The sequence below is a fragment of the Burkholderiales bacterium genome (assembly GCA_035560005.1).
Classification (GTDB): domain Bacteria; phylum Pseudomonadota; class Gammaproteobacteria; order Burkholderiales; family Eutrophovitaceae; genus DASRFY01.
Genome location: DATMAN010000071.1, coordinates 57,118 through 109,350, shown reverse-complemented (window position 1 = coordinate 109,350; position 52,233 = coordinate 57,118). Strand labels below are relative to the sequence as shown.

50 protein-coding genes (1 of these 50 only partly in view) are annotated in these 52,233 nt (G+C 66.0%); 32 read left to right on the top strand and 18 right to left on the bottom strand.

Annotation, left to right across the window (positions count from 1 at the left end; all coding sequences use genetic code 11):
• The coding region (locus tag VNM24_11245) for an HlyD family type I secretion periplasmic adaptor subunit (protein HWQ39161.1) at positions 1-1,309 on the top strand (1,309 nt) is incomplete at its 5' end.
• A gap of 374 nt (positions 1,310-1,683) precedes the next feature.
• Here VNM24_11245 and VNM24_11240 read toward each other — a convergent pair.
• Entirely contained in the window at positions 1,684-2,481 is a 798-nt protein-coding gene (locus VNM24_11240; protein ID HWQ39160.1) for an inositol monophosphatase family protein, read from the bottom strand.
• 42 nt (positions 2,482-2,523) lie between these two features.
• Here VNM24_11240 and VNM24_11235 point away from each other — a divergent pair, with 42 nt between their 5' ends.
• The 13 genes from VNM24_11235 (at position 2,524) to VNM24_11175 (ending at position 12,940) form a co-directional block, all read left to right on the top strand.
• Positions 2,524-3,249, top strand: a complete 726-nt coding sequence (locus VNM24_11235) for an RNA methyltransferase (protein ID HWQ39159.1) — start codon at positions 2,524-2,526, stop codon at positions 3,247-3,249.
• Positions 3,250-3,291: 42 nt separating this feature from the next.
• Positions 3,292-4,038, top strand: coding sequence for a serine O-acetyltransferase (gene cysE, locus VNM24_11230; GenBank protein HWQ39158.1), 747 nt, complete (start codon positions 3,292-3,294; stop codon positions 4,036-4,038).
• Between the two features lie 86 nt (positions 4,039-4,124).
• Positions 4,125-4,607, top strand: a complete 483-nt coding sequence (gene iscR / locus VNM24_11225; protein HWQ39157.1) for a Fe-S cluster assembly transcriptional regulator IscR — start codon at positions 4,125-4,127, stop codon at positions 4,605-4,607.
• 4 nt (positions 4,608-4,611) lie between these two features.
• Positions 4,612-5,760: a cysteine desulfurase family protein gene (locus VNM24_11220; GenBank protein HWQ39156.1), complete on the top strand. Its 1,149-nt coding sequence runs from the start codon at positions 4,612-4,614 to the stop codon at positions 5,758-5,760.
• Positions 5,761-5,770: 10 nt separating this feature from the next.
• Positions 5,771-6,094, top strand: a complete 324-nt coding sequence (locus VNM24_11215) for an iron-sulfur cluster assembly accessory protein (protein HWQ39155.1) — start codon at positions 5,771-5,773, stop codon at positions 6,092-6,094.
• A gap of 27 nt (positions 6,095-6,121) precedes the next feature.
• Positions 6,122-7,552, top strand: coding sequence for a Fe-S cluster assembly protein SufB (gene sufB, locus VNM24_11210; protein ID HWQ39154.1), 1,431 nt, complete (start codon positions 6,122-6,124; stop codon positions 7,550-7,552).
• Positions 7,549-8,334 (top strand): Fe-S cluster assembly ATPase SufC, encoded by a 786-nt coding sequence (sufC, locus tag VNM24_11205; protein ID HWQ39153.1) that lies wholly within the window; start codon positions 7,549-7,551, stop codon positions 8,332-8,334. The genes sufB and sufC overlap by 4 nt, the downstream gene beginning before the upstream one ends.
• A 2-nt stretch (positions 8,335-8,336) precedes the next feature.
• Complete coding sequence (sufD, locus tag VNM24_11200) at positions 8,337-9,629, top strand: Fe-S cluster assembly protein SufD (GenBank protein HWQ39152.1); 1,293 nt, start codon at positions 8,337-8,339, stop codon at positions 9,627-9,629.
• A complete protein-coding gene (locus tag VNM24_11195; GenBank protein ID HWQ39151.1) occupies positions 9,626-10,879 on the top strand; it encodes a cysteine desulfurase in 1,254 nt (417 codons plus the stop codon). The genes sufD and VNM24_11195 overlap by 4 nt, the downstream gene beginning before the upstream one ends.
• 7 nt (positions 10,880-10,886) lie before the next feature.
• Positions 10,887-11,360: an SUF system NifU family Fe-S cluster assembly protein gene (locus VNM24_11190; protein ID HWQ39150.1), complete on the top strand. Its 474-nt coding sequence runs from the start codon at positions 10,887-10,889 to the stop codon at positions 11,358-11,360.
• A gap of 143 nt (positions 11,361-11,503) precedes the next feature.
• On the top strand, positions 11,504-12,073 hold the full coding sequence (locus VNM24_11185; protein ID HWQ39149.1) for a NifU family protein: 570 nt from the start codon (positions 11,504-11,506) through the stop codon (positions 12,071-12,073).
• 159 nt (positions 12,074-12,232) lie between these two features.
• Positions 12,233-12,553 carry a non-heme iron oxygenase ferredoxin subunit gene (locus VNM24_11180; protein ID HWQ39148.1) on the top strand — a complete coding sequence of 107 codons (321 nt, stop codon included), beginning with the start codon at positions 12,233-12,235 and terminating at the stop codon, positions 12,551-12,553.
• Positions 12,554-12,565: 12 nt separating this feature from the next.
• On the top strand, positions 12,566-12,940 hold the full coding sequence (locus VNM24_11175) for an SET domain-containing protein-lysine N-methyltransferase (protein ID HWQ39147.1): 375 nt from the start codon (positions 12,566-12,568) through the stop codon (positions 12,938-12,940).
• A 22-nt stretch (positions 12,941-12,962) separates the two neighbouring features.
• Here the strand turns inward: VNM24_11175 and VNM24_11170 are convergent, their stop codons facing one another.
• Positions 12,963-13,289, bottom strand: coding sequence for a PepSY domain-containing protein (locus VNM24_11170; GenBank protein HWQ39146.1), 327 nt, complete (start codon positions 13,287-13,289; stop codon positions 12,963-12,965).
• 352 nt (positions 13,290-13,641) lie between these two features.
• Between VNM24_11170 and VNM24_11165 the strand changes: the two genes are divergently transcribed.
• On the top strand, positions 13,642-17,286 hold the full coding sequence (locus VNM24_11165) for a patatin-like phospholipase family protein (GenBank protein ID HWQ39145.1): 3,645 nt from the start codon (positions 13,642-13,644) through the stop codon (positions 17,284-17,286).
• 4 nt (positions 17,287-17,290) lie between these two features.
• Here the strand turns inward: VNM24_11165 and mfd are convergent, their stop codons facing one another.
• The gene (mfd, locus tag VNM24_11160; GenBank protein HWQ39144.1) at positions 17,291-20,689 is read right to left on the bottom strand and encodes a transcription-repair coupling factor; all 3,399 of its coding nucleotides are present in this window, start codon (positions 20,687-20,689) and stop codon (positions 17,291-17,293) included.
• 92 nt (positions 20,690-20,781) lie between these two features.
• Between mfd and ispD the strand changes: the two genes are divergently transcribed.
• Genes ispD through thpR form a run of 3 tightly spaced genes read left to right on the top strand, consistent with a single transcriptional unit; the run spans position 20,782 to position 22,515 of the window.
• Positions 20,782-21,486: a 2-C-methyl-D-erythritol 4-phosphate cytidylyltransferase gene (gene ispD, locus VNM24_11155; GenBank protein ID HWQ39143.1), complete on the top strand. Its 705-nt coding sequence runs from the start codon at positions 20,782-20,784 to the stop codon at positions 21,484-21,486.
• 26 nt (positions 21,487-21,512) lie between these two features.
• Positions 21,513-21,986, top strand: coding sequence for a 2-C-methyl-D-erythritol 2,4-cyclodiphosphate synthase (gene ispF, locus VNM24_11150; GenBank protein ID HWQ39142.1), 474 nt, complete (start codon positions 21,513-21,515; stop codon positions 21,984-21,986).
• Positions 21,976-22,515 (top strand): RNA 2',3'-cyclic phosphodiesterase, encoded by a 540-nt coding sequence (gene thpR / locus VNM24_11145; protein HWQ39141.1) that lies wholly within the window; start codon positions 21,976-21,978, stop codon positions 22,513-22,515. Before ispF ends, thpR begins: the two co-directional genes overlap by 11 nt.
• A gap of 2 nt (positions 22,516-22,517) precedes the next feature.
• Here thpR and VNM24_11140 read toward each other — a convergent pair whose 3' ends face one another.
• Together VNM24_11140 and ompR are read right to left on the bottom strand one after the other, a co-directional pair.
• The gene (locus tag VNM24_11140) at positions 22,518-23,849 is read right to left on the bottom strand and encodes an ATP-binding protein (protein ID HWQ39140.1); all 1,332 of its coding nucleotides are present in this window, start codon (positions 23,847-23,849) and stop codon (positions 22,518-22,520) included.
• Entirely contained in the window at positions 23,849-24,592 is a 744-nt protein-coding gene (ompR, locus tag VNM24_11135) for a two-component system response regulator OmpR (protein ID HWQ39139.1), read from the bottom strand. Before ompR ends, VNM24_11140 begins: the two co-directional genes overlap by 1 nt.
• A gap of 69 nt (positions 24,593-24,661) precedes the next feature.
• Here ompR and VNM24_11130 point away from each other — a divergent pair, with 69 nt between their 5' ends.
• Complete coding sequence (locus tag VNM24_11130; protein ID HWQ39138.1) at positions 24,662-25,189, top strand: O-acetyl-ADP-ribose deacetylase; 528 nt, start codon at positions 24,662-24,664, stop codon at positions 25,187-25,189.
• 48 nt (positions 25,190-25,237) lie between these two features.
• On the opposite strand, the gene VNM24_11125 is transcribed toward VNM24_11130, so the two are convergent.
• The 9 genes from VNM24_11125 to VNM24_11085 form a co-directional block, all read right to left on the bottom strand.
• Positions 25,238-26,317: a tartrate dehydrogenase gene (locus VNM24_11125; protein ID HWQ39137.1), complete on the bottom strand. Its 1,080-nt coding sequence runs from the start codon at positions 26,315-26,317 to the stop codon at positions 25,238-25,240.
• 149 nt (positions 26,318-26,466) lie between these two features.
• Positions 26,467-27,396, bottom strand: a complete 930-nt coding sequence (locus VNM24_11120; GenBank protein ID HWQ39136.1) for a 3-keto-5-aminohexanoate cleavage protein — start codon at positions 27,394-27,396, stop codon at positions 26,467-26,469.
• A 41-nt stretch (positions 27,397-27,437) separates the two neighbouring features.
• Entirely contained in the window at positions 27,438-28,010 is a 573-nt protein-coding gene (locus VNM24_11115) for a hypothetical protein (protein HWQ39135.1), read from the bottom strand.
• A complete protein-coding gene (locus VNM24_11110; protein HWQ39134.1) occupies positions 28,007-28,936 on the bottom strand; it encodes a 3-hydroxyacyl-CoA dehydrogenase in 930 nt (309 codons plus the stop codon). Before VNM24_11110 ends, VNM24_11115 begins: the two co-directional genes overlap by 4 nt.
• A 74-nt stretch (positions 28,937-29,010) precedes the next feature.
• Positions 29,011-29,787, bottom strand: coding sequence for an SDR family oxidoreductase (locus VNM24_11105; protein HWQ39133.1), 777 nt, complete (start codon positions 29,785-29,787; stop codon positions 29,011-29,013).
• 81 nt (positions 29,788-29,868) lie between these two features.
• Complete coding sequence (locus VNM24_11100) at positions 29,869-32,403, bottom strand: branched-chain amino acid ABC transporter ATP-binding protein/permease (protein HWQ39132.1); 2,535 nt, start codon at positions 32,401-32,403, stop codon at positions 29,869-29,871.
• Positions 32,400-33,266 (bottom strand): branched-chain amino acid ABC transporter permease, encoded by an 867-nt coding sequence (locus VNM24_11095; GenBank protein ID HWQ39131.1) that lies wholly within the window; start codon positions 33,264-33,266, stop codon positions 32,400-32,402. The genes VNM24_11100 and VNM24_11095 overlap by 4 nt, the downstream gene beginning before the upstream one ends.
• Before the next feature lie 7 nt (positions 33,267-33,273).
• Positions 33,274-34,542 carry an ABC transporter substrate-binding protein gene (locus VNM24_11090; protein HWQ39130.1) on the bottom strand — a complete coding sequence of 423 codons (1,269 nt, stop codon included), beginning with the start codon at positions 34,540-34,542 and terminating at the stop codon, positions 33,274-33,276.
• Positions 34,543-34,742: 200 nt separating this feature from the next.
• Positions 34,743-36,017 (bottom strand): ABC transporter substrate-binding protein, encoded by a 1,275-nt coding sequence (locus tag VNM24_11085; protein HWQ39129.1) that lies wholly within the window; start codon positions 36,015-36,017, stop codon positions 34,743-34,745.
• Between the two features lie 123 nt (positions 36,018-36,140).
• On the opposite strand from VNM24_11085, the gene tsaB reads away from it, so the two are divergent.
• From tsaB to VNM24_11055, 6 genes are read left to right on the top strand one after another with little or no spacing between them, the layout of a single operon-like run.
• Complete coding sequence (tsaB, locus tag VNM24_11080) at positions 36,141-36,815, top strand: tRNA (adenosine(37)-N6)-threonylcarbamoyltransferase complex dimerization subunit type 1 TsaB (GenBank protein ID HWQ39128.1); 675 nt, start codon at positions 36,141-36,143, stop codon at positions 36,813-36,815.
• Positions 36,812-37,273, top strand: a complete 462-nt coding sequence (gene rimI / locus VNM24_11075) for a ribosomal protein S18-alanine N-acetyltransferase (GenBank protein ID HWQ39127.1) — start codon at positions 36,812-36,814, stop codon at positions 37,271-37,273. The genes tsaB and rimI overlap by 4 nt, the downstream gene beginning before the upstream one ends.
• Before the next feature lie 35 nt (positions 37,274-37,308).
• Positions 37,309-38,001, top strand: coding sequence for a uracil-DNA glycosylase (locus VNM24_11070; protein ID HWQ39126.1), 693 nt, complete (start codon positions 37,309-37,311; stop codon positions 37,999-38,001).
• Between the two features lie 32 nt (positions 38,002-38,033).
• Positions 38,034-38,645, top strand: a complete 612-nt coding sequence (locus tag VNM24_11065; protein HWQ39125.1) for a LemA family protein — start codon at positions 38,034-38,036, stop codon at positions 38,643-38,645.
• A 6-nt stretch (positions 38,646-38,651) separates the two neighbouring features.
• Complete coding sequence (locus VNM24_11060; protein HWQ39124.1) at positions 38,652-39,503, top strand: TPM domain-containing protein; 852 nt, start codon at positions 38,652-38,654, stop codon at positions 39,501-39,503.
• A gap of 1 nt (position 39,504) precedes the next feature.
• Positions 39,505-40,005, top strand: coding sequence for a TPM domain-containing protein (locus VNM24_11055; protein HWQ39123.1), 501 nt, complete (start codon positions 39,505-39,507; stop codon positions 40,003-40,005).
• Here the strand turns inward: VNM24_11055 and lplT are convergent.
• The gene (gene lplT / locus VNM24_11050; protein ID HWQ39122.1) at positions 39,998-41,221 is read right to left on the bottom strand and encodes a lysophospholipid transporter LplT; all 1,224 of its coding nucleotides are present in this window, start codon (positions 41,219-41,221) and stop codon (positions 39,998-40,000) included. The two genes, VNM24_11055 and lplT, sit on opposite strands and share 8 nt — an antisense overlap.
• 180 nt (positions 41,222-41,401) lie before the next feature.
• Between lplT and alr the strand changes: the two genes are divergently transcribed.
• The 4 genes from alr to radA are packed head-to-tail and all read left to right on the top strand — an operon-like array spanning position 41,402 to position 46,421.
• Positions 41,402-42,478 (top strand): alanine racemase, encoded by a 1,077-nt coding sequence (gene alr, locus VNM24_11045; protein ID HWQ39121.1) that lies wholly within the window; start codon positions 41,402-41,404, stop codon positions 42,476-42,478.
• Between the two features lie 33 nt (positions 42,479-42,511).
• Positions 42,512-43,738, top strand: coding sequence for an HD domain-containing phosphohydrolase (locus tag VNM24_11040; GenBank protein HWQ39120.1), 1,227 nt, complete (start codon positions 42,512-42,514; stop codon positions 43,736-43,738).
• Complete coding sequence (locus VNM24_11035; protein HWQ39119.1) at positions 43,735-45,075, top strand: GGDEF domain-containing phosphodiesterase; 1,341 nt, start codon at positions 43,735-43,737, stop codon at positions 45,073-45,075. Before VNM24_11040 ends, VNM24_11035 begins: the two co-directional genes overlap by 4 nt.
• A complete protein-coding gene (radA, locus tag VNM24_11030; protein ID HWQ39118.1) occupies positions 45,072-46,421 on the top strand; it encodes a DNA repair protein RadA in 1,350 nt (449 codons plus the stop codon). The genes VNM24_11035 and radA overlap by 4 nt, the downstream gene beginning before the upstream one ends.
• A gap of 12 nt (positions 46,422-46,433) precedes the next feature.
• On the opposite strand, the gene VNM24_11025 is transcribed toward radA, so the two are convergent.
• From VNM24_11025 to VNM24_11015, 3 genes are read right to left on the bottom strand one after another with little or no spacing between them, the layout of a single operon-like run.
• On the bottom strand, positions 46,434-47,741 hold the full coding sequence (locus VNM24_11025) for a serine/threonine-protein kinase (protein ID HWQ39117.1): 1,308 nt from the start codon (positions 47,739-47,741) through the stop codon (positions 46,434-46,436).
• A gap of 10 nt (positions 47,742-47,751) precedes the next feature.
• Positions 47,752-48,147 (bottom strand): TssQ family T6SS-associated lipoprotein, encoded by a 396-nt coding sequence (locus VNM24_11020; protein HWQ39116.1) that lies wholly within the window; start codon positions 48,145-48,147, stop codon positions 47,752-47,754.
• Position 48,148: 1 nt separating this feature from the next.
• Entirely contained in the window at positions 48,149-49,333 is a 1,185-nt protein-coding gene (locus VNM24_11015; GenBank protein HWQ39115.1) for an adenylate/guanylate cyclase domain-containing protein, read from the bottom strand.
• Positions 49,334-49,609: 276 nt separating this feature from the next.
• Between VNM24_11015 and VNM24_11010 the strand changes: the two genes are divergently transcribed.
• The 3 genes from VNM24_11010 to VNM24_11000 form a co-directional block, all read left to right on the top strand.
• Positions 49,610-51,250 carry an acyl-CoA synthetase gene (locus tag VNM24_11010; GenBank protein ID HWQ39114.1) on the top strand — a complete coding sequence of 547 codons (1,641 nt, stop codon included), beginning with the start codon at positions 49,610-49,612 and terminating at the stop codon, positions 51,248-51,250.
• A 200-nt stretch (positions 51,251-51,450) separates the two neighbouring features.
• Positions 51,451-52,200, top strand: coding sequence for an electron transfer flavoprotein subunit beta/FixA family protein (locus tag VNM24_11005; protein HWQ39113.1), 750 nt, complete (start codon positions 51,451-51,453; stop codon positions 52,198-52,200).
• Positions 52,200-52,233, top strand: partial view of an FAD-binding protein gene (locus tag VNM24_11000; GenBank protein ID HWQ39112.1) — the 5' end (the start) only. 893 nt of this gene lie beyond the right edge of the window; only the first 34 of its 927 coding nucleotides appear in the window; it begins with the start codon at positions 52,200-52,202; the stop codon falls past the right edge of the window. Before VNM24_11005 ends, VNM24_11000 begins: the two co-directional genes overlap by 1 nt.

Sequence of the window (52,233 nt, the reverse complement as noted above, 5' to 3'; positions counted from 1 at the left end):
GCGGGCCAGGGAGGAGGCGCCTTCTCCCTTGCCCCGCGCGGTGCTCCACGCGACAGTCGCGCTCTTCTTCATCCTGCTTGGCTGGGCCTGCATCGGCCGTGTGGACATCGTGGCGGTCGCCCAGGGGAAACTCGTGCCGGGGAGTTATGTGAAGATCGTGCAGCCGCCCGAGTCCGGGATTGTCAACGAGATCCTGGTGCGCGAAGGCGAGGCGGTCAAGGCCGGACAGGTGCTGATGCGCATGGCGACCCAGGTCTCGGATGCCGACGTCGCGACAGTGGAGACCGATCTGCACCTGCGGCATCTGCAGTTGCGGCGGATCCAGGCGGAGCTTTCCGGGACGGACTTCGCGCCGCGCAAAGGCGACCGGCCCGAACTCTTCCAGCAGGTCGCCGCCCAGCACCGCGCCAACCGCAGCGCCTATCGGGACCAGATCGAAGGCGAGCAGGCGGTGCTTGCCCGGGCGCAGCAGGACCTCAGAGCCGCGCAGGAGATCGAAGCGAGGCTCAGGCAGACCCTGCCGATCTATATCGAGCAGGAGGCGGCGCACGAGAAGCTCGGCCGCGACGGCTTTGTCTCGCGCCTGGCGGTGCTGGAGAAGACCCGCGAGCGGATCGAAAAGGAACAGGAACTCAAAGCCCAGAGCCATCAGGTGGAGAGCCCGCGCGCGGCGATCGAGCAAAGCCGCAAGCGCCTTGCCCAGATCGCTTCCAGCTACCGCCAGCAGTTGCAGAACGAACAGGTCGAGGCCAACGCGCAACGCCTTAAGCTCGAGCAGGAAGCCGGCAAGCAGGCGTACCGCCGCGGCCTGCTGGAACTGAAAGCCCCCCACGATGGCATCGTCAAGGACCTCGCCACCCACACTTCGGGAACCGTGGTCTCGCCCGGCACCGTTTTGTTGACGCTGGTTCCCCAGGACGAGCCGGTCAAAGCCGAGGTCTGGATCACCGACGCGGACGCAGGCCGGGTGCGCGAAGGCCACAGCGTCAAGGTCAAGATCGCCGCCTATCCGTTCCAGAAGTACGGGATGGTGAAAGGCGTGGTCGACTACGTCAGCCCTGATGCCGCCGAGTTGCCCGACACGCGCGAGCGCGACCGCAAGGACGCCAAGCAACACGTCATGCCACCCTCGGGCTTTCGTGCGCTCGTCGCGCTCAACGAGCCGTATCTGGAGCGCGACGGCAGGCGCTTCGGGCTCAATCCGGGGATGGGGGTCTCCGCCGAAATCCACCTCGGCGAACGCACCGTGATGGAGTACCTGCTCTCGCCGGTGCAGAAGACGCTGCACGAGGCGGGGAGGGAGATGTAGCCGGAGCCCAGCACCTCTAATTGCGAAATGCCGTGCTGTTGCTAAAGCCGCCCACACTTGTCCAGATTTGAGCAGCGTGTGCCGCCGCTGCGGTGTAGGTCGCAGTGTAGGTCGCGCTTTTCCCGCCGTTTTTCTCATAGAGGAAAAGGACTGCTGCATCATCGGCGTGTGCTGAGCCAGATCCATGTCTGCTTATGCCGCATCTCGAACCGTGGAGCACACGCAGCGCACGGAGGAAGGACCGCCACGGAGCGAGAAGGCACGACAGAGCGCCGTGCGCATCGTGAGAACGAAGCATCCGCTCGCCGCATGCTCGCCGTTCTCGCGGACTTGCTTCTTGTCTGCCCCGCTCCGTGTCTGCGTGGTTCGGCGCATCAACTCTTGAGCTTGTCGGTAAGGTGAGGGAGGATGACCTGCAGGAGCTGGGCGAGGATCTTGGGATTGCCGGCGACGATCTGGCCGCGCTGCATATATTGGTCGCCGCCCTGGAGGTCGCTGACCATGCCGCCGGCCTCGGTAATCATGAGCACGCCGGCCGCCATGTCCCACGGCGAGAGCCCGATCTCCCAAAAGCCGTCGAGTCTTCCGGCCGCCACCGCCGCCAGGTCGAGCGCCGCGGAGCCCGGGCGGCGCACGCCGGCCGATTTCGTCATCAGCTCCTTCAGCATCGCGATGTAGGGATCGAGATACTCGAACATGCGGAACGGAAAGCCGGTGCCGATGAGCCCGTCGATCAGCTTGTCGCGCCTGGAAACGCGCAGGCGCCGGTCGTTGAGAAACGCGCCGCTTCCGCGCGAGGCGGTGTAGAGATCGTTGCGGGTGGGATCGTAGATGACTGCGTGCTGGAGCTGTCCCCTGTGGGCCAATGCAATGGATACCGCGTAGATCGGCAGACCGTGAAGAAAGTTGGTCGTGCCGTCGAGCGGATCGATGATCCAGACGTATTCCGAGTCGCCGGTCGCGCCGCTCTCCTCTGCTAGAATCGCGTGCTGCGGATACGCGTTCTTGATCGTCTCGATGATCGCGTCCTCGGCGGCGCGATCCACTTCCGAAACCAGGTCGTTGAGCGACTTGTGTCGCACGGTGAGCACGTCGAGGTTGTCGGCGGCGCGATTGATGATGCTCCCGGCGCGGCGCGCGGCGCGCACCGCGATGTTGACCATCGGATGCATTTCGCTGGCGATGTCAAAGAACGAAAGCGGGCATTTTAGTTGATGACCAACGCCTGCGCACTGCAGCGGGTGCGGATCGTCCTTTGCAGGACCAGTCATCCCGGCAACATCGGCGCCGCAGCGCGTGCGATGAAGACGATGGGACTGTCGCGGCTGTTTCTGGTGCGCCCCGAGCGCTTTCCCCATCCCGACGCGGAGGCGTTCGCCGCTGGAGCCCTGGACGTGCTCGAAAGCGCAGCGCGCTGCGACAGCCTGGACCAGGCGCTGCACGGCACCGTGCTGGCGGTGGCCTCGACCGCGCGGCGCCGCGACCTGGCCTACGAAGCGCTGGACTGCCGCGAGGCGTGCGCCCGGCTTGTGCTCGAAGCGCAGGATGGCGAGGTCGCGCTGGTGTTCGGGCCGGAAAGAAGCGGGCTCACGATGCAGGACGTCGACAAGTGCCGGCTCATCGCCACAATCCGCACCGATCCGGCTTATCCGTCGCTCAACCTCGCACAAGCGGTTCAGGTGTTCGCGTACGAGCTGCGCATGCATGCGGCGAGCGCCGATGCGCCACGTGCCGGGGCTGCACTCGCGACCCACGAACAGCTCGAACGGTTCTACGCGCAGCTCGAGCATGTAGCGGCCCAGGTCGGGTTCCTCGACGCCCGGCAACCGCGACGGATGATGCGGCGGCTGCGCCGGGTCTTTGCCCGGGCGCGGCTCGAGGAGCCGGAGGCGAACATCCTCATCGGCTTGCTGAACGCCGTCCGGACGAAAGTTGAGTAAAATAGTCGAAATTCATAAGCCATGGTAATAAAAGGGGTTTCCATGTTCGATCGGCTTCGGGAAGAGATTGGCGTGATCTTCGATCGCGATCCGGCGGCGCGCTCGACCTGGGAGGTCGTGACCTGTTACCCCGGTTTTCACGCTGTGCTCTTTCACCGCGCCTCGCATCGCCTGTGGACGCTGGGACTGAAGTGGCTGGCACGCTGGCTGTCGCACTGGTCGCGCTGGCTCACCGGAATCGAGATCCATCCGGGGGCGAAGATCGGACGCCGTGTGTTCATTGACCATGGCATGGGCGTCGTGGTGGGCGAGACGGCCGAGATCGGTGATGACTGCACGCTGTACCAGGGCGTGACGCTGGGCGGGACCTCTTGGCAAAAAGGCAAGCGCCACCCCACGCTGGGCAACGGCGTGGTGGTCGGCGCCGGCGCGAAGATACTCGGTCCGGTTCACGTCGGCGACGGCGCCAAAGTGGGCTCCAATGCGGTGGTGGTGAAGGATGTGCCCGATGGGGCGACCGTGGTCGGCATTCCAGGGCGGGTCATCGATGAAAACGCCAAGTCGGCGCGCGACGCGGCTGCCCGGAAGTTCGCGGCCTACGGAATCACCGCAGACATGAATGACCCGGTGGTGAAGGCGCTGCACGGGCTGATCAATCACTCGGCCGCGGTCGACCAGCGCATCGAATACATCCTGACCCAACTGGAGCGCCTCGGTGTCAAAGTCGACGAGGCAAGAACAGTCGCCGACCAGTTCGACGCGGCTTACCTCAATCGCATAGTTGACTAAATCAGTCAAGTTTCACTAAACTTGAGTGTGTTGCTAGGCAATTACCCAGCATTCTGGTTTTTGAGGATTTTCGATAGGGGGCGGCCATGAGACTGACCACCAAGGGGCGTTTTGCAGTCACGGCCATGATCGATCTGGCCATGCACAATCACGAGGGCCCGGTGACGCTGGCTGACATCAGCGAGCGCCAGAAGATTTCGCTTTCCTACTTGGAGCAGCTGTTCGGCAAGCTGCGGCGCGGCGGGCTGGTGTCCAGTGTGCGGGGCCCGGGCGGCGGTTACAACCTCGCAAAGCAGGCCGATCAGATCTCGGTCGCGGACATTATCCTCGCCGTGGACGAGCCAATCGACGCCACCCAGTGCGGAGGCAAGGAGAACTGCAAGGAGGAGCAGAAGTGCCTCACGCACGACTTGTGGACCCGGCTGAACAACCACATCTTCGAATACCTGCGCAGCGTCAAGCTTGCGGACCTGGTGGCGGAGAATCGGGAGCGCCTGCGCGAAACGGGCGTGGCTGAGCTGCACGATCATCGCCCCAATCGCCGACGGCCGGAGCCTGTCACGGCTTGACCGGATGACCATGCACGCTTACCTCGACCACAACGCGACCACGCCGATCGACGAGCACGTGCTGGAGGCGATGCTGCCGTTTCTGCGCGCGGAGTACGGCAACGCATCCAGCCGCCACGAGTTCGGAACGCGCGCGCGCAAGGCGGTCGAGCATGCGAGGGAGCAGGTGGCCGCGGCGGTCAACGTTCAGCCCTCGCAGGTCATCTTCGTGTCGGGCGGTACCGAAGCGAACAACCTGTTTATCCGGGGCGCCGCCGCGGCGCTCAAGCCCACACGAGCGCTGGTTTCCGCCATCGAACACCCGTGCGTGATGAAACCGGCCCTGGACCTGGCTCGCTCCGGCTGGAAGGTGCGCAAGCTGCGGGTGGGCGCTGACGGAGTTCTGCATTTCGAAGACCTGGACGCGGCGCTGTCCGAACCCGCCGGACTGGTGTCGGTGATGCTGGCGAACAACGAGACCGGTGTCATCCAGCCGGTAGTCCGGGTCGCCGAGCGGGCGCATGTCGCGGGAGCCTGGATGCATACCGATGCCGTACAGGCTTTCGGCAAGATCGCGATCGACTTCCCGCGGCTCGGGGTGGACGCAATGACGCTGTCGGCGCACAAGATCTACGGGCCCAAGGGGGCGGGCGCGCTGGTGATCGACAAGCGCCTGCCGCTCAAGCCCCTGATTCAGGGCGGCGGACACGAACGTGGGCTGCGCTCCGGTACCGAAAACGTACCGGCCATCGTCGGATTTGGCGCGGCGTGCGCGCTGGCGATGCGAAGGATGGACGAGGTCGCGCGCCACACACGGACGCTTCGCGGCCGGCTCGAGGAGGGCTTGGCCCGCCTCGGGGCAGTAATCTTCGGGTGCGTGGCGCCGCGCATCCCGAATACGACGTACTTCGCGCTGGAGAACATCGACGGCGAGACACTGGTGATCGAGCTGAACAAGGCCGGCTTCGCGGTCGCCAGCGGGGCGGCGTGCTCCAGCGCCAATCCCGAGCCCAGCGCGACCCTGCTGGCGATGGGTATCGAGCCGGAGCTGGCGCGCGGCGCGGTGCGCGTGAGCCTGGGCGCGACCAATACGGAGGAACAGATCGACGGTTTTCTTTCCGCGCTGTCGGCGGTGGTCAAGGGGCTGCGGCGGCTGACAGCGGTGGCAGTGTAAGGAGCGACGGGTGGCGATCACGGTTACCGAAAGAGCGGCAAAACACATCAAGAACGCGCTGGCCAGAGGCGGCGGCGTCGGTCTGCGCCTGGGCGTGAAGACGGTCGGATGCTCCGGGCTCGCGTACACCTTCGATTACGCCACTGAAGTCAAACCCGAGGACACGCTGTTCGAATCCAATGAGGTCAAAGTCGTGGTCGACGCCAAGAGCCTGCCGTACCTCGACGGTTCGGTACTCGATTTCGAACGCAAGGGATTGAACGAATCCTTCAAGATCGCGAATCCGAATGCGACGGCGACCTGCGGTTGCGGCGAGAGCTTCTCGGTCGGCTAGACGCGATTGCTGCGCGAAGGACCCACGATGAGCACGGTCATCCAGAGCCTGGTCAATCAGCCGTACAAGCACGGTTTCCGCACGGAGATCGAAGCGGACCTCGTCCCCAAGGGGCTGAACGAGGACATCATCCGCCTCATCTCGCAGAAGAAGGGCGAGCCGGAGTGGCTGCTCGACTTCCGGCTCAAGGCGTTCCGCCACTGGCAGACGATGACCGAGCCGAACTGGGCGAACGTGCGCTACCCGAAGATCGACTTCCAGGACATCGTCTACTACTCGGCGCCCAAGCCGAAGAAGAAGAGCATGGACGAAGTCGATCCGGAGCTGCTGCGCACCTTCGAGAGACTGGGCGTGCCGATGAACGAGCGCGCGGCGCTGGCCGGCGTGGCTGTGGACGTGATCTTCGACAGCGTGTCGGTGGCCACCACCTACAAGAAGAAGCTGGCCGATGTGGGCGTGATCTTCTGCTCGTTCTCCGAGGCGGTGCGCGAGCACCCGGAACTGGTCAGGCAGTACCTGGGCAGTGTGGTGCCCTACACCGACAACTTCTACGCCGCGCTGAATTCGGCCGTGTTCTCCGACGGGTCGTTCTGCTACATCCCGAAGGGCGTGCGCTGTCCGATGGAGCTTTCCACCTATTTCCGCATCAACACGCAGGAATCCGGCCAGTTCGAGCGCACGCTAATCGTGGCGGAGGAAGGCAGCTACGTGTCGTATCTGGAGGGCTGTACGGCGCCCAAGTACGACACCAACCAGCTGCACGCCGCGGTCGTGGAGCTGGTGGCGCTGGACCGCGCCGAGATCAAGTACTCGACCGTACAGAACTGGTACGCGGGCGACGAGCACGGCAAGGGCGGCATCTACAACTTCGTCACCAAGCGCGGCCTGTGCAGGGGCGCGAGGTCCAAGATCTCGTGGACGCAGGTCGAGACCGGGTCCGCGATCACCTGGAAATACCCGTCCTGTATTCTGCTGGGCGACGAATCGGCGGGCGAGTTCTATTCGGTGGCGCTGACCAACCACCATCAGCAGGCCGACACCGGAACCAAGATGGTCCACATCGGGAAGAACACCCGCAGCCGCATCATCAGCAAAGGCATCTCCGCCGGGCTTTCCAACAACAGCTACCGCGGACTGGTGAAGATCGGCCCGAAAGCGCAGGGCGCGCGCAACTTCTCCCAGTGCGATTCGATGCTCATCGGAGACAAGTGCGGCGCCAATACCTTCCCCTACATCCAGGTCGCCAACGACACGGCGATCGTCGAGCACGAGGCGAGCACGTCGAAGATCGGAGAGGACCAGCTGTTCTATTTCGCCAGCCGCGGCGTCGGCACCGAAGAAGCGGTGTCGATGATCATCAACGGCTTCGTTCGCGATGTGTTCATTCACCTGCCGATGGAGTTCGCGGTCGAGGCGACCAAGCTGCTCGGCATCAAGCTGGAAGGAAGCGTCGGATGATCAGGGACAACGCGCCGCTATTGCTGGAGGTCCGCGGCCTTTTCGTCAAGGCCGCGGAGCGCACTATCCTCAAGGGGGTGGACCTCGCCGTGCGCGCCGGCGAAGTGCACGCGATCATGGGGCCGAACGGCTCGGGCAAGAGCACGCTGGCCAAGTCCATCGCCGGGCATCCCGCCTACGAAGTGACTGCGGGCGAGATTCTTTTCCAGGGTCGCAATCTGCTCGAACTGCCGGCGGAAGAGCGCGCGCGGGCCGGCCTGTTCCTGGGGTTCCAGTACCCGATCGAGGTACCCGGCGTGACCAACAGCGCCTTCCTCAGGCTGGCCTACAACACGGTGCGGGGCGCGCGCGGCATGGAAGAGCTGGATCCGCTGGAGTTCGACGATTTCGTGCGCGAGAAGATGAAACTGCTGGAGATGAACCCCGACTTTCTCGAGCGCAGCGTCAATGCCGGATTTTCCGGCGGCGAGAAGAAGCGCAACGAGATCCTGCAGATGGCGCTCCTCGAACCCAGGCTCGCCATCCTGGACGAAACCGACTCCGGCCTCGACATCGACGCGCTGCGCATCGTGGCCAACGGTGTGAACAAGCTGCACACGCCGGACAACGGCATCGTGCTCGTCACGCATTATCAGCGCCTACTGAACTACATCGTGCCCGATTACGTGCACGTGATGGATGGCGGGCGCATCATCAAGACCGGCGACAAGGCGCTGGCCGTCGAGCTGGAAAACCGCGGCTACGACTGGGTGTCCCGCGAATACCGAGCGAAAGCGGCCTGAAGATGAGCGAGCAAGCCTTCCTCGACACGTTGCTGCTGCCGCGCCACGCGCTGCAGGCCGCACCGAGTGACTGGCTGAAGCGGCGTCGCGCGGAGGCGCTCGAGCGCGCGTCTGCCTTGTCGGTTCCGACGGTTCGGGACGAGGACTGGCGATTTACCGACCTGTCGCCGTTGTACCGCGCGCGCTTGCAGCCCGCCACCGGGGGTCAGACGGACGCCGCGGCGCTGCAACTGTTCGCAGTGCCGGAAGCGGGAAGCCGGCTGGTCTTCGTCGACGGGCGCTTCGCCCCCGAGTTGTCGCGGTCCGTTATCGAGCCCGACGTGCTCGCCGGATCGCTGTCTCAGGCGCTGGAGCGACGCGCAGACGCGGTCGAGTCGGCGCTGGCCACGGTCGCGCGCGTCGACGCGGACCTGTTCACCGCCGTGAACACCGCGTTCCTCCAGGATGCAGCGGTGGTGGTCATTGGCGCCGCACGCGAGGTTCAGCAGCCGGTTCACGTGCTGCACGTGGCCACCAGCCGGGAGACAGCCGCGCATCCGCGCCTGCTGGTGGTCGCGCGGCAAGGCGCCGCCTGCACGATCGTGGAGGACTTTGTGGCAATCGGCGGCATCGGCTACCTTACCAATGCCGTGGCCGAGATCGTGGCGGATGCCGGCGCCGAGGTGCGGCACGTCAGGATCCAGCGCGAGGCCGACACCGCGTTCCACATCGCCAATACTTCGGTGCGCCTGGCGCGGGAGGCCCGGCTGCGCGATTGTTCGGTGTCGCTCGGCGCGCACATCTCGCGCCATACGCTCAGCGTTGTCCAGGAAGGCGAGGCGGTCGACTGCGAGATCGACGGACTGGCGTTGATCGGCGGGCGGCAGCTCGCCGACACACACTCCACGATCGATCACGCGTCCGGCCGCGGCCGCAGCCGGCAGCTGCACAAGACGGTGGTGGGCGGCGCGGCGCACGCGGTGTTCAACGGCAAGATCTTCGTCCGCCCGCGCGCGCAGCAGACCGATTCCGCCCAGCACAGCCGCAATCTGCTGCTCAGTCCGCGCGCACAGGTGGACGCGAAGCCGCAACTGGAGATCTTTGCCGACGACGTCAAATGCGCACACGGTGCCACGGTCGGCCGGCTGGATGCCGACGAAATGTTCTATCTGAAGAGCCGGGGCCTGTCGGAGGCGGCTGCGCGCAACCTGCTGACCTACGCGTTCGCCGCCGACGTGGTCGAGCGCATCCCGGTGCCCTCGGTCGTGCGCGCGATCGAACGCACCATTCTCGGACGGATACAGGACAGACAATGAGCGCTGTTCTCCCAGCCAGAAAACCGGAGCTGCTGGACGTGGAGCAGATCCGCGCCGACTTTCCCATCCTGGCGGTGAAGGTCAAGGGTAAGCCGCTCGCCTATCTGGACAACGCGGCGAGCAGCCAGATGCCCAGGCAGGTCATCGAGCGCCTGGTGCGCTATCAGAGCGCCGAGCACGCCAACATCCACCGCGGCGTGCACTACCTTTCGGAGACCGCGACCGCTGCCTACGAGGGCGCGCGCAGCGCCGTGCGGCGCTTCATCAACGCGGCGGAAGACCGCGAGGTGATCTTCACCCGCGGCACGACCAACGGCATCAATCTCGTGGCACACGGTTTCGGACGCGCCTTCATCGGTGCGGGCGACGAGATCATCCTCTCGCACCTCGAGCACCACTCCAACATCGTGCCCTGGCAGATGCTGTGCGAGGAGAAAGGCGCCCGAATCAAAGTGGTACCGATCAACGACGCCGGCGAACTGCTGCTCGACGAGTACGAGAGACTGTTCGGCCCCCGGACCCGGCTGGTGGCCGTGACCCACGTCTCGAATGCCCTGGGCACGATCAACCCGGTCAAGGAGATGATCGTTCTGGCTCACGCGCGCGGGGTGCCGGTGCTGATCGACGGCGCGCAGGCCGCGCCGCACATGAAGGTGGACGTGCGTGATCTGGACTGCGATTTCTACGCCTTCTCCGGCCACAAGATGTGCGGCCCGACCGGGATCGGCATCCTCTACGGCAAGGCAGGGTGGCTGGAGAAGATGCAGCCGTACGAAGGCGGCGGCGACATGATCCTGTCGGTGTCTTTCGACAAGACCCTCTACAACGCCCTGCCGTACAAGTTCGAGGCCGGGACACCCCCGATCGCCGCAGCGATCGGCCTGGGGACGACCGTCGAATACCTGGAGACGATCGGGATGGAGCGCATCGCGGCGCACGAACACGTGCTTCTGCAGTACGCGACCGAACAGCTCGGCGCGCTGAGAGGCGTGCGCATCATCGGCATGGCCAAGCACAAGGCCGGCGTGCTCTCCTTCGTGGTCGAGGGAGTTCATCCGCACGACGTGGGGACGCTGCTCAACGAGGAGGGCGTGGCGGTGCGCACCGGACACCATTGCGCGCAGCCGGTCATGCAGCGCTACCGGCTTCCGGCTACGGTGCGCGCGTCGTTCTATCTCTACAACACCTTCGAGGAGGTGGACCAACTGGTTGCGGGCATCCGCCGCGTGCAGCAGATCTTCGGTGCATAGGGGCACCATGGACAGCAAGTTGCTCTATCAGGAGGTCATCCTCGATCACAACCGCAAGCCGCGCAACTGGGGGAGACTGCCCGCCCCCAGCCACAAGGCCGAAGGCCTGAACCCGCTGTGCGGCGACCATATCTGGCTCACCCTCAACGTCTCCAATGGGCTGGTGAGCGACATCGCCTTCGAAGGCGAGGGCTGCGCGATCTGCAAGGCGTCCGCTTCGATGATGACCACCAACGTCAAGGGCAAGACAGTCGACGAGGCCGAACGGCTGGTGCAGCAGTTCCGCGACATGGCGACGGGAAAGCTGGAAGCGGGGGCTCCTCACCATCTGGGGCGACTGACCGTGTTCTCCGGAATCAAGGACCTGCCGTCACGCGTCAAGTGCGCGATCCTGCCCTGGCACACGCTGCACGCCGCCTTCAATGCACAGGCCACCGTCTCCACCGAAGGTGATGCCGATCCGGTCGGCGGTGCAGGGTGAACCACGCAGATAACCCGAGCGCGAGGCACGAGGAGATGAAAGACATCTCGAAGCACGCGGAAAGCTGGTGTGGCATCGATCCGGCCTCGTTTGCCAGACCCTCCGTGTCTGGGTGTTGCAGCGGCTGAGCGGACTGGACCGGCATGCCCAAGATCGCAGACCTCGAGTGGACGCCGAATCCGAACGCGCGCAAATTCGTGCTGAAGGAGCCGCTGACCTACGGCGTGGCGAAGTCGTTCGAGAGCCCCGAGCAGGCGAAGGACGATCCGCTCGCTGCGCAACTCTTCGCCATTCCGCACGTCACGAATGTGTTCTACGTCGATAACTGGATCACGGTCACGCAGGACGGCCAGGCGGACTGGAAGGACCTGATGCGTCAGGTCGCAGAGCCGATCCGGCAGGCACCCGCGGCGCAGAAGCAATCCGAGGAGTTCGCGCGAGCGGCTGCGTGGCTGGTGCAGGACGAATCCGAGCTGTCAGCGACCGAGCGCGCCAAGCTCGAGCAGATCAACGAGCTACTCGACGAAGAGGTGCGGCCCTACCTGCAAGGCGACGGAGGCGACCTGTACGTGGTGGGTCTGGAGGGCAATACGCTGAAGGTCCACTACCAGGGCGCGTGCGGCAGCTGCCCGAGTTCGATCTCCGGTACCTTGGCGGGCATCGAGAGTCTGGTGCGCCGCATCGATCCCGAGCTCGAAGTCGTCGCCGTATAGTCCAGAGCCGGAAGAGCGAAACACGAAGCTGGGTCGAGGTGTTCGGAACGCATGGCTGGCGGTGCGTTACGCGACCCGCACATGCGGTTGTTTTCTCCACTGCGTGTTCTCGTTGCTCTTCGTGGCTTGGTGTTTCGCTTTTGATACAGGTCTTATCCGATGTCAGAGTGGAGATTCGTTGCCAACGCCGCCGACATCCCGCCGAGCGGCTGGGAAACGGTGGATCTGGACGGCACGCTGGTCGCGGTCTTCAACCTCGACGGGGAGTTCCACGCGATCGAGGACGTGTGCACCCATGACGGGACCGTGCTGACCGGCGCGCCGATCGAGGGCGACCAGATCATCTGCCCGCGCCACGGCGCGCGCTTTTCCATCAGAACCGGCGAGGTGCTCGCGCCTCCGGCATGGGAGCCGGTCGCAACGTTCCCGGTGAAAGTGGAGGACGGCAAGGTCTATGTGCGCGATGCGCGCTGGGACTAGGCGTTGCCCTCCATGCTGCTCGTCCGGGTAAGGGTCGATCGCAGCCCGATCCACGGGCTGGGCGTCTTCGCCGCGGAGTTCATCCCGAAGGGAGCCGAGGTCTGGCGCTTCACCCCCGGTTTCGATCTCGACCTCGATCCGGGCGTGCTCGAGCGCCAGCCGCCGCGCCTGCGCGAGCAACTGCTCCGCTACGGCTATATCGATCGGCGTCTGAAGCGCTACATCCTGTGTTGCGACGACGCGCGGTTCATCAATCACAGCGACGAACCAAACCTGCGCACCGATCACGCGCGCGACCGCTACGGCGTGGATGTCGCGGCGCGCGACATCGCGGTCGGCGAAGAACTCACCGTGGACTACGAAGCGCTGGAAGGCCGGCGTCCGTAAGAGCTTCGCGCGCAAGGCGCGCTCAGTCGAACCAGTCGCGCTTCACACGGCGCGTTTCTCCGGTCTTTGCATCGATGTCGATTTCCCATTCGACGCCCTGCGCATCGACCACTTCGATCTCGTAGTACAGCCCCGAGAGCTTGCGGTCGATGTCGGCATCGATCACGATGCCCGGCTTGGCGGCCAGTGCCTTCTCGATCGCCTTCTCTGGCGGGATCAGGTTGGCCGTGCGGGCAAGGGCCTGCATCTGCGCCATGTCGTCGTCGGCGGCTGCCGGACTTCCCGCAAGAACCGCGGTCAGCATCAGCCCGGCGAGCAGCGGGTGTTTGAAAGGAGCGTTGTGTCTCATGGCGAACCTCCGTTGGGCGTTGACAAGCCGTCGTCCTGCAACCGAATGCAATGTCCACTCGATGACATTGGCGCGGCGGCACGAGCCGCCAAAGTACAGCGCGAAACTTAAGGGCGGCTTAAGTCAGATACGATTACGGAGCACGGAGCCGATGGCCGGATCAAACCTGTCGTTCTGGCAGATTTGACTTTCAGCCACGCTGTGCCATAACCACAACAAGCCGTGAGGTTGAGCCCGGGGCGGCGCAAGTCCGCTCGGCGAGCGGTGCAGCGCGATCGCGCGACAGCGTAGCGGCACGCAGCGATCGAGGCGACCCGACCTCTGGCTCGGACCGAAGGCAACGGAGCGAGACATGAATCGAGAGGCGTTCAGCTTCGACGAGGTCAGGCAGGCCGAAGTCCAGCTCATCGAGGAAGCGCGCGCGGCATCCGGCACCGGCGCGAAGAACGTCGCGCACGACCTGTTCGGGCTGGCCTTCTCGGGCGGCGGCATCCGCAGTGCCACGTTCAATCTCGGGGTCCTGCAGGCGCTCGCGCGTGCCCGGCTGTTGAGACGGGTCGACTACCTGTCCACCGTGTCCGGCGGCGGGTACATCGGGAGCTGGTTGTCGGCCTGGATTCTGCGCGCCAACCGCGACGTGCGCAGCGTGGAGAAGGCGCTGGCGGCGAGCGCCGATCAGGACAGCCCGGAGCCGACTCAACTGAGCTGGTTGCGTCGGTTCAGCAACTACCTGACGCCGCGCCTGGGTCTGTTCAGCACCGATACACTGGCCGGCGCCGCGACCTACGTGCGCAACCTGCTCCTGAACCTCTTTCAGATCGTGGCCCTGGTCGGCGCGGCGCTGATGCTTCCGCTGCTCGCCGCCTGGGTGCTCACGCATGCGCAACTTCAGTGGCTGGCGGTGGGCGTGCTCGCCTTCGCGGTCGCGCTGTTCGTCATCAACCTGAATCTCTATCACAGCGACGTGGCGCGCGAGAAGGTTCGGTTCTATCAGTCGCGCAAAAGCATCTTCTGGCTGGTGGTCGTTCCCCTGATCGTGGCCGCCGCCACCCTCGGTCTCGCGGCGGCGCGACGGGATGCAGTGAGCGTCGGCGAATTTCTGGCGCGCTATTTCGTGCCGGCACTCGCGCTGAGCATCGGTTTGCAGGTCGCGGCCTGGCTCATGCACAAATGGACCGCCGGCGGAACGCTATCCTCGGTGGGCAGCGCAGTCCGGGAAGCACTGCGCACTCTTGGCAAACCCGGCGCTGCAAACAGGCCCGCCCGGTACTACTACGGTCCGGCGGACTGGTTGCGCATTCTGCTCGGCGTGACACTCGCCGTGGTGGTCGGCCTGCTCGGACTGTGGGCGATAGGCGCCGTGCTGGCGGACGGCGCAACTCGGCCGACCGCGGTGTTACATGCGACCGTCTGGTCGATGCCCGGCGCCCTGGTCGCATTCGGCCTCGCCACCATCCTGTTCGTCGGCATCGTCGGTCGGACGTTCTCCGAGGAAACGCGCGAGTGGTGGTCGCGGCTGGGCGGATGGATGCTCGGAGTCACGGCTGCCTGGCTGGCGGTCGCGTGCGCAGCCGTCTATGGCCCCTTCCTGCTCGGTTGGCTGCAGGGTTGGGCGGCCGAAGCCGGCGCGGCCTGGATCCTTTCCACTGCGGCCGGCGTACTGGCGGGGCGCAGTCGGCTCACCAGCGGGAAGGAGGGCAAGCGCACTCTGGAGTGGATCGCAAACCTCGCACCCTATGTGTTCGTGCTGGGCCTCCTGTTGGCCGTGTCGTATCTGCTGCACGGAACGCTACGCGCACTTGCCGTGGGGGGCGCGGATGCGTTCGAGCTGCACGCGAGCTTCGGCCCCTACGCGCGCGCCACGCTGTCGGTGATCGATGCCGACCGGCTACCTGCGCTGCTCGGGATTCTGACGGTGCTGCTGGCCGTGGTGTTCGGGCTGTCGTGGACAGTGGACGTCAACGTGTTCTCGTTGCACATGTTCTACCGCAACCGCCTCGTGCGCTGCTATCTCGGCGCGACCAGTGAAGGGGCGGGCGGCCGCAGAGCGCATCCGTTCACGGGTTTCGACCCGGCCGACTCCCCGAGGGTCAGCGATCTTGCCGGGCAGAGGCCATATCACCTCATCAACACCGCGCTCAACCTGACACGGTCCAACAATCTCGCCTGGCAGGAACGCAAGGCCGCCTCGTTCGTCATCGCGCCCTTGTACTGCGGTTATGACCTCGAACCGCGCGCGGCGGCCGCCCAGGGCCGGTATCAGTGCACGGCGCAGTACCTCAAGCCCGTCGATGGCGATCCGCAATCCCCGGGTGGATGGCTCGGACTGGGCACCGCGCTCACCATATCGGGAGCGGCCGCGAGCCCGAACATGGGCCATCACACAGCCACTGCGACCGCCTTTCTGCTCACGGTATTCAACGTCCGGCTGGGCTGGTGGATGCAGAACTCGGCCTCGCGTGGGCATTGGGCGCGCAAGGGCCCGCGGTTCGGCATTCTCTGGCTGCTGCGCGAGCTGTTCGCACTGACCGACGAATCGCGACCCTTCGTCTATCTGAGCGACGGCGGGCACTTCGAAAACCTCGGCATCTACGAGCTGGTGCGGCGGCGCTGCCGTTTCATTCTCGCCGTGGACGCCGGGCAGGACCGCGACTTCCGATTCGAGGATCTCGGCAACGCGGTGCGCAAGTGCGCGGTGGACCTGGGGGTGGAAATCGCGATCGACACCCGCGCGCTGGTTCCCGATCCGCAGACCCGGCGCAGCCGGTTTCATTGCACGGTCGGCGAGATCCGCTACCCGGACAACGGAAAAGAGCCGCGCACCGGGCTGCTGCTCTACGTGAAGCCTTCCCTCACGGGAAACGAGCCTGCCGACATCGCGCAATATGCGGCGTCCCACGCGCAGTTCCCGCACGAGAGCACCGCCGACCAATGGTTCGCCGAGTCACAGTTCGAGAGCTATCGCAAGCTCGGTCTGCACGTGATGTCCGCAATCCTGGAATCGGTGGGCGAGCGCGAAGAGTTGAGGGCCGATGCAGGCGTGGCGATCGGGGTGCGTGATCGCGATCTCGAGGGGATCTTCGTCAAGCTGAAGGAGCGCTGGCATCCGCCGGGCCGCGCAGCGGCCGCTTTCACGCGCCACGGCGACCGGCTCAGGTTCATCGAGCAGGCGCTGCGCACGGACCAGAAACTGCGCTTCATGGATGCGCAGCTGTCGCCCGAGTGGCCGCGGCTCGCCGCGGGCCGGCCGGGCGCCGAGCCGGTGTGGCTCGGCCTGCCGAAGGACTACGAGAGCCTGCGCTCCGGCTTCTATCTGTGCACCAGCATGCTGCAGGTCATGGAGGAGGTCTATCTTGACCTCAACCTCGAGGAAGAGTGGGAGCATCCGGACAACCGCGGCTGGATGAACCTGTTCAAGCACTGGTCGTGGTCGGCCATGTTCATGGTCACGTTCTCGATCTGCTGCGGCATGTACGGCGCGCGCTTCCAGCGCTGGTGCGAACGCAGGCTGGATCTCGGGCCGGGCAAGGTCGCGGTGGCCGCGCTGGATGTTCCGCGGCCTCAGGCCACCGTCGCATCGTGGCTCGACGAACTGGAAAAGCGCAACGAGATCAATTTCGTCGAAGCGGCCATGGTGAAGGATTACCTCGAGCCCGGCGACAAGCTGCTGCTGCTGCAGCTCAGCCAGGAAGTCTCGCCGTCCTTCCCGCCGCATCGTGGAGACCACGGCCCGCTGCTGGTCTACACGTTCGGGCTCGCCGCGGCGCGCGAGGTGCAGGGCGCCGCGGGAAAGGAACACCGCCTGACCTTCTTCCGCATCCAGGATCACGTGCGGCGCATGGGACTGGCGCGGCGCGCGATGCGCGCGCTGGTGGGAGATGCCGCGCTGCGTCTGGCGGGCAGCGCGCTCGATCGCGACTTTCCGCAGAAGGGCGAGATCGAGCGGATATTGAACTCGGTTGTGAGGGAAACCGCCGCGGCGAGCGGGACGGCGTAGCGGGTTACTGCAGCGGCCGGAGCAGCTCGCGCACGCGGGCCGCACGCGCGTGTACCTCTTCGCAGCGTGCTTCCACGCGCACGCGGTCGGGACCGGCAAAGCGCGCCCCTTTCAGGTTCTGCACCAGCTGAATGATCCGGGCCGGGTCGATCGGCGGCTCGGGCACGAACTGCAGCACGATCGCGTCCGGGCCGGCGTCGATGCGTGAAATGCCCAGCGGCGCAGCGGCGATGCGCAGTCGGTGCGTCTCGATCAGGTGCTTCACGGGGTCCGGCATCGGACCGAAGCGGTCGATGATCTCCTCCTGCATCGCTTCCAGTTCTTCCGGGGTGCGGCAGTTGGCCAGCCGCTTGTAGACGATCAAGCGCTGGTGCACGTTGGCGCAGTAGCTCTCCGGCAGCAACGCCGGGGTATGCAGGTTGATCTCGGTGCCCGAATCCAGCGGCCCGGCGAGGTGCGGCTCGCGGCCGCTTTTCAGCGCGCGCACCGCGGCGTTGAGCATCTCGGCATAGAGCGCGAAACCGATTTCCTGCATCTCGCCGCTCTGCGATTCTCCGAGCACCTCGCCGGCGCCGCGTATTTCCAGGTCGTGCATCGCGAGGTAGAAGCCCGAGCCCAGCTCTTCCATCATCTGGATCGCCTCCAGCCGCTTGCGCGCCTGGCCGCGCAGCGCTTCTTCATCCGGTGTCAGCAGATAGGCATAGGCCTGGTGGTGCGAACGTCCGACTCGCCCGCGCAACTGGTGCAGCTGCGCCAGGCCGAACTTGTCGGCGCGGTTGATGATGATGGTGTTGGCGGTCGGAATGTCGATCCCGGTTTCGATGATGGTCGTGCACAGCAGGAGGTTGTAGCGCTGCTGATAGAAGTCGCGCATCGCGTGCTCCAGCTCGCGCTCCGCCATCTGCCCATGGGCCACGCGTAGCCGCGCTTCCGGCACCAGGCGGGTGAGCCGTTCCTCCATGCGGTGGATGGTTTCGATCTCGTTGTGCAGGAAGTAGATCTGCCCGCCGCGCTTCAGCTCGCGCAGCACCGCCTCGCGGATCAGCCCGTCGCTGAACGGGGAGACGAACGTCTTGATCGCCATGCGCCGCTGCGGGGCGGTGGCGATGACCGAGAAGTCGCGCAGTCCTTCCAGGGCCATCGCCAGCGTGCGCGGAATCGGAGTGGCGGTGAGCGTGAGCACGTCGACTTCGGCGCGCAGCGCCTTCAAACGCTCCTTCTGGCGCACTCCGAAGCGGTGTTCTTCGTCGACGATGACCAGTCCGAGGTCCTTGAACTTCACGTCCCGCTGCAGCAGCCGGTGGGTGCCGATGGCGATGTCGACGCGTCCTTCGGCCAGCCCCCGCAGGGCGGCCGCGGTGTCCTTCGCCGAACGAAAGCGCGACAGCTCGACGATCTTCACCGGCCATTCGGCGAAGCGATCGGAAAAGGTCTGGAAATGCTGCTCCGCCAGCAGCGTGGTAGGCACCAGCACCGCCACCTGCTTTCCGTCGGCCACGGCCACGAACGCGGCGCGCAGGGCCACCTCGGTCTTGCCGAATCCGACATCGCCGCAGATCAGGCGGTCCATCGGCTTGCCCGAGCGCAGATCATTGAGCGTCGCCTCGATGGCCGCGGCCTGGTCGGGCGTTTCCTGGAACGGGAAGCCGGCCCGGAACGCCTCGTAGTCGTGCGGCTTGACACCGAATGCGTGCCCGGTGCGCGCGGCGCGTTGCGCGTACAGGGCGAGCAGCTCCGCGGCGGTGTCGCGCACCTGCTGCGCGGCGCGGCGCTTGGCTTTTTCCCACTGTCCGCTGCCCAGGCGGTGCAAGGGCGCAGCCTCGGGTGCGGCGCCACTGTAGCGGCCGACCATCGCCAGCTGCGCAACGGGGACATAGAGCTTGTCGCCGCCTTCGTATTCGATCGTCAGGAATTCGTTGGGTCCCTCGCCCAGATCCATCGTGGCGAGTCCCCGGTAGCGGCCGATGCCGTGCTCGACGTGCACCACCGGGTCGCCGACGCGCACCTCCGACAGGTCGCGCAGCATGTTCTCGGCGCAGACGCGGCGCTCGCGCTGGGCGCGGGCGCGCACCTGCGCGGGATACAACTCGCCTTCCGTGATGACAGCGAGGCCGGCCTCCTCGTCGATGAAGCCCGAGTGGACTGGTGCGACCCCGAGCGCGAAGCGGCCTTCGCCGGACAGGAAACCGGCCCAATCCTGCGCCGGGCTCGGATGAACGCCATATTCGGTCAGCAAACCGAACAACGTTTCGCGCCGGCCCGGGCTGTCCGCCAGCAGCAACACCCGTCCGGGAAACGATTCCACGAAGCGCTTGAGCGCGCCCACCGGCTGGGCGGCGCGGCGGTCCACCGCAACCGGGGGCAGCGCGCCGGCCGCGTGACCTGCGCCCGGCCGCGTCATCTCGTGGCGCGCGAAGGGCTTGATGGCCCCGAAGAACTCCTCCTCGCGCAGGAACAACGCACCCGGAGGCAGCAGGGGGCGATCCGGATCGCCGGACAGCAGCCGGTAGCGCGCTTCGGTGTCCGTCCAGAATTTCCGAATCGCCGATGGCAAGTCCCCGTGCAGCAGCACCGCGGCCCTTTCGGGCAGATAGTCGGCGAGCGTTGCCGTCTGATCGAAGAACAGCGGCAGGTAGTACTCGACGCCCGCCGGCAAGCCGCCCTGCGAAATGTCCTTGTAGATGCGGCTACGGGTCGGATCGCCCTCGATCGCTTCGCGAAACCGGCTGCGGAACCGGGTCCTGGCCTGCTCGTCGGTGGGGAATTCGCGCGCCGGCAACAGCCGCACTTCGTTGACCTTGTAGATGCTGCGCTGGGTATCCGCATCGAAGGCGCGCAGGCTGTCGATCTCCTCGTCGAACAGCTCGATGCGATAGGGCAGCGCACTGCCCATCGGAAACAGATCGATCATTCCGCCCCGCATGCTGTATTCGCCGGGACTGACCACCTGGCTGACGTGGCTGTAGCCTGCCAGGGTCAACTGCCGCGACAGTTCGGCCGGCGGCAGCCGGTCGCCGCGCTTGAGCAGGAACGTATAGGCCGCCAGGTAGGCGGTCGGGGGGAGGCGGTAGAGCATCGTCGTGACCGGCACGACGATGACGTCGCATTCGTTGCGGGTGAGGCGATACAGCGTCTCGAGCCGTTCCGACACCAGATCCTGGTGCGGAGAAAAGGCGTCGTAAGGCAGCGTTTCCCAGTCGGGAAACAGATGCACCCGCAGATCCGCCGCGAAGAAGCGCACTTCTTCCAGCAGGCGCTGCGCTTCCTGGGCGTCCTCGGTCACGACCAGCAGCGGCCGCGCCGCGCGGGCGAGCCGCGCGATCAGCAGTGAATCCGCCGAGCCGGCCGGGGCGGAGACACGCACGCGACCGGCCGGGGCGGGAAGAGATGCCGTCAATGCCATGATGCGAAGGGCGCCAGATTATAGAGGACCGGGTAGTTGCCGGCCGCGCGCCCGCGCCCGGATAATAGCGCCCGCCTTCTCGCTGGAGCAGTATGTCCCGCTGCGTCGCGCTCATCCCGGCCGCCGGTACCGGGTTGCGCATGGGCGATTCCCGGCCGAAGCAGTACCTGCCGCTCCTCGGCCGGCCGATGCTCGCCTGGAGCATCGAGGCGCTCTTCTCGCATCCCCGGATCGAGTCGGTGCAGGTCGTGCTGTCTCCGGACGATGAATGGTTCGAGCGCTACGACTGGGCTTTGTTTGGCGCGCGGCTGCGAGCGAGAAAGACGGGCGCAGACACCCGCGCGCGCTCGGTCGCCAACGGGCTTCAAGCCCTGGCCCCGGAGATCGACGGGCAGGACTGGGTGCTGGTTCACGACGCGGCACGTCCGTGCCTGACGCCGCTGCTGCTGGAACGGCTCATCGCCACGGTGGACAACGATCCGGTCGGTGGACTGCTCGCGACTCGCGTGGCGGAGACCCTCAAGCGCGCCGACGCCCAGGCGCGCGTGGCCACCACCGAGTCGCGCGAGCGGTTGTGGCAGGCGCAGACTCCGCAGATGTTCCGCTGCGCGCTGTTGCAGCGAGCGTTGGCGGCCGCGGACCTGGGGCGCGTGACCGACGAAGCCAGTGCCGTCGAGCAACTTGGGTTGCGGCCGCTGCTGGTGGAATCGAGCGTCGCAAATCTGAAGGTGACGTTTCCCGACGATCTGCAGCTCGCCGAAGCGATCCTCTCCAGCCGGCAACGCAAGAGCGGCTGAAGCAGGCAGACACGGAGTCGCATCGCATGAGAATCGGACAGGGATTCGACGTACACGCGCTGGTGGAAGGCAGAGCGCTGATCATCGGCGGAGTGCGCATCGCGTTCGACAAGGGCCTGGCCGGACACTCGGATGCGGACGTCCTGTTGCACGCCATCAGCGACGCCTTGCTCGGTGCGGCGGCCCTGGGTGATATCGGGCGGCATTTTCCGGACACCGATCCGCGGTATGCCGGAGCCGACAGCCGCGAGCTGCTGCGCCGGGTCGCCGCGCTGCTCGCGCGCGAGCGATACCGGGTGGTGAACGTGGATTCGACGATCATCGCCCAGGCGCCGAAGCTGGCCGACCACATCCCGGCCATGATCGCCAACATCGCGGCCGATCTCGGAGTACGCCGCTCGCAAGTGAACCTGAAGGCCAAGACCACCGAGCGGCTGGGATTCGCCGGCCGGGGCGAAGGCATTGCGGCCGAGGCGATCGTTCTGCTCGATGCCTGGTGAATCGCCTCCGCTGCGTCTGTTCTTCGCCCTGTGGCCAGGTCCGCCGCTTCAGGCCGCGCTCGCGGCCTGGGGCCGGAGATTGCAGCGCGAACTGGGTGGACGCCCGACGCGCAGGGAAAACATTCACTTGACGCTGGCCTTTCTGGGCGACACCGAGGCCCGGCGCCTGGACGCGCTGCGCGGTATCGGCGAGAGGATCGACGGGACTGCATTCGAGCTGACGATCGACCGCGTCGGTTGCTGGCCTCACAGCGGCGTGGCCTGGGCAGGCAGCCGGGAAATCCCGGACGCGCTCCGGAGCCTGGCGCTGCGGCTGCGCGAGAAACTGCTGCAAGAAAGCTTTCCGATCGAGCAGCGCGAATTCGCGCCTCACATCACCCTGGTGCGCAAGGCGCTGTGCGCGCCCCTGCACTGGCAACCCGGCGAGGCGCTCAACTGGGTCGTCGATCGTCTGGTTCTGGCGCGCTCCGAGCTCGGTCCCGAAGGGTCCAGTTACAGCGAGCTCGCCGGCTGGCCGCTCGGTTCGTAAGCTCAGGCGGCTTTCTGCTCGATGGGCAGCTCGAGGCGCGCCTCGAGCCCGCCGCCGGCACGGGCGAGCAGACGCACTTCGCCGCCGTGCAACCGCGCGGCGCGCTCCACGATCGCCAGCCCCAATCCGGAACCGGTTCCGCCGCCTCGTGAGGCTTCCAGCCGGGTGAAGGGGCGCATCACCCGCTGCACTTCCTCCTGCGGGATGCCCGGGCCGCGATCCAGCACCCGCACGATCGCCTTGTCTCCTTCGCGCTCGGTGCGCACCTCGATCTCGCCATTGCCGTAACGGGCCGCATTGTCCACGAGGTTGGTTACCATGCGCTGGGTGGCGGTGGGCTTGAGCATCATGGGCGGCAACGGCTGCAACCGGGCGCGGATCGGCCGGCCCATGCGGGCGTAGCGGCTGCAGATGCTGGCCACGATCTGGTTCAGGTCTTCGCCGCAGCGCATGGGTTCCTCGCCGCCGTCGCGCGCGAAATCGAGGAACTGGTTGATGATGGCATCCATGTCCTCGATGTCGCGGATCATTCCCTCGCGCAACGGGTCGTTGTCGTTTTCCCGCAGCATCTCCACGCCCAGCCTCAATCGCGACAGCGGGGTGCGCAGATCGTGCGAGATGCCCGCCAGCAGAACGGCGCGTTCCTGGTCGAGCTGCTTGAGGTTCTCCGACATGCGGTTGAACGCCCGCGAGAGCGTGCGGATCTCGATCGGCCCGGTTTCCGGCAGTGGAGGCGGACTTTTGCCCGCGCCGACGTGCTCAGCGGCTTCGGTGAGCGCGCGCAGCGGGCGGTTCACGCGCAGCATCAGCACGTAGGCACCCACGATCGCGAGCGTCAGGCCGAAGAACGACCAGCCCGCCCAGGCCCACACCGAGGCGGAACCACGCGAACCCGGCGGGAAGACGACCCAGTAGGCCTGGTTGCGCACCTGGATCTTGATCCAGAGCGCGCGCGTGGCGTCTTCCAGCATGACCAGCGCCTCGGCATCGCTGCCCAGCTGGCGCTTGAGCTCCGCACCGATGGCGCGCAGCAGCGGCGATTCCGGCAGCGCGACCTCGCCGTTCTCCCAGGCCGTGGCCGGGAGCAGCCGGATATTGTGCTGCGAGGGGAGCTTTTCCGAAAAGCGCCGGCGCGAGGCCGCGGGCATGGTTTCCAGCGCGGCGCTCACCGTGGCCAGCACGCTCGCGATCTGCGTGGCCAGGTACTCCGATTGCGTGCGCACGTTGTAGGTGCGGTACAGGCCGAACCAGATGAGCTGACTTACCACCAGCAGCGCGGCGATCAGCAGCATCGAACGCGAAAGCAGGGACTGCGGTAGCCAGTGCAGGCGCATCACGGCTGCTCGTCGTCGGGCACGAAGACGTAGCCTACGCCCCAGACCGTCTGGATGTAGCGCGGGTTGGCCGGATCCTCTTCCAGGAGCTTGCGCAGCCGGGAGACCTGGACGTCGATCGAGCGGTCGAACACGCCGTACTCGCGCCCGCGCGCCAGCTCCATCAGCTTGTCGCGCGACAGCGGCACGCGCGGATGCGTCGCCAGCGCCTTGAGCATGGCGAACTCGCCGGTGGTAAGCCCGAGCGGCTTGCCCGCCTTGGTCAGCGTGCGGTTGGCGATGTTCAGCTCGAAGGGGCCGAATCGGACCGGCGCCTTGCTGTCGTCCGGCGCGCCGGGCAACGTCGACGCGGGCGACTGGCGGCGCAGCACCGCCTTGATCCGCGCCACCAGCTCGCGCGGGTTGAAGGGCTTGGGCAAATAGTCGTCGGCTCCGATCTCCAGCCCGGCGATGCGGTCGGCTTCGTCGCCCCGCGCGGTGAGCATGATGATCGGCACGCGCCGGCCGGCTGCGCGCAGCCGACGGCAGATCGACATGCCGTCCTCGCCCGGCAGCATCAGGTCGAGGATGATCATGTCGACGTTCTCCTTGCTCATGACCCGATCCATCGCCGCGCCGTCGGCAACGGTGCGCACGCCGAATCCCTGTTCGCCCAGATAGCGATCGAGCAGCTCGCGCAGCCGCTGGTCGTCGTCGACGACCAGTACGGTCGCCGCCGTGGAAACGCTCGCTCCGGTCTGCATGGGCGGGATTATAAAAGCAGAGGTTCGGCCGCATTGCCGGTGGCCGGCGCCGCGCGCTATCGTGCTCGCATGGAGCACCCCCGTATCCACATCGTCCAGGGCGACATCACCCGTCAGCGGGTGGACGCCATCGTGAATGCAGCCAACAGCACCTTGCTGGGCGGAGGCGGGGTGGACGGCGCGATCCACCGCGCGGCCGGGCCCGAGCTGCGCGAGTACTGCCGGAAGCTGGGCGGCTGCCCCGTCGGGGAGGCGCGCATTACGCCCGGCTTCCGGATTCCGGCCCGATGGATCATTCATACGGTCGGGCCGGTGTGGCGCGGTGGACGGCACGGCGAGCCCGAATTGCTTGCCGCCTGCTATCGCAACAGCCTGCGCCTCGCGGTGGAGCACGAGGTGCGCACGCTCGCCTTTCCCTTGATCAGTACCGGGGCCTATGGGTATCCGCTCGAGGCCGCGAGCGGGGTGGCCCTGCGGGAGATTTCGGACTTTCTGGAGACCGACGCCACCCTGGAGGAAGTGCGCTGCGTCTGCTTCGGGGACGAAGCGCTCGCCGCCTGCAAGGCGGCGCTGGAGCGGTCGAGGGAAAGGCGCTGAGCTCTATGAGCGCGCGCCACACAGGACCGGATGCGCGGAGCACGGAAGTCAACGGTGCGGCGCGGTGGCTGAGACGTTGCGGATCACGGCGTCGGTCACTTCCCGGGTGCTGGCGCCGCCGCCCAGATCCGGTGTGAAGATCCGCTGTGCGCTCACCGCTTCGATCGCCGACATGAGCCGTGCGGCGGCGCGCGGTTCGCCGAGATGCTCGAGCATCATGACCGCGCTCCAGAAGGCGCCGATCGGATTGGCGATTCCCCGGCCGGCGATGTCGAACGCAGAGCCGTGGATCGGCTCGAACATCGACGGAAAACTGCGTTCCGGATTGAGGTTGGCGGTGGGCGCGATGCCGAGGCTGCCGGAGAGGGCGGCCGCGAGGTCTGACAGGATATCGGCGTGCAGGTTGGTCGCGACCATCACGTCGAGCGAGGCTGGGCGCAGAACCATGCGCATCGTGGCGGCATCGACCAGCGTGCGCTCGGTCTTCACGTCGGGGTAGTCGGCCGAGACCTCCCAAAAGACCTCGTCCCACATGACCATGCCGTGGCGCTGGGCGTTGGACTTGGTGATCAGGGTGAGCTGCCTGCGCGGCCGGCTGCGGGCCAGCTCGAAGGCGAAGCGGTGGATGCGCTCCACCGCTTTGCGTGTGAATATCGCGACCTCGGTCGCGACTTCGCCGGGCAGCCCGCGGTGCGAGCGACCGCCCTGGCCGGAATATTCGCCCTCGGAGTTCTCGCGCACGATCACCCAGTCGAGATCGGCCGGCGAGGCCAGCTTCAGGGGAGGCTCGATGCCGGGGAGCACGCGCGAGGGTCGTACGTTCGCATACTGGTCGAAGCCCTGGCAGATGGCGAGCCGCAGGCCCCAGAGGGTGACATGGTCGGGGACCTCGGTGGAGCCCACCGCGCCGAAATAGATCGCGTCGAAAAACTTGAGGGTTTCCAGCGCGTCTTTCGGCATCATCTCGCCGTGGCGCAGGTAGTAGTCGCTGCCCCAGGGAAAGCGTGTGAATTCCAGGCCGAAGCTGCCGTCGGCGCGCACGAGCGCCTCCAGTACGCAAATGCCGGCTTCGATCACTTCGGTGCCGATGCCATCACCCGGAATCGCGGCGATCTGGTAGGTCTTCATGTTGTTGAATGGACCACCGGGACCGCAAGGCGCCAGGGAGCTCGACCATGCGGAGCGGCCGCGGGATGGCGCCGCTTCCTTCGGGTGTAACACATCCACTTGCCGTTGCGCTGGCCTGTTGCCATGGTGCTGGGCGGTTCGTTCCGGTTTCAGAAGTTGACGTTGTTCCGGCCCTTGAGCTTGAGAATGCGGCGGGCATCCTCGGGCGTGGCGATCGCGAGCCCCAGTTCCTCGAGGATGCGGCGGATCTTGGAGACCTGGTGCGCGTTGGACCTGGCCAGTTCTCCCTTGCCGATCCAGAGACTGTCTTCGAGACCCACGCGCACATTGCCGCCCAACACCGCCGACTGCGTCGCGACGAACATCTGGTTGCGGCCCGCGCCGAGCACCGACCACTGGTACTGGTCACCGAACAGCCGATCCGCCGTACGCTTCATGTGCAGGACGTCCTCGGGATGCGGACCGATGCCGCCGCGAATGCCGAAGACCGACTGGATGAACAGCGGCGGCTGGATGAGACCGCGATCGAGAAAATGCGCGGCGCTGTACAGATGTCCGATGTCGTAGCACTCCACCTCGAACCGCGTGTTGTTGCTGCTGCACGATTCCAGGATGTAGGCGATGTCCTTGAACGTGTTCTTGAAGATGCGCTCGTCGGAGGCGGCGAGATAGGGCTTTTCCCAGCCGTATTTGAACTCCTTGTATCGCGCCAGCATTTCGTAGAGGCCGAAGTTCATCGAGCCCATGTTCAGCGAGGCGACTTCCGGCTTCAGTTGCAGCGCCGGCTGCAGCCGTTCCTCCACCGTCATGGTCGGGGCGCCGCCGGTGGTGAGGTTGATCACCACGTCGCTCGCGGCCTTGATCCGTGGGAGAAACTGCAGGAACACTTTCGGATCCTGCGTCGGCCGGCCGTCGTTCGGGTCGCGCGCGTGCAGGTGCACGATGGCCGCGCCGGCCTGCGCGGCGCCGATTGCAGCCTCGGCGATCTCTTCCGGGGTCACCGGGAGATAGGGCGACATGGACGGAGTGTGGATCGCGCCCGTCACGGCGCAGGTGATGATTACTTTTCGCTCAGCCATCGGAGCCTCCGCTTTCGATCATCGGTTACGCTCGCGCGCCTTCAGCGCGGTCGGATCTCGCCCACGCTCAGCATGAGCTGGGCGGCCACTTGCTCGTTGTCGGCCTCGGTCGTCGCGCAGGACAGCAGGAACTGCCGCGGGCTGCCGGTCGACGACAGGCGAAAGGCCACCAGCCGGTACTGGCCGCCGCGGCCGTCCAGCAGGCGATCCTCGACCAGTTCGGCGCGCGTTCCATCGGCGCCTGCCTGCTGCATCATCGCGCGCACCCAGGCCTGGGTCTGGGCGGCGGCGGCCCGGCGCGCCCACACCGAGCACACGCCGTCCTCGCCCAGCAGGAGCAACGCCTCGCCGTTCGGACCGGAGGCGTTCCAGCCATGGCCGGGCTTTCCCGCGAGCAGCAGCGCTACCTCGCCGGGGTCGAGCGGCGCGAGCGCTTCTAACCCGGCCCAGGCCGAAATCCTGTCTGCGTCGCCCAGGTTCGCCATGCAGGCCGCGCCGAACAGGTTGAGTGCATAGATCGCGCGAGTGTCTTCGAGCGCAGGCTGCTTCTCGCCCAGGACGGGCCCGCAGAGCGCGCCCGCGAGCAGCACGCAGACGGGCAGCGCCCGCTTCATTGAGGCTGGCTCCGCTTGTGGGCGATCAGCGCCATCAGCCTGCGGTCTCTCCAGGCTTCGCGCTGGGCGTGTTCCGCCTGCGGCAGTAGCCGGCGCCGCTGCGCTTCGATGCGCGCGACCAACGCATGGTCCCAGGGTTCGTACCTTACGTCCTTCATCATCTGGTAGAGCACGGGACCGTAGCGCCGCGCATAGTCGGAAATGCCGCCGGGCGCGTTCAGATCGATCGTCTCGAACGGCCCCATGAACGACCAGCGCAGTCCCAGACCGTCCCGGATGCATTTGTCCAGGTCTTCGACGCTCACATAGTCCTCCTTTACCAGCCGCCAGGCCTCGTTGAGCAACGCCGCCTGCAGGCGGTTCAAGATGAATCCTTCGATCTCGCGCGCGACCGTGATCGGCACCTGGCCGACTTTCTCGTGCAGTGCGCGCGTCCGGGCTACCACTTCCGGAGCGGTCCATGGGGCGGGCGAAATTTCCACGACCGGCACTAGGTGCGGGGGATTGACAGGGTGGGCGACGATGCAGCGATGCCGCCCGTCGAGACCTTCGCTGAAACGGGAGGTCTGAATGGTCGAAGTGGAACTGGCCAGGATGCAGTGGGCAGGCGCCGCCTCGTCGAGCTGCCGATACACCTCGCGCTTGACATCGAGCCGCTCGGCGGTGTTCTCCTGGACGTAGTCGGCGTCTTCCACCGCTTGGGCTAGCGTCGCGCTGCCGGAAATACGCCGCAGCACGGTGCTCGGATCTTCGGTGATCAAGCCGGCGCTGCGCAGCTCGCGCAACCCTTGATCGATCAGCGCGAACGCCTGGTCCAATGCGCCGGGATCGTTGTCGTAGACCTTCACGGGATGGCCGGCCCGGGCGAATACCATCGCCCATGCGCGCCCGATCAGTCCCGACCCGATGATTGCGATTTTTTCCATTTCCTCTCCAATGAAACCGAAGCGCGATCCCGCGCTTGACGTGGCTCTGGGTCTTCTCCGCGTGCCCCCGGTGGCTAACCCAGCATCTCGACGCCGGCGCACACGGAGATCGCCTGCCCGGTGATATTCGCTCCCGCCGGGGACGCCAGGTAGAGCGCCATGTTGGCGATGTCGTACGGGCTCACCATCTTGCGCATGGAGACCCGCTCGAGCGCAATGCGCTTCTGTTCTTCGAAGCTGATGCCCACGGCCCTGGCCTTGGCCTCGATCACGCGGTTGATGCGATCGCCCTCGACCACTCCGGGCTGGATGGCGTTGACCCGGATATTGTCCGCACCGAGTTCCATCGACAGGCTCTTGCTGAACCCGACCACGCCCCATTTTGCCGCGGCGTAGGGCGTGCGGTAGGGAAACCCCAGCCGGCCGGCCGCCGAGGAAAGATTGATGATCGATCCGCCGCCCGCGGCCTTGAGCATGGGCACTGCGAGGCGCGTGCAGTAGAACATGCCGTTCAGGTCCACGGCGATGCAGCGCTCCCAGTCCTCGACTGCGATCTCCTCCACCTTTCCGGTGGGGCCCGCGATGCCCGCGTTGTTGATCAGGCAATCGAGACCACCGAGATGCTTCTGCACGTCGGCGAACATGCGCTGCACGTCAGCGAGGTTCGAGACGTCGGCCAATGTGGCCGTCACGCCCGGGCAGGCCGCGAGGGTGTCGTCCAGAGAAGCCTGCACGACATCGCAGAGGTGGACCCGGGCGCCGGCCTCGTGAAACACCTCGGTCATCGCCCGGCCGATCCCGGCTCCGCCGGCCGTGATCAGTACCCGTTGTCCTTTAACCGTCAGTTCCATGGTGTGTCTTTCAAGCTCGTGCCTCGGTGGTCGTGTCTGGCTCTACTTCGCGTCTGCATGCCGGCGCGGTGGATCGCGCCATCAAAGCCATAGAACCTGCTTGCGGAACTCCAGGTCCGTGAGCAGCGGCTCGGCCGGGCCTTCGTGCGAGACGTAGCCGCGATCGAGCACGTAGGCGCGGTCGGCCAGTGCCAGCACCAGGTCGAGATGATGCTCGATGATCAATATCGACACTTCCCGCCGCAGATTCTCGATGGTGCGAAACACTTCCTCGACCATGGCCGGGGACAGCCCCTCGAACGGCTCGTCGAGCAGCAGCAGCTTCACGTTGCCGGACAGGGCACGCGCGATCGCCACCATCTGCTGTTCGCCGCCGGAGAGCTGGTCCGCCCTGGTGTGCAGCTTCTCGCGCACGCGCGGGAAATACTGGTAGATTTTTTCGCGATCCCACATCAGCCCGGCGCCTGTCCGGCGCGCGAGGGCGCCCAGGCGCAGATTTTCCTCCACCGTCAGGCCGGAGAACAGCCTGCGGCCCTGCGGCACCAGTCCGATGCCAAGGCGCGCGATTTTCTCGGGCGTCTGCCCGGAGATGAGCCGGCCGTCGAACTCGATTTTCCCGGAAGCGGGGCGCGCGATGCCCAGGATGCTCTTGAAGGTGGAGGACTTGCCGGCACCGTTGCGTCCGAGCAGCGCGGTCACTTCCTTCTCGCGTACGACGAGCGAGACGTCGTGCAGGATGTGGCTCTTGCCATAGAAGGTGTTGACGCCTTCCAGAGCCAGCAAGGCGCGCTCGGGGGTCCGTTCGCGCGCGCTCCGGCGCGCCGCCAGGTGCGCGTGTCCGCTGCCGATGTAGACGCGCTGAACCTCGGGATGAGTGCGCACCGTCCGGCTGTCGCCTTCGACCAGCACCCTGCCTTCGTTCATCACGGTGATGCGGTCGGCCATGTCGAAGACACGGTCGATGTCGTGCTCGACCAGCAGCACGGCCATGTGCTCGGTGAGCCCGCGGATCAACCGGCTGATGCGTTCGCGTTCCGCGGCCGCGAGCCCCGCCAGGGGTTCGTCGAGCAGCAGCACGCGCGGGCGCGTGGCCAGGGCCAGTCCGATCTCCACCAGTCGTTGACCGCCGTAGGACAAATCCGCCGCGGCGGCCTGCTCCAGGCCTTCCAGCCCGAGAAAGCGCACCAGTTCGCGCGTCTCGCCATTGACCCCGGTCAGCGCGTCCGCTGCCTTCCAGGCGTTCAGGCGCTGCGGATCGCGCGCCTGGCAAGCCAGGCGCAGGTTTTCCCACACGGTGAGGTTCAGGAACAGGCTGGTGATCTGGAACGAGCGCGCAAGCCCGCGCGCCACGACCTCGTCCGCGGATCGGCCTTCGATGCGCTGCCCGCCCAACCGGATCGCACCGGCGTCGGGTGCGAACATGCCCGAGATCGCGTTGAACAGCGTGGTCTTGCCTGCCCCGTTGGGTCCGATCAAGGCATGCAGCCGGCGATCCTCCAGCTCGAAGTCGACGCGATCCACCGCGGCGAAATCCCCGAAGCGCTTGGTCACTGCCTGGCACGCGAGAATGCGGCCGTGACCGGGTGCGTGAACCTTTAGGAAATCGGGAACCGACTGCCCCGGTTGCGGCACGACCCGCTGCGCCATGGCGCCGGCCACCGTGCGCCGTGGCAGCAGCGGCGCGAGCAGCCGCTGCCCGATGCCCACCAGCCCGAGCGGCGAGAACAGGATGAAGCCCATGAACATCAGGCCGAACCAGAATTGCCAGGCGTCGGTATAGGCGGAGAGCACCGCGCGCATCATCAGATACGCGAAGGCGCCCAGGGCCGGTCCGAGAAAGCTGCCCACGCCGCCGAAGATCGTCATGGCCAGTATTTCGCCCGAGAAGTTGGGATGCACGAAGTCTGCGGACACGAAAAGCTTGAGAAAGGCCGTGAGCGCTCCGCCCAGGCTGGTCACCGTTGCCGAAATCACGAATGCCGCCAGCTTGAAGCGGCCGACCGGATAGCCCACGAAACGTGCGCGCGTCTCGTTTTCGCGGATGGCCTTCAGTACCGACCCCAGCGGAGAGTGCACCACGCGCAGCAGGGCGTACATCACGAGCAGCACGATCGCGCAGCAGAACCAGTAGTACACCTGCGCGGAATCCAGATCGAGCCCCAGCACCACCGGGCGCTGGATGCCGGACAGACCGTTCTCCCCGCCGGTGAACGAGGTCCAGCGAAAAGCGATGTAGAACACCAGCGCGGTGAAGGCCAGCGTGATGAGCGAAAAGTAAACGCCGCGCCGGCGCAGGACCAGAAATCCGACCACCAGGCCGAGGAGCACGCCGAGCGCCACGGCCGTCAGCAGGGGCAGAAAGAAGCTGTCGCGGAACCAGTGGATCTGCGACAGCGTCGCGCTATAGGCGGCGATGCCGAAGAACAGGCCGTGACCGAACGAAAGCAGGCCGGTGTAGCCGAGCAGCAGGTTGAAGCCGAGCGCCACCATCGCCATCAACGCGATCTCGGTCGCGGTCGAATAGGTGAAGCCGGTTGCCAGCACGAAATACGGCAGCAGGACGATGCCGATCGCGGCGATGGCGAGCGGATGGCGCAGCAGCCGGGCGGGGCTCATTCGAATTTCTCGAAGCGTTCGCCCATCAGTCCGCGCGGCCGCAGGAGCAGCAGCAGGATCATCAGCAGATACATCGAGGCTTCGGCAGCGGGGGGATAGAAGTAGATCGTCACGCCGCGCACCGCGCCCACCAGCAGGCCGGCCAGCACCACGCCCCAGAAGCTGCCCAGCCCGCCGATGACGACGACCACGAAGGTCGCCGTGAGAATCTCGGTGCCCATGGCCGGCTGCACGCCGGCAAGCGGGGCCGAGAGCACGCCGGCCAGGCCCGCCAGCGCGACGCCGAGCGCGAACACGGCGGTCAGCGTCGGGCGCAGGTTGATTCCCAACGCCCGCACCATTTCCGGGTCGCGCGTGCCGGCGCGCACCACCATGCCGAAGGCGGTCTTGTTCAGCAGCAGCCAGCAGCCCGCCACGCCGAGCGCGGCCACCGCCAGCATGAACAGACGGTAATAGGAGTAGATGAAGTCGCCGAGGATGAGCTGGCCGCGCAGGGCATCGGGCATGGCGAACGGCAGGCCGGTGCTGCCCCAGACGATGCGCAGCGCCTGTTCCGCGGTCAGCGCCAGGCCGAAGGTGAACAGCAGCCCGAGCATCGGGTCCTTGCTGTAGAGGCGACGCAGGGCAAAGCGTTCGACCAGCATGCCGATCAGCGCCACCCCCACCGGCGACAGGCCCATCGCCCCGAAGAAGCCGGCGCGCTTCTCGATCTCCCAGGCCAGATAGGCGCCCACGGCGTAGAACGCGCCGTGTGCGAGATTGACCACCCCGCCCAGGCTGAAGATCAGCGACAGTCCGAGCGAGAGCAGGATGTAGTAGGACCCGACCAGCAGGCCGTTGACGATCTGCTCGAGCAGCAGCACCGAGAACTCAGGCGGCTGGCATGTCGCAGGGATTCTCGGCCTGCGTAGGCTGGATCAGCTCGAGGGAGCCCTTAGCGTCGGGCACCGTTTCGACCAGGTCGAAGATGTCCCACTTGTCCTTCGAGCGGGACTTGTCCTTGACCTTGACGACGTACATTTCCTGGAGCAACTGGTGATCCCAGTCCCGGAACCTGCCCTTGCGTGCCTTGAGCAGATCGAATTCGGCGCCTTTCTCCAGGTGCTCGATGAGTCGGCGTGGCTCGGTGCTCTTCGTTTCGGCCACCGTCTGCAGGACGATGCGCACCCCGACGTAATCGCCCCACGCCTGGTTCTCCGGCGGATGTCCGAACTTCTTCACGAAGCGCTCGGTGAAAGTCCGGGAGGCCGGCACGGTCAGGCCGTGATACCACAGGCTCTGCCAGTGCCCGGAGAGGTTTTCCAGCCCGGCCGCCCAGAACGGGGCGGTGTCCATGACGCCGCCGGCCAGCTCGTAGGGCAGGTTGTACTCCCGGTACTGCTTGAGGAAGGTGGTCTGGTCCACGCCCGCCAGATTGAGATAGACGAAGTCGGGCTTGAGCTGGCGCAGCTTCAGGATGTAGGCGCTGTAGTCTGCGGTGTTGGTCGGCACGAAATCGTTGTTCAGGATGATGCCGCCGTGCTCCTCGAGGAAGCGCGAGGACACCTTGTACAGATCGTGGCCGAAGGCATAGTCGGCGGTGAGAAAGGCCCAGCGCGCGCCCTTGATGAGGTTCTTCTGCAACTGCCAGGTACCGATGGTTTTCGTGTACATGGTGTTGCTGCCTTCGATGTGGAACATGTAGCGCTTGCAGTTGGAGCCGCGCAGTGCGTCCGAATTGCAGCCGGTGTTGAAGAAAGGGATCTTGTAGCGCTGCGCCTGCTCGCCGATCGCCAGCCCCGAAGCCGAGCTGATCTCTCCGATCAGACAGATGACCCTGTCGCGCTCGATGAGCTTCTGCGCCTTGTTCACCGCGGTCTGCGGATTGACGCTGTCCTCGGCGATCAGCTCGATCCTGCGACCGAGAACGCCGCCGCGCGCATTGGCTTCCTCCACGGCAAGTGTCGCACCCTTGAAGCCGTACTCGCCGACCTGCCCGAGAAATCCGGTGCGCGGCGTGAGGTGGCCCAGCCTGATGGCGTCGCCCTGGGCGCGCAGCACCGCCGGAAAACCCAGCAGTGGCACGACCGACAATGCGGCGGCCGCCTTGATTGCCTCACGCCGGCCGGCCGAGGCCGGTGAACTGATCTTGTCTTTCATGTTCTCCTCCCAGAAAAGAGCCACCACACCGGCACAGAGACAGATTGCCGAACGAGAAGACAAGAGCTCGGCCACCAGGGCGCCGAGACACCCGGGCAATCGCGATTCGATTGCGTGGTTGCCGGTGTTGCTATATGCCTTGTAGTCTCTGGGTCAATCGGTCCGTTCAACTTCTCTGCGCTTCCGTGGTGAACGCGGCTTCAGCGTTTGAAGCCCGATCGGATCCATTCGACGCTCTTCATCCCGTCGGGTGGGCTGATCTGCTCCGGCGGGTAGTACTTGACGTTGATGAGCGTGACCTTGCCGCCGACTTTCTTCACCGTGCCGTAAGGCACGTGCTGAACCGCCTGGTGTCCTTTGCCGAGGGACATGTCCACGGTGCCGGCGACCGAGTCGAACTTGAGGTATTCGAACGCCGCAATCACCTGATCGATGGTGGGTTGCTTGCCGCCCGCGGCCGCCTGCGCTTTTTCCCACGCGGCCTTGACGCCGAGAAAAGCGGTGGCCATGTGATAGGAAGCGTACACCGGCATCATCCCGAAGCGCTCCTGGTAGGCCTTCCTGAACCAGTTGTTGAGCGGGGTGGACGGCGCGAATGGTCCGTTGGGTCCGCGCGCCCCGATCATGGTGCCGTCGGGCAACTGGTCGCCCAGACGCTCGAGCACGGTTTCCCCGGTGATCATGATGTTCGGCATGCGCGCGAGCAGACCGCGCGGGGCCGCCTGCAGGATGTAGGCTTCGAGGTCTCCGCCCCACAGCGAGTTCTGGATGATCTCGGCACCGCTGCCCAGGAGTGCGGAAATCTCGGTGCTGTACTGGCCGGCCCCGAGCTTGGGCGTGACGTTGGTCGCGATCTGCGCCCCGGGTTTCAGGATCTTCATCGCTTCGGTGAAGTCGGCCCAGGCATCCTGGCCCCACGCATAGTTCGGGTTGATGCCGGAGAACGTCTTCAGGTCGGGATAGTGCTCGGCAACATAGCGCGCCGCGGCGACGTTCTCCTGCGTGGCCATCGTCGTGGTGCGGAACACGTACTTGTAGGAGGCCTCTTCGAAGATGCGGTTGGTGGAGCAGTCGAAGAGCACCGTGAACTTCTTCAGTTCTTCGGCGACCGGTGCCACCGCGAGGCAATCGCCGCTGGAAATGACGCCGATCACCAGGTCGACGTTCTGGCGGCTGACCAGGTTGCGATATTCGGTGACGACCTTGGTCGGGCCGCCGGCCTCGTCGACATACGCCAGCTCGATCTGCTTGCCGCCAAGACCGCGGGTCCCGTAGCCGGGAATGACGCCGCCCCGGTTCATCGCCTCCGCGATCAGGTCGGATGCGTTCTTCGCCGGCACTCCGAATGGTCCGGCGGCCGGTCCGGACAGGAAGGTGATGATGCCGATCCGGATCCTGTCCTGGGCGTGCGCCGGGACGATTATCGCGATCGACACCGCCGCGGCGAGCGCCGCGAACTGCACAAGGCGTTTCATGGGACTCCTCCGAAGTGTTCTTGTTGGCCGTGCGAGCGCGCTCGCCGGCTCGTTCGATTATACCGCCGGGCATTTGCATCCAGTTTCGCTAGAATTCGCCTGCCACGCCACCCGGTTCGCCTCTTGAACGTACTCGCGCTCGAAACCTCCACCGAATACTGCAGCGTCGCGCTGCTGTGTCCGGGGGCTGTGTCGGTGCGCGAAGCGCACGCCGGACAGCGCCATTCCGATCTGATCCTGTCGATGGTGGACGAGGTGCTCAACGAAGCAAGGATCGAACTCGTTGACCTGCACGGAATCGCGTTCGGTGCAGGTCCCGGTTCGTTCACCGGATTGCGCATTGCCTGCGGCGTTGCCCAGGGCCTGGCGTTCGGCGCGGGATTGCCGCTTGCCCCGGTGACCACGCTGGCGGCACTGGCGCGGGCAGCGGGCGGGTCGAAGATCGTGGCCTGTCTGGATGCGCGCATGGAGGAGATCTATCACGCCGCCTACAAGCGCACGCAGACCGGCGTGCGTGAAGTGTCGGCGCCGGTGCTGTGCACTGCGCTCGGCGCGCCTGCGCTCGAAGGGGACGGCTGGCTCGGTTGCGGCAGCGGGTTCGATCGCCATGAAGAGCGCCTGCGGCAGCGCTATGGCGCGCAGCTCGCGGAGGTCCGGCACGGCCTGCATCCGCACGCGCGCGAAGTGGCGATGCTGGGCGCCGAAATCCTGCGCGCGGGCGCCGGAGTCCCCGCCGAGCGAGCGGTTCCGCTCTATGTCCGGGACAAGGTCGCCCTCAAGATGGACGAACAGCGATGAGCGCACAGCTGGACCGGGTGCCGAGATTCCGGCCAATGCGGGAGGCCGATCTCGACCGAATCGCCCGCATCGAGCGCGAGATCTATTCGCACCCCTGGACGCGCGGGAACTTCGCCGATTCGATCGAGGCCGGCTACGGTTGCCGGGTGATGGAATGCGGCGGCGAGCTGATCGGCTATGGCGTGCTGATGCTCGGGGTGCAGGAAGCGCACCTGCTCAACCTCAGCGTGGCCGCGCCTTGGCAGGGCAAGGGCTACGGCCGGGCGCTGCTCATGCACTTCATCGACCTCGCGCGCCGCTCCGAGGCCGATCACCTCTTCCTCGAGGTCAGGCCGTCCAACGGTGCGGCGCGCCGACTCTACGCCGACGTCGGCTTCCGTGAGGTGAGCGTGAGGCGTGGATACTATCCGGCCAGTCCGGGACGCGAGGATGCCATCCTGATGGGGTACGCCTTGTGAGGCGGCGCACGCGCGCACTCGAAGCCCTGGGTCTGATGCCGCTCTGGATTCGCCGCGAAAATGCGCGTGCGCCCGTCGCGCAGCCGCCCGAACCGGACAGCCCGTCGCGCGATCTGCTCGCCGGACCGGCCCGCGACATCGACGTGTCCGCCATGGACTGGGTGCAGTTGAAAGCGGCGGTGGCCGCCTGCACGCGCTGCGCGCTGCACAGGGGGCGCACGCAAGCCGTGTTCGGGGTCGGCGACGAGCGTGCCGAATGGCTCTTTGTCGGTGAAGGGCCGGGTGCCGAGGAAGACGCGCGCGGAGAGCCCTTCGTCGGGCAGGCAGGCCGGCTGCTCGACAACATGCTGGCGGCGATCGGACTCAAGCGCGGACACAACGTCTACATCGCCAACATCGTCAAGTGCCGTCCGCCCGGCAACCGCACCCCGGAACCGGCCGAGGTCCACGCTTGCGAGCCGTACCTGACGCGCCAGATCGCGCTGATCCGGCCGCGGCTCATCGTCGCGCTGGGCAAGGTCGCGGCCAACAATCTTCTGGGTACGGAAGCGACCATCGGCAGCCTGAGGGGGCGCGTGCACGACTGCCGCGGCACGCCGCTCATCGTGACCTATCACCCGGCCTATCTGCTGCGCAATCTCACCGACAAGGCCAAGGCGTGGGAGGACCTGTGCCTTGCCGTGGAAACCATGCGCGCGTTGAAAGCGCGTCCTGGCGCCCCAAGCTAAACGGCGCCCTACAACATCTCGGGAGAAAGGCAATGAAAAGAACATTGGCACTGATCGGGGCGCTGGCGGCCGCATTGCTCGGCGGTTGCGGCTACAACACGCTGCAAGCGCAGGACGAAGGCATCAAGGCGGCGTGGGCGGAAGTGCTCAACCAGTATCAGCGGCGCGCCGATCTGGTGCCGAACCTGGTCAACACGGTCAAGGGCTTCGCCGCTCAGGAGCAGAGCGTCCTGCAGGGCGTGACCGACGCGCGCGCCCGCGTGGGCGCGATCCAGGCCACGCCGGAACTGATCGAAGACGAAGCCGCTTTTCAGAAGTTCATTGCCGCGCAGGCTGAAATGACTTCGGCGCTCTCGCGCCTGCTGCTGGTTGTGGAGAACTACCCGCAACTGAAATCGGACCAGAACTTCCGCGACCTGCAGGCGCAGCTCGAAGGCACTGAAAACCGCATCGCCGTGGCCCGGCAGCGCTACATCCGCGCAGTGCAGGAGTACAACACCACGGTGCGCAGCTTCCCGACCAATCTGACCGCGATGCTCTTCGGTTTCAGGACCAAGCCCTCGTTCACGGTCGAAAACGAGCAGGCGATCTCACGGCCGCCCACCGTGGACTTCTCGCGGCCGGAACGGCAGCGCGCGCAGTAAGCCGCCGTGCTGGCTCGAGCTTTCGCGCTGCTGGGGGCGCTGGCCGCCTTCGGCCATGCCACCGCCGAGGTGGCGGTGCCCGCGCTCACCGGGCGGGTGGTGGATCTCACCGGCACGCTCAGCGCAGCGCAGGTCCAGCGGCTCGACTCGACACTGGCCGCGTTCGAGCGCGAGAAGGGGACGCAGATCGTGGTGCTGCTGATCCCCACCACGGCTGGGGAGCCGATCGAATCGTTCGGTATCCGCGTGGCGGAGCAATGGAAGATCGGCCGCAAGGGGATCGACGACGGCGTCATCGTGATCGTGGCGAAGGAGGACCGGGCGATGCGTCTGGAGATAGGCTACGGGTTGGAAGGCGTGATCCCCGACGCCGTGGCCAAGCGGCTGATCGAGGACGAGTTCGTGCCGCGCTTCAGGCAGGGCGACTGGTTCGGCGGGCTGTCGATCGGCCTCGAGCGCTTGATGCAGCGGATCGCCGGCGAACCGTTGCCCGCACCGGCGGCGCGCGAGCGCCCGCCCAGCGGCCAAGCGCTGGAAACTTATTTGGTGTTGTTCTTCCTCCTGGTGTTCGTGGTCGGCGGCCTGTTGCGGGCGTTGCTCGGACGCTTCGGCGGCGCCGCGCTGATCGGCGGTGTGGCGGGTTTTGCCGCCTGGCTCGTGATCGGCTCGCTGCTGCTGGCGTTAGCGGTCGGGGTGGTCGCCTTCGTCCTGAATCTGTTCGGTGGCGCGCGTGCGGGCTGGCCCGCAAGGTACGGCCATGGCTGGGGCGGAGGAGGCTTCGGCGGCGGACTGGGAGGTGGCGGCTTGCGCGGAGGCGGCGGGGGCTTCGGCGGTGGCGGCGCCTCGGGGCGATGGTGAGATGAATCCCGGACGGTTGCTGCGCCATCTCGTGACTCCCGACTGGGCGGTGAACCGGGTCCTGCCGCGCCCTGCGATGCAGCGTATCGAGGAGGCGATCGAGGCGTCGGAGCGCCGGCATGGCGGGCAGGTCCGCGTCGCCGTGGAAGCTGCGCTCGACCCATGGTCGGTTCTGCGCGACTTGTCGGCGCGCGAACGGGCGATCGACGTATTCTCCGCGCTGCGCGTATGGGACACCGAGCACAATAACGGCGTCCTGCTCTATCTGTTGCTGGCCGATCACGACATCGAGATCGTGGCCGATCGCGGCATCGCGCGCAAAGTGCCCGACACGCAGTGGGAGGCGATCTGCCGGGAAATGGAAAGCCGCCTGAAGAACCACGACTTCGAGCAGGCGGTGATCACCGGTATCGACGCGGTGAGCGCGCATCTGGCGCGGCATTTCCCCCCTTCAGGGGCGCCGCTCAACGAGTTGCCCGATTCGCCGGTGCAGATCAGATGACCTGGTCCTGGCGGTGCTTGAGGTAGATGATGTACATGGCGCCCGCCACCAGCAGGCCGAAGAGCACGATGATCGTTCGGATCGTGAGATCGGCGCGCAACATCAGCGCATAGGCGCCCAGCATGGCCAGGATCGACAGGTTTTCGTTGAAGTTCTGCACGGCGATCGAGTGACCGGCGCCCATCAGCAGGTGGCCGCGATGCTGCAGCAGGGCGTTCATCGGCACCACGAAATAGCCGCCCATGGCCCCGATCAGGATCAGCATGGCCACGGCCAGACGCCAGTCGTCGATGAAAACCATCGCGATCACCGCCAGACCCATGGCGATGCCCACCGGCAGCACTCGCACCGCGCCCGTGAGCGGTACGTAGCGAGCGGCCAGCACCGAGCCGAGTGCGATCCCCACGGCGACCACGGCGGTGAGCTGGGTCGCCCGTTCCAGATCGAAGTTCAGCGCCAGTGCCGCCCACGACAGCACGATCAGGCGCAAAGTGGCGCCCGCGCCCCAGAAAAGCGTGGTCACCGCGAGCGAGACCTGGCCCAGCGGATCGCGCCACAGCAGGCGGAAGCTGTGCCAGAAGTCCTGCAGAATGAAGAGCGGAGTGCGCTTGGGCAGCTTGTGATCGATCGCCACTCGGGGAATGTACAGATTGATCGCGGCCGCGGTGAGATACAGGCCGAGAATGGTCAGGATCGCCAGCTTGGCGGGGCTTTCCAGCAGCGGACTGGCAGAACCGCCGGCACCCAGTACCATGAGGTAGAAATGCGGTGCGAGCATGAAACCGCCGAGTACCGCGCCCAGAATGATCGCCGCGACGGTCAGCCCCTCCATCCAGCCGTTGGCCAGCACCAGCTGGTGATGCGGCAGATATTCCGTGAGGATGCCGTACTTGGCCGGAGAATACATCGCGGCGCCGATGCCCACCACGCCGTAGGCGAGCAGCGGATGCAGGTCGAACAGCATCATCGCGCAGCCGGTCAGCTTGACGGCATTGGCGACGAACATGACGCGGCCCTTGGGGAGCGCGTCCGCGAACGGGCCGACAAAGGGCGCCAGCACGATGTAGGAAAAAACGAAGAACTGCTGCAAGACCGGGGTCTGCCAGGGCGGCGCCTCAAGATTGGCGAGGAGCGCGATCGCGGCGAACAGCAGCGCATTGTCTGCCAGTGCCGAGAAGAACTGCGCCGCGAGGATCGTGTAGAACCCCCGGTTCATCGGATAATTGCGGGCGTTGGCGTTTTTTTGGCTCTTCGGGGGCGACTTCCAGCGGCGGCGGCTTTATACCACAAGAGCCTGCGCGCGGTGAGGAAATCCCGCAGGGAAGCCATCTGACTTCTAAAATGGCCGCAACGCTGCGCCGCGGCCTTCGCGCCCCTTCCAGAACTCGATCAATCGATGCCCCGTCCGGTCCGCGCCACCATCGATCTGGGCGCTCTTCGCCACAATCTTGCGATTGCGCAGCGCGCCGCCGGCAACGCGTCGCTCCTGGCAGTGGTGAAGGCCAATGCCTATGGCCACGGGCTGGAGCGGGTGCTGCCCGCTCTGCAGGCCGCCGACGGCCTGGCGCTGGTGGAGCTGGAAAGGGCTGTCGCGCTGCGCGAGAGCGGCTACCGCAAACCGATTCTGATGCTCGGAGGGTTCTACGAATCCTGCGACGTGGAGGTGTTCGCGCAGCAGCGTCTCGCGGCGGTGGTCCACGACGAGGAACAGATCCTCATGCTGGAAGCGGCGCGCAACGTCATGCCGATCGACGTTTTCCTGAAGGTGAACACGGGTATGAATCGGCTCGGCTTCGAGCCGGCACGGGTCGAAGCTGCCATCCGCCGCCTGCGCGCCTCGGGCAAGCTCGGCGCGCTCACCTTGATGACGCACTTCGCCAACGCTGACGATGCCCGCGGCGTGGACTGGCAGCTGGCGGCGCTTCCCGATGGCGCTCTGGGAAAACATTGGCCGCGTTCCATGGCGAACTCTGCGGCCTTGCTGCGCTATCCCGCGGCGCGCGGCGACTGGGTGCGGCCCGGTATCATGCTCTACGGCAGCTCGCCCTTTGCGGAGATTTCCGCCGCTGAACTCGGCTTGCGGCCGGTCATGACGCTGGAAACGCGGATCGTGGCCGTGCAGCGGCTGCGCCCTGGGGATCGCGTGGGCTACGGCGGTACGTTTACCGCGCAGGAACCGATGCGCATCGGCGTGATCGCCTGCGGCTATGCGGACGGCTATCCGCGCCATGCGCCGAGCGGCACGCCGGTGCTGGTGGCGGGACGGCTCAGCCGCACGGTGGGGCTGGTCTCGATGGACCTGATCTGCGTGGATCTCACGCGCATGCCGCAGGCCGGCGTGGGGAGCCGCGTGGTGCTCTGGGGGGAAGGAATGCCGGTGGACGAGATCGCCAGGAGTGCAAAGACGGTGAGCTACGAGCTGTTGTGCGCGCTGAGCGCCCGGGTTCCCGTCACGGTGATGGAATCCCCGTGATGCCTCCGGCCAGCTGAGTGCGCGAATTCAGCCGTGAAGATCAAGAAGACGATCGACGAGTTGAAACCGGGCATGTTCGTGCTCGAGCTGGATCGTCCGTGGCTCGACACGCCGTTTCCCCTGCAGGGATTTCTGGTGCAGTCGCCGGAGGACATCGAGACCCTGCGCGAGTACTGCGAGTACGTATTCATCGATCCGCTGCGCGAGCAGATCGGGGCCAACACGGCGCGCCTGCGGGCCGGGCCGCTGGCGAGTCTTGCCACGGGGAAGGATGCGCGAGTGCCACTCGGAGTGCAGTCCTACCCCATCGAACGCAGCGTCGAAGAGGAACTGCCCAGCGCCAAGGTGGCCTACGACAGTGCAATCGAGACCTTGACGCAGATACGCAACAGCATCGAGCGCGGCAGAGCGCTCGATGCGGAGGCCGTCTCGAGGCTGGTCGAGGGCCTGGTCGGAACGATCGTGTCCAACCCGGACGCGCTAATGCTGATCTTGCGCATGCGCAAAGAGGCGCAACCGGCATACGTGCAGGCGATGTCGGTGGCGGCTCACATGCTGGCGTTCGGCCGCCATCTCGGTCTTCCCATCCCGGAGCTTGCGCTGCTCGGCATGGCCGGGCTGCTGCTCGATGTGGGCAAGCTCCGGCTTCCGAGAGAGCTGGTGGACAAGAAACAGCTCCTGTCGCGGGCCGAATATGCGCTCATGAAGCGTCACGTGCAGTACGGGGAGGACATCCTGCGGCAGACAAAGGGAACGCCTGAACGCGTCGTCGAGATCGTGGCGCAGCACCACGAGCGCGAGAACGGCAGCGGGTATCCGCGAGGCTTGCGCGGCACCGAGCTCACCGTCTATGGCAGGATGGCGGGCATCGTGGACTGCTATCGCGAACTTACTTTCGGCGGGCCGGCCGGTACGGCGGTGTCTCCTTATGAAGCGATGGAGGTGATCCACGGTTGGGGCGGGAAGTTCCTGCATCCGGTGCTGGTGGAGCAGTTCACGCAGTGCATCGGGATCTATCCGGTCGGCAGCCTCGTGGAGCTGAACACCGGTGAGGTGGCGATCGTGGTGGCGCACAACCGGGCGTATCGGCTGCGCCCGCGCCTGATGATCATTCTGGACCCGCACAAGCGCGAGTACCCGGCGCCGAAATCGGTGGACCTGATGCACGCGCCGATTGCCGATGCCGGCGTGCCTTACGAGATCAAGCGCGCACTCGAACCCGGGATGTTCGGTATCGAGCCTCGGGACTATTATCTGTGAGCGGTTGTTCGGGCGGCAGCGCATCCAGCCGGCGCAGTCTGGACTACGCGCAGTTCCACCAAGCGGTGCGCTCGGCGGTGGAGCAGCACTGCGCGCGCACCTGCGCGGTACTCATGGTGGACGTCGGCGAATTGTGGCGAATCGATACCAGCGCGGGGTTCGCCGCCACCGACCGGCTGCTGCGCGAAGCGAAGGGCCGCCTGGCGGATGCGCTTCCCGACCGCGACTTCGTCGGCGAGTTGGGGCGCTACCACCTCGGTTGCCTGCTGACCGACGTGCGCTCCACAGAGCATGCGCTGCTGGCTGCAAGCAAAGTGATCCGCGCACTCGCCGAGCCGTTCGGGGTCGAGAACCACCTCATGTACCTGAGCGCCAGGGCGGGGGTGGCGCTCGCGGATGCGAACTGCAGGTCGGGCGAAGAGCTGCTGCGAAGGGCCGCGCACGCCCTGGCCGAAGCCCGGGCCAGACGCCAGGGTGCCGCGCTCTACGACCCGAGTGCGGATCCATCGACGCTGGCGCAACTCGAGCTGCTGGGCGATTTCACCCGGGCGATCGAGAACAACGAACTGTTCCTGTGCTACCAGCCCAAGATCAACCTGGCCACCGGTGCAATGGCGGGTGCGGAGGCACTGCTGCGCTGGGAACATCCGCGCAAAGGCATGATCCCACCGTTTCGCCTGATCCAGATCGCCGAGTACACCGGCCTGATCGCGAAGCTCACGCAATGGGTGATCAACACCGCCCTGCGCGAATTCGCCACCTGCCGCGCCGGGGGAAACGATCTTGGGGTGAGCATCAATTTCTCGGCGCAGAATCTGCGCGAGACGGACATCGTGGAAGTCGTCTCCCAAGCCGTGGCGCTGTGGGCGGTTCCCGCCGACAGGATCGTGATCGAGCTGACCGAAACCGCGGTGATGGAAAACGAACCACTGGCGCAGGACGCGCTGCTGCGGCTCAAGGCGCTGGGGCTGGAACTGTCGATGGACGATTTCGGAACGGGCTACTCGTCGATGAGCCGGCTGCGCGACATGCCGCTGGATGAGTTGAAGATCGACATGTCTTTCGTTCGCAACATGCTCGAGGCCCCGGTGCACGAGCGCATCGTCCAATCGATGGTCGGCCTTGCGCACAGCCTGAATCTGCGGGCGGTGGCCGAAGGCGTCGAGAACCGCGAAATCCTCGAGCGGCTCAAGGCGCTCGGATGCGATTGCGCGCAAGGCTACTACCTGGGCCGGCCGATGCGGATGGAAGAGTTCATGCGCTGCGTGTCGGGCTTTCCGGTGTCCGCGGCCCACAGCGCCAACCGCCCCGGCAGCACCGCGGGCCGCAAGCCATGACCAGGACAAAGACCGTCTTTTCTTGCACCGAGTGCGGCGGGCAGACGCTGAAATGGCAGGGGCAATGCCCGCACTGCGGCGCCTGGAACACTCTGCTGGAGACAGTGGCCGAAAAGCAGGCGGCGCGCTATCACGCGCTCGCCGAAACCAGCAGGCTGACTTTCCTGAAGCAGGTGGAAGCACAGGAACAGCCACGGCGATCGACACAAATCGGCGAGCTGGACCGCGTGCTCGGCGGCGGCCTGGTGCGCGGCGCGGTGGTGCTGATCGGCGGCGATCCGGGCATAGGCAAGTCGACTTTGCTGCTGCAGGCGAGCGCCGCGATGGCGGACGACTGCAAGGCGCTCTACGTCAGCGGCGAGGAATCCGTGCAGCAGATCGCGCTGCGCGCTCGGCGGCTGCGGCTTCAGACCGGATCGCTCAAGCTGCTGGCCGAGATCCAGCTGGAGAAAATACTTTCGGTCCTGAGCACCGAGAAGCCCGCCGTCGTCGTCATCGACTCGATTCAGACCGTCTACTCCGAAGCGCTGCAGCCCGCGCCGGGCAGCGTGGCCCAGGTTCGGGAATGCGCCGCGCAGCTGACGCGGTTCGCCAAGGCCTCGGGCACCGCGCTCCTGCTGGTCGGTCACGTCACCAAGGAGGGGGCGATCGCGGGTCCGCGCGTGCTCGAGCACATGGTCGACGCGGTGCTCTACTTCGAGGGAGACACCCACTCCAGCTTCCGGCTGGTGCGCGCCATCAAGAACCGGTTCGGTGCAGTCAACGAACTGGGCGTGTTCGCCATGACCGATCACGGCCTGCGCGGGGTGGCCAATCCATCCGCGCTGTTCCTGTCGCGCCACGCGGCCGACGTTGCGGGATCCTGCGTCATGGTTACCCAGGAGGGCACGCGGCCGCTGCTGGTTGAAATCCAGGCGCTGGTGGACGACGCAAAGGCGCCCAATCCGCGCCGCCTGACCGTGGGTCTGGAGCAGAACCGCCTGGCCATGCTGCTCGCGGTCTTGCACCGGCACGCGGGCTTGCCGGTTTTCGACCAGGACGTGTTCGTCAATGCGGTCGGCGGCGTGCAGATCGCCGAACCGGGAGCGGATCTGCCGGTACTGCTCGCGATTGTCTCTTCGTTGAAGAACAAACCGCTGCCGGAGAAAACCGTCGCCTTCGGCGAAGTGGGGCTGGCGGGGGAAGTGCGCCCGGTGCAGCGCGGCCAGGAGCGGCTGAAGGAAGCGGCCAAGCTCGGATTCGAGCTGGCGATCGTGCCGCGTGCCAATGCCCCCAAATCGGTGATCGAGGGACTGGAGGTGTTGCCCGTGGACCGGGTGGACCAGGCGATCGCGAAAATACGCTAGCGCAAGGCGCGCTCAGCCGGTCAGCAGAAGGGCAAGTGCAGCGAGCGCCAGCGCGGCGCTGGCGATCCACACGTAGCGCAGCCCGCTCGCGCTGCCGCCGCTGGAGGCCGGCCTGGCGCGAGGGACCGAGACGTCGTTGCGCCAGGTCGTGCTGTCCGAGATGCTCGGATGCGTGCCGCGCCTGGCTTCGGACAGCGCCTTGAGCCGGGCGATCTTCTGCGTTTCGGAGAACTCGTCGAGTTCCCGCTCCATGCCCGTGAGGGCCGCCAGGCGCATGGTGGCATCGAAGGAGTCGAAGGCTTTGGACAGACCCAGCGCCGGCGAGCTGACTTCACCCGAGTCCACGATCGCTTCGCCGCCCGGCACCACCGCCTCGAGGGCGCCGGTCACGGCGGCGCGCTTGTCTTCCTGGCGCGTGAGCTGCACCGCCGGTTCGACGAACGGCACAGGCTTGGGCGGAAGGGTGGCGGCGAGCAGATTCGGAGCCGCCGATTCTCCGAGCATGGCGCGGCGCGCTTCGCGCAGGTCGTTCGCGAAGTCCTTGGCCTGCTGGTAGCGGTCGTCGAGATTCTTGGCCAGCGCCTTGGCCGAGATGAAGTTCAGCACGTCGGGCAACTCGGGGTTGAGCGTCTTCGGCGCCGGTGGCGTGAAGTTCAGCGTCTGGTACATGACGCCGTGAATGTTGTCGGCCACGAACGGGGAAGTCCCGGTCAGCATTTCGTAGAGCACCACGCCCAGTGAGAAGATGTCCGAACGGGTGTCGGCGCGCTTGCCGGAGACCTGCTCGGGAGACATGTACTTCGGAGACCCGAGGATCATCCCGGTCATGGTCTTCACTTCGTTGTTGCGCATGCGCGCAATGCCGAAATCGGTGATCTTCACCTGGCCGTCCTTCAGCACCATGATGTTGGCCGGCTTGATGTCGCGGTGGATGATCCCGCGCTCGTGCGCGTACTGCAGCCCGTCGGCGACCTGGGCTGCGATGTCCAGCGCTTGTGGGACGGGAATGCTCGCCCCGCTCGCCAGGATCTTGCGCAGCTCCTGCCCTTCGAGCAGCTCCATCGCCATGTAGGCGAGCTTCTCGCTTTTGCCGATGTCGTAGATGGTGACGATGTTGGGATGCGAGAGCTGCCCCGCCGCCTTCGCTTCCTGGTAGAAGCGCGCCTCGTACTCGGCGACTTCGTCCTTGGGCAGCATCAGGTTGACGGTCTTGATCGCGACGATGCGGTCGAGCAACGGGTCGCGCGCCTTGTACACCGTGCCCATGGCGCCCTGGCCCAGTTCGGCGAGGATTTCGTAGCGTCCGAGGGTCGAGATCATGCTAACGGCATCACTTCTTGGTTCTGCCGGATTTTACGCTCCTGAAGACCGGTCCCCAGATGGGATGTCCGGCCTCCGCCGGCTCCAGCTCGAAGGTCGGATCCAGCTCGAGCGCAATGGCGAACTCTTCGCGGCAGGTCAGGCGCTGTCCCGACACACAGGCGATGAAGGCGAGGTACTTGTGCGCCTTCACCCGATCGGCGCGGGGCAGTCCTTCCTCCAGGGCGAAGTGCAGCCGCCGGGCTGCCACGCGGTAGTTGCCTTCTTCGTACTGGCGGATGCCTTCCTCCATATAGGGCGCGCCGGCGCTGCGCCCGAAGCCGATGCCGGAAAAAGGATCGGTCGCGCAGCCGGCCGCCAGCCAGGCGGTGAAGAGCATCGAACCGAGAGCACGCGCGAAGGACATGTCAGTTGAATTTGTGCTTGATCCGGATCCTCTGGTCGGGCTTCACCTCGACCACCTGGGTGTAGGCCGGAAAATTGGCATTGCGAATCTCGATGCGGCGGATGCCGGGCGCGACCTCGACTTCGTTGACCGGAGGGCTCACGCCCACGCGCGTCCCGTCGACGTAGACTTCTCCCCAGGGCGCAATGGCGAGGGCGATGATGCCCGAGCCCTGCGCTGGCTCGGCGGCCGCCGGTGCCACCGTTTCCTGCCGCGCCGGCGCGCTTTGCCGGGCGGGCCGCCGCTCTTGCTTGAGGCGGGCGAAAAGGGGCTTTTTCTGGGCGGCGGCCCTGGGCTTCTCGAGGAGGGAGCGCTCCAGTTCCGGCGCGATCTGCGGCACCGTCGTGGTCTTTCGCACCACCGGCGCGGACAACGGCTCCGATCGTTCCGAGATCGCCGGCTCGCTCAGGAAGTTGAGCAGCAGGGCGCCGGCAAATGCGGCGACCGACAAGGTCGCGGTGCCGTAGGCGAGTGAGCGGTTGTTGAGCCAGGGCTCGATCTTCTGGAGCAGTGGGCCGGAGGCGATGCTGGCGGTAGCCGACTGCCGGGCATGGTCCAGGGAGGACGCGCGGGCGCGCTCCGCAGGCGAGCGCACCGAGGCGCGCGTTCCGGTATAGCCGACGCTGTAGACCTCGTGTTCCCGCACGTGCTTGTCGGTCCGCGAGCCCTCGTACTGGAACAGCTGGCCGTATCCCTCGGAGATATGGGACACGACCTCGTAGTAGGAACGGGAGACCAGGATCTGGCCGGGCTTCGCGAAGCCCATGACGCGCTGTGCGACGTTGATTCCATCGCCGATGATGTTGGGCTGGCCGTTCAGATCCTTGACCAGGCGCACTGGACCCAGGTTGACCCCGATCCGGGCAGGGAAGCGAGGCGGCGCGTCGGGCTCCGGGGCGAAGGCGTCGCGCAGGCTCATGGCCACGAACAATGCGTCCTCCGGGTCACCCAGGAAGCTGATAGCGACGCCGTCGCCGGTATCCAGAATGATGCGGTCGGCCGGGGCGATGTCGCGAATCGCGTCGGCGATGAGCGCGTTGAAGCGATCCTTCAGCTGGATCTGCTCCGCGACCGGCTTGCGCGAGTACTCGACGATGTCGAGGAATAGCACGCTGCAGATGAACGTGCGGTTGGAACGCTCGACCATCACGGGTAGGCCCTCGCGGCTACCATTTGGAGTCCATTCTCGCCAATTCGACCGCTTAAGAGCGGAACCTAATGTGGAATCTTAACACCAATTGGGCGTGTTCTAGCAACCACTTTTCTTAGTGATGTCAACCAGTTTTAGCTGGAATTTGCGTCTATTTCTAGATTTCCAAACTGCTTCGGCTGCGCCGCTCCCGGCAGGAGCGCGCCGGCTATCATTGCTGCCTTGCTCAGCACCCGAACTCGGCCACCGGCCTGCCACGCACCTCGACCGCCCATGAGCACCAACCACCGCGTCAATCCCTACAGCGTCGGGCTGGACAAGAACCCGGCCAATTACGTGCCGCTGTCCCCGTTGTCCTTTCTGACCTGGGCCGCCGATGTCTACCCACGCCGCCCTGCGGTGATCCATGGGGACCAGTGCACGACCTGGGCCGAGGTCTACGCACGCTGCCGGCGCCTGGCCTCGGCGCTGTCGCAACGCGGCGTGGGGGTTGGCGATACGGTGGCGGTGATGGCACCGAACGTGCCCGCCATGTTCGAGGCGCATTACGGCATTCCGATGGCTGGCGCGGTCATCAACACGCTGAACACCCGGCTCGATCCCGAGGCAATCGCCTTCATGCTCGGCCATGGGGAGGCCAAGGTATTGATCACCGATACCGAGTTCGCTCCGACCGTCTCGCGGGCGCTGCGCAGGCTCACGACGCCGCCGCTGGTGATCGACATCGTCGATCCCCTCGGACCCGGGGGTGAACGTCTGGGCGAGATGGATTACGAGGCATTCCTGGGCGGCGGTGATCCCGGGTTTTCGTGGCGTCTGCCGGACGACGAATGGGACGCCATCGCGCTGTCATACACCTCAGGCACCACCGGGAATCCCAAAGGGGTGGTGACGCATCACCGCGGCGCCTATCTGAATGCCCTGTCCAATATCGTCACCTGGGCGATGCCGCACTTCCCGGTCTATCTGTGGACCCTGCCGATGTTTCACTGCAACGGCTGGTGTTTTCCATGGAGCCTGGCGGCGGTGGCGGGCGTCAGCGTGTGCCTGCGCAAGGTCGATGCCGCGCTGATTTTCGATCTGATCCGCCGCCACCAGGTCACGCATTTCTGCGGCGCTCCGGTGGTGCACAACATGCTGATCAACGCCCCTGCCGCGCTGCGGGCGGGAATCAGCCACAGGCTGCACGCGATGATCGCCGGCGCTGCGCCGCCCCAGGCGGTGATCGAGGGTGCCGAGCGCATCGGCGTGGAGTTGACGCACGTCTACGGGCTTACCGAGGTCTACGGGCCGGCGTCGGTATGCGCGAAACACCCGGAATGGGCGCAGTTGCCCCTGGAGCAGCGCGCCGCGCTCAACGGCCGGCAGGGCGTTCGCTACGTGCTGCAGGAAGCGATGGAAGTCCTCGATCCCGAGACTTTGCAGCCGGTGCCGCGCGACGGACAGACCATGGGGGAGATTTTCTTTCGCGGCAACATCACGATGAAGGGTTACCTGAACAACCCGCAAGCCACGCAAGAGGCCTTCGCGGGCGGCTGGTTCCATACCGGGGACCTGGCGGTGGTCGACCCGGACGGTTACGTCAAGATCAAGGACCGGTCCAAGGACATCATCATCTCCGGTGGTGAGAACATCTCCACGATCGAAGTGGAGGATGTCATCTACCGGCACCCCGCAGTCCTCGAAGCCGCGGTTGTCGCTCGACCGGACGAGAAATGGGGAGAGGTTCCCTGCGCGTTCGTGACCCTGAAGCCCGATGCCCCGCGAGTCAGCGAGCAGGACATCATCGCCTTCTGCCGCGAGCGTCTGGCGCATTACAAGTGCCCCAAGAAGGTCGTGTTCGGCTCGCTGCCCAAGACCTCCACCGGAAAGATCCAGAAAAACCTCCTGCGCGAGCGGGCGAAAACGGCTTGATTACGGAGGCACGGGGAAAGGGTCCAGAAACAGCGCCAGGAATCGAGATGCGAAGGCTCAACGCTTCCTGGCTACTCGACTTCGCTTTCCCGGCAAACCCGCGTCGAATTTCTCTGCGGCTGCGTGTGTTTGCGGTCAAACGCAGTGCTGCGCTGCGCTAAAATCCGCACCTTTCCAACCGAGCATTCCAAGGCCGCGAAATGAAAGTACTGGTTCCGGTCAAACGCGTGGTGGACTACAACGTGAAGGTGCGCGTGAAGTCCGACGGGTCGGGCGTGGAGACCGCCAACGTCAAGATGTCCATGAACCCCTTCGACGAGATCGCCGTGGAGGAGGCGGTGCGCCTGAAGGAAGCCGGCGCGGCGACGGAGATCGTCGCGGTGTCGATCGGGCCCGCGGCGTGTCAGGAAACCCTGCGCACCGCCCTGGCCATCGGTGCCGACCGCGCGATCCTGGTCGAAAGCGGCGCGGAGATCCAGCCGCTCGCCGCGGCGAAGATTCTGAAGGCCGTGGCGGTCAGGGAGCAGCCGAAGCTCGTCATCATGGGCAAGCAGGCGATCGACGACGATTCGAACCAAACCGGGCAGATGCTGGCAGCGCTGCTGGGCTGGGCACAGGCGACATTTGCGTCGAAGCTCCAGGTCGAGGGCGACTCCGCCCGGGTGACCCGTGAAGTGGACGGCGGGTTGGAGACCTTGGTCATCCGCTTGCCGGCCGTGGTGACGACCGACTTGCGGCTCAACGAGCCGCGCTATGTGACCCTTCCCAACATCATGAAGGCGAAGAAGAAGCCGCTCGAGACGCTGAGTGCCGAAGCGCTCGGCGTGGAGATCGCACCGCGGCTCAAGACGCTGAGAGTCGCCGAGCCGCCCAAGCGCGGTGCCGGCAAGCAGGTCAAGAGCGTCGCCGAGCTGATCGACAAGCTGCGTAACGAGGCAAAGGTCATCTGATGCCCATCCTGGTCATTGCGGAGCACGACAACG

Coding starts and splice junctions, on each gene's coding strand:
- VNM24_11240 (HWQ39160.1), bottom strand. CDS start 2,481: ATGCATCCGATGGTCAACATCGCGGTGCGCGCCGCGCGCCGCGCCGGG.
- VNM24_11235 (HWQ39159.1), top strand. CDS start 2,524: ATGACCAACGCCTGCGCACTGCAGCGGGTGCGGATCGTCCTTTGCAGG.
- cysE (HWQ39158.1), top strand. CDS start 3,292: ATGTTCGATCGGCTTCGGGAAGAGATTGGCGTGATCTTCGATCGCGAT.
- iscR (HWQ39157.1), top strand. CDS start 4,125: ATGAGACTGACCACCAAGGGGCGTTTTGCAGTCACGGCCATGATCGAT.
- VNM24_11220 (HWQ39156.1), top strand. CDS start 4,612: ATGACCATGCACGCTTACCTCGACCACAACGCGACCACGCCGATCGAC.
- sufB (HWQ39154.1), top strand. CDS start 6,122: ATGAGCACGGTCATCCAGAGCCTGGTCAATCAGCCGTACAAGCACGGT.
- sufC (HWQ39153.1), top strand. CDS start 7,549: ATGATCAGGGACAACGCGCCGCTATTGCTGGAGGTCCGCGGCCTTTTC.
- sufD (HWQ39152.1), top strand. CDS start 8,337: ATGAGCGAGCAAGCCTTCCTCGACACGTTGCTGCTGCCGCGCCACGCG.
- VNM24_11195 (HWQ39151.1), top strand. CDS start 9,626: ATGAGCGCTGTTCTCCCAGCCAGAAAACCGGAGCTGCTGGACGTGGAG.
- VNM24_11190 (HWQ39150.1), top strand. CDS start 10,887: ATGGACAGCAAGTTGCTCTATCAGGAGGTCATCCTCGATCACAACCGC.
- VNM24_11185 (HWQ39149.1), top strand. CDS start 11,504: ATGCCCAAGATCGCAGACCTCGAGTGGACGCCGAATCCGAACGCGCGC.
- VNM24_11180 (HWQ39148.1), top strand. CDS start 12,233: ATGTCAGAGTGGAGATTCGTTGCCAACGCCGCCGACATCCCGCCGAGC.
- VNM24_11175 (HWQ39147.1), top strand. CDS start 12,566: ATGCTGCTCGTCCGGGTAAGGGTCGATCGCAGCCCGATCCACGGGCTG.
- VNM24_11170 (HWQ39146.1), bottom strand. CDS start 13,289: ATGAGACACAACGCTCCTTTCAAACACCCGCTGCTCGCCGGGCTGATG.
- VNM24_11165 (HWQ39145.1), top strand. CDS start 13,642: ATGAATCGAGAGGCGTTCAGCTTCGACGAGGTCAGGCAGGCCGAAGTC.
- mfd (HWQ39144.1), bottom strand. CDS start 20,689: ATGGCATTGACGGCATCTCTTCCCGCCCCGGCCGGTCGCGTGCGTGTC.
- ispD (HWQ39143.1), top strand. CDS start 20,782: ATGTCCCGCTGCGTCGCGCTCATCCCGGCCGCCGGTACCGGGTTGCGC.
- ispF (HWQ39142.1), top strand. CDS start 21,513: ATGAGAATCGGACAGGGATTCGACGTACACGCGCTGGTGGAAGGCAGA.
- thpR (HWQ39141.1), top strand. CDS start 21,976: ATGCCTGGTGAATCGCCTCCGCTGCGTCTGTTCTTCGCCCTGTGGCCA.
- VNM24_11140 (HWQ39140.1), bottom strand. CDS start 23,849: ATGCGCCTGCACTGGCTACCGCAGTCCCTGCTTTCGCGTTCGATGCTG.
- ompR (HWQ39139.1), bottom strand. CDS start 24,592: ATGCAGACCGGAGCGAGCGTTTCCACGGCGGCGACCGTACTGGTCGTC.
- VNM24_11130 (HWQ39138.1), top strand. CDS start 24,662: ATGGAGCACCCCCGTATCCACATCGTCCAGGGCGACATCACCCGTCAG.
- VNM24_11125 (HWQ39137.1), bottom strand. CDS start 26,317: ATGAAGACCTACCAGATCGCCGCGATTCCGGGTGATGGCATCGGCACC.
- VNM24_11120 (HWQ39136.1), bottom strand. CDS start 27,396: ATGGCTGAGCGAAAAGTAATCATCACCTGCGCCGTGACGGGCGCGATC.
- VNM24_11115 (HWQ39135.1), bottom strand. CDS start 28,010: ATGAAGCGGGCGCTGCCCGTCTGCGTGCTGCTCGCGGGCGCGCTCTGC.
- VNM24_11110 (HWQ39134.1), bottom strand. CDS start 28,936: ATGGAAAAAATCGCAATCATCGGGTCGGGACTGATCGGGCGCGCATGG.
- VNM24_11105 (HWQ39133.1), bottom strand. CDS start 29,787: ATGGAACTGACGGTTAAAGGACAACGGGTACTGATCACGGCCGGCGGA.
- VNM24_11100 (HWQ39132.1), bottom strand. CDS start 32,403: ATGAGCCCCGCCCGGCTGCTGCGCCATCCGCTCGCCATCGCCGCGATC.
- VNM24_11090 (HWQ39130.1), bottom strand. CDS start 34,542: ATGAAAGACAAGATCAGTTCACCGGCCTCGGCCGGCCGGCGTGAGGCA.
- VNM24_11085 (HWQ39129.1), bottom strand. CDS start 36,017: ATGAAACGCCTTGTGCAGTTCGCGGCGCTCGCCGCGGCGGTGTCGATC.
- rimI (HWQ39127.1), top strand. CDS start 36,812: ATGAGCGCACAGCTGGACCGGGTGCCGAGATTCCGGCCAATGCGGGAG.
- VNM24_11070 (HWQ39126.1), top strand. CDS start 37,309: ATGCCGCTCTGGATTCGCCGCGAAAATGCGCGTGCGCCCGTCGCGCAG.
- VNM24_11065 (HWQ39125.1), top strand. CDS start 38,034: ATGAAAAGAACATTGGCACTGATCGGGGCGCTGGCGGCCGCATTGCTC.
- VNM24_11055 (HWQ39123.1), top strand. CDS start 39,505: ATGAATCCCGGACGGTTGCTGCGCCATCTCGTGACTCCCGACTGGGCG.
- lplT (HWQ39122.1), bottom strand. CDS start 41,221: ATGAACCGGGGGTTCTACACGATCCTCGCGGCGCAGTTCTTCTCGGCA.
- alr (HWQ39121.1), top strand. CDS start 41,402: ATGCCCCGTCCGGTCCGCGCCACCATCGATCTGGGCGCTCTTCGCCAC.
- radA (HWQ39118.1), top strand. CDS start 45,072: ATGACCAGGACAAAGACCGTCTTTTCTTGCACCGAGTGCGGCGGGCAG.
- VNM24_11025 (HWQ39117.1), bottom strand. CDS start 47,741: ATGATCTCGACCCTCGGACGCTACGAAATCCTCGCCGAACTGGGCCAG.
- VNM24_11020 (HWQ39116.1), bottom strand. CDS start 48,147: ATGTCCTTCGCGCGTGCTCTCGGTTCGATGCTCTTCACCGCCTGGCTG.
- VNM24_11015 (HWQ39115.1), bottom strand. CDS start 49,333: ATGGTCGAGCGTTCCAACCGCACGTTCATCTGCAGCGTGCTATTCCTC.
- VNM24_11010 (HWQ39114.1), top strand. CDS start 49,610: ATGAGCACCAACCACCGCGTCAATCCCTACAGCGTCGGGCTGGACAAG.
- VNM24_11005 (HWQ39113.1), top strand. CDS start 51,451: ATGAAAGTACTGGTTCCGGTCAAACGCGTGGTGGACTACAACGTGAAG.